The organism is Stenotrophomonas sp. STEN240, from assembly GCF_056756175.1.
Genome location: NZ_JBRRBO010000012.1, coordinates 56,350 through 108,844 on the forward strand (window position 1 = coordinate 56,350; position 52,495 = coordinate 108,844).

At 63.1% G+C, this 52,495-nt stretch carries 71 protein-coding genes and 1 other RNA gene (1 of these 72 cut by a window edge); 43 read left to right on the top strand and 29 right to left on the bottom strand.

Going from position 1 to position 52,495, the window contains the following annotated elements; translation table 11 throughout:
- Positions 1-139, top strand: the end of a protein-coding gene (locus tag ACVOKO_RS07685; RefSeq protein WP_346498343.1) for a hypothetical protein. It extends 263 nt beyond the left edge of the window; 139 of the gene's 402 nt are visible here — the last part of the coding sequence; its start codon lies off the left edge, out of view; the stop codon is at positions 137-139.
- A gap of 1 nt (position 140) precedes the next feature.
- Here ACVOKO_RS07685 and ACVOKO_RS07690 read toward each other — a convergent pair whose 3' ends face one another.
- From ACVOKO_RS07690 to ACVOKO_RS07755, 14 genes are all read right to left on the bottom strand, one after another.
- On the bottom strand, positions 141-668 hold the full coding sequence (locus ACVOKO_RS07690) for a class I SAM-dependent methyltransferase (RefSeq protein WP_346498344.1): 528 nt from the start codon (positions 666-668) through the stop codon (positions 141-143).
- Positions 658-1,071, bottom strand: a complete 414-nt coding sequence (locus tag ACVOKO_RS07695; RefSeq protein WP_346498345.1) for a Lar family restriction alleviation protein — start codon at positions 1,069-1,071, stop codon at positions 658-660. Before ACVOKO_RS07695 ends, ACVOKO_RS07690 begins: the two co-directional genes overlap by 11 nt.
- Complete coding sequence (locus tag ACVOKO_RS07700; RefSeq protein WP_346498346.1) at positions 1,064-1,861, bottom strand: hypothetical protein; 798 nt, start codon at positions 1,859-1,861, stop codon at positions 1,064-1,066. The genes ACVOKO_RS07695 and ACVOKO_RS07700 overlap by 8 nt, the downstream gene beginning before the upstream one ends.
- Positions 1,854-2,780: a hypothetical protein gene (locus ACVOKO_RS07705; protein ID WP_346498347.1), complete on the bottom strand. Its 927-nt coding sequence runs from the start codon at positions 2,778-2,780 to the stop codon at positions 1,854-1,856. The genes ACVOKO_RS07700 and ACVOKO_RS07705 overlap by 8 nt, the downstream gene beginning before the upstream one ends.
- Positions 2,764-2,985 (bottom strand): hypothetical protein, encoded by a 222-nt coding sequence (locus ACVOKO_RS07710; protein WP_346498348.1) that lies wholly within the window; start codon positions 2,983-2,985, stop codon positions 2,764-2,766. Before ACVOKO_RS07710 ends, ACVOKO_RS07705 begins: the two co-directional genes overlap by 17 nt.
- Complete coding sequence (locus ACVOKO_RS07715) at positions 2,982-3,188, bottom strand: hypothetical protein (RefSeq protein ID WP_346498349.1); 207 nt, start codon at positions 3,186-3,188, stop codon at positions 2,982-2,984. The genes ACVOKO_RS07710 and ACVOKO_RS07715 overlap by 4 nt, the downstream gene beginning before the upstream one ends.
- A gap of 8 nt (positions 3,189-3,196) precedes the next feature.
- Positions 3,197-3,715, bottom strand: coding sequence for a hypothetical protein (locus ACVOKO_RS07720; RefSeq protein ID WP_346498350.1), 519 nt, complete (start codon positions 3,713-3,715; stop codon positions 3,197-3,199).
- Between the two features lie 3 nt (positions 3,716-3,718).
- Positions 3,719-4,654: a hypothetical protein gene (locus ACVOKO_RS07725; protein ID WP_346498351.1), complete on the bottom strand. Its 936-nt coding sequence runs from the start codon at positions 4,652-4,654 to the stop codon at positions 3,719-3,721.
- Entirely contained in the window at positions 4,651-4,902 is a 252-nt protein-coding gene (locus ACVOKO_RS07730; protein ID WP_346498352.1) for a hypothetical protein, read from the bottom strand. Before ACVOKO_RS07730 ends, ACVOKO_RS07725 begins: the two co-directional genes overlap by 4 nt.
- A 26-nt stretch (positions 4,903-4,928) precedes the next feature.
- Positions 4,929-6,905, bottom strand: a complete 1,977-nt coding sequence (locus ACVOKO_RS07735) for a ParB/RepB/Spo0J family partition protein (protein WP_346498353.1) — start codon at positions 6,903-6,905, stop codon at positions 4,929-4,931.
- Positions 6,906-6,907: 2 nt separating this feature from the next.
- Positions 6,908-7,177, bottom strand: coding sequence for a hypothetical protein (locus ACVOKO_RS07740; protein WP_346498354.1), 270 nt, complete (start codon positions 7,175-7,177; stop codon positions 6,908-6,910).
- A gap of 256 nt (positions 7,178-7,433) precedes the next feature.
- Complete coding sequence (locus tag ACVOKO_RS07745; protein WP_346498355.1) at positions 7,434-7,733, bottom strand: hypothetical protein; 300 nt, start codon at positions 7,731-7,733, stop codon at positions 7,434-7,436.
- Positions 7,734-7,948: 215 nt separating this feature from the next.
- Complete coding sequence (locus ACVOKO_RS07750; RefSeq protein WP_346498356.1) at positions 7,949-8,095, bottom strand: hypothetical protein; 147 nt, start codon at positions 8,093-8,095, stop codon at positions 7,949-7,951.
- Between the two features lie 142 nt (positions 8,096-8,237).
- Positions 8,238-8,531, bottom strand: coding sequence for a hypothetical protein (locus tag ACVOKO_RS07755; protein ID WP_346498357.1), 294 nt, complete (start codon positions 8,529-8,531; stop codon positions 8,238-8,240).
- Positions 8,532-9,005: 474 nt separating this feature from the next.
- Between ACVOKO_RS07755 and ACVOKO_RS07760 the strand changes: the two genes are divergently transcribed.
- Positions 9,006-9,317, top strand: coding sequence for a hypothetical protein (locus tag ACVOKO_RS07760; protein ID WP_346498358.1), 312 nt, complete (start codon positions 9,006-9,008; stop codon positions 9,315-9,317).
- On the opposite strand, the gene ACVOKO_RS07765 is transcribed toward ACVOKO_RS07760, so the two are convergent.
- Together ACVOKO_RS07765 and ACVOKO_RS07770 are read right to left on the bottom strand one after the other, a co-directional pair.
- Entirely contained in the window at positions 9,318-9,683 is a 366-nt protein-coding gene (locus tag ACVOKO_RS07765) for a hypothetical protein (RefSeq protein ID WP_346498359.1), read from the bottom strand. It lies immediately after the preceding gene.
- Positions 9,637-10,200: a helix-turn-helix domain-containing protein gene (locus ACVOKO_RS07770; protein WP_346498360.1), complete on the bottom strand. Its 564-nt coding sequence runs from the start codon at positions 10,198-10,200 to the stop codon at positions 9,637-9,639. Before ACVOKO_RS07770 ends, ACVOKO_RS07765 begins: the two co-directional genes overlap by 47 nt.
- A gap of 125 nt (positions 10,201-10,325) precedes the next feature.
- Here ACVOKO_RS07770 and ACVOKO_RS07775 point away from each other — a divergent pair, with 125 nt between their 5' ends.
- Together ACVOKO_RS07775 and ACVOKO_RS07780 are read left to right on the top strand one after the other, a co-directional pair.
- Positions 10,326-10,613, top strand: a complete 288-nt coding sequence (locus ACVOKO_RS07775) for an NUDIX hydrolase (protein ID WP_346498361.1) — start codon at positions 10,326-10,328, stop codon at positions 10,611-10,613.
- 31 nt (positions 10,614-10,644) lie between these two features.
- Entirely contained in the window at positions 10,645-10,809 is a 165-nt protein-coding gene (locus ACVOKO_RS07780; protein WP_346498362.1) for a hypothetical protein, read from the top strand.
- Between the two features lie 19 nt (positions 10,810-10,828).
- On the opposite strand, the gene ACVOKO_RS07785 is transcribed toward ACVOKO_RS07780, so the two are convergent.
- Entirely contained in the window at positions 10,829-11,008 is a 180-nt protein-coding gene (locus ACVOKO_RS07785) for a hypothetical protein (RefSeq protein ID WP_346498363.1), read from the bottom strand.
- A gap of 35 nt (positions 11,009-11,043) precedes the next feature.
- Here ACVOKO_RS07785 and ACVOKO_RS07790 point away from each other — a divergent pair, with 35 nt between their 5' ends.
- The 32 genes from ACVOKO_RS07790 to ACVOKO_RS07945 all read left to right on the top strand — a co-directional run bounded on the left by ACVOKO_RS07790 (position 11,044) and on the right by ACVOKO_RS07945 (position 40,526).
- The gene (locus tag ACVOKO_RS07790; RefSeq protein ID WP_346498364.1) at positions 11,044-11,625 is read left to right on the top strand and encodes a hypothetical protein; all 582 of its coding nucleotides are present in this window, start codon (positions 11,044-11,046) and stop codon (positions 11,623-11,625) included.
- The gene (locus ACVOKO_RS07795; RefSeq protein ID WP_346498365.1) at positions 11,609-11,845 is read left to right on the top strand and encodes a hypothetical protein; all 237 of its coding nucleotides are present in this window, start codon (positions 11,609-11,611) and stop codon (positions 11,843-11,845) included. The genes ACVOKO_RS07790 and ACVOKO_RS07795 overlap by 17 nt, the downstream gene beginning before the upstream one ends.
- Before the next feature lie 349 nt (positions 11,846-12,194).
- Positions 12,195-14,681, top strand: a complete 2,487-nt coding sequence (locus ACVOKO_RS07800; RefSeq protein ID WP_346498366.1) for a DUF5906 domain-containing protein — start codon at positions 12,195-12,197, stop codon at positions 14,679-14,681.
- Between the two features lie 345 nt (positions 14,682-15,026).
- Entirely contained in the window at positions 15,027-15,662 is a 636-nt protein-coding gene (locus tag ACVOKO_RS07805; protein ID WP_346498367.1) for a hypothetical protein, read from the top strand.
- Positions 15,659-17,896, top strand: a complete 2,238-nt coding sequence (locus ACVOKO_RS07810; protein WP_346498368.1) for a phage terminase large subunit family protein — start codon at positions 15,659-15,661, stop codon at positions 17,894-17,896. Before ACVOKO_RS07805 ends, ACVOKO_RS07810 begins: the two co-directional genes overlap by 4 nt.
- An 8-nt stretch (positions 17,897-17,904) precedes the next feature.
- Positions 17,905-18,552: a hypothetical protein gene (locus ACVOKO_RS07815; RefSeq protein WP_346498370.1), complete on the top strand. Its 648-nt coding sequence runs from the start codon at positions 17,905-17,907 to the stop codon at positions 18,550-18,552.
- The gene (locus tag ACVOKO_RS07820) at positions 18,552-18,773 is read left to right on the top strand and encodes a helix-turn-helix domain-containing protein (RefSeq protein WP_430980730.1); all 222 of its coding nucleotides are present in this window, start codon (positions 18,552-18,554) and stop codon (positions 18,771-18,773) included. The genes ACVOKO_RS07815 and ACVOKO_RS07820 overlap by 1 nt, the downstream gene beginning before the upstream one ends.
- Positions 18,774-19,107: 334 nt before the next feature.
- On the top strand, positions 19,108-19,314 hold the full coding sequence (gene gpW / locus ACVOKO_RS07825) for a gpW family head-tail joining protein (protein WP_346498371.1): 207 nt from the start codon (positions 19,108-19,110) through the stop codon (positions 19,312-19,314).
- A 104-nt stretch (positions 19,315-19,418) separates the two neighbouring features.
- Positions 19,419-20,981 carry a phage portal protein gene (locus ACVOKO_RS07830; protein WP_346498372.1) on the top strand — a complete coding sequence of 521 codons (1,563 nt, stop codon included), beginning with the start codon at positions 19,419-19,421 and terminating at the stop codon, positions 20,979-20,981.
- Entirely contained in the window at positions 20,978-22,282 is a 1,305-nt protein-coding gene (locus ACVOKO_RS07835; protein ID WP_346498373.1) for a S49 family peptidase, read from the top strand. The genes ACVOKO_RS07830 and ACVOKO_RS07835 overlap by 4 nt, the downstream gene beginning before the upstream one ends.
- Positions 22,279-22,653: a head decoration protein gene (locus tag ACVOKO_RS07840; protein WP_346498374.1), complete on the top strand. Its 375-nt coding sequence runs from the start codon at positions 22,279-22,281 to the stop codon at positions 22,651-22,653. Before ACVOKO_RS07835 ends, ACVOKO_RS07840 begins: the two co-directional genes overlap by 4 nt.
- Positions 22,654-22,671: 18 nt before the next feature.
- Entirely contained in the window at positions 22,672-23,709 is a 1,038-nt protein-coding gene (locus ACVOKO_RS07845; RefSeq protein ID WP_346498375.1) for a major capsid protein, read from the top strand.
- A gap of 119 nt (positions 23,710-23,828) precedes the next feature.
- Positions 23,829-24,086 (top strand): hypothetical protein, encoded by a 258-nt coding sequence (locus tag ACVOKO_RS07850; RefSeq protein ID WP_346498376.1) that lies wholly within the window; start codon positions 23,829-23,831, stop codon positions 24,084-24,086.
- The gene (locus tag ACVOKO_RS07855; RefSeq protein WP_346498377.1) at positions 24,083-24,463 is read left to right on the top strand and encodes a hypothetical protein; all 381 of its coding nucleotides are present in this window, start codon (positions 24,083-24,085) and stop codon (positions 24,461-24,463) included. Before ACVOKO_RS07850 ends, ACVOKO_RS07855 begins: the two co-directional genes overlap by 4 nt.
- A 5-nt stretch (positions 24,464-24,468) precedes the next feature.
- On the top strand, positions 24,469-25,299 hold the full coding sequence (locus ACVOKO_RS07860) for a lysozyme family protein (protein ID WP_346498378.1): 831 nt from the start codon (positions 24,469-24,471) through the stop codon (positions 25,297-25,299).
- Positions 25,296-25,745: a hypothetical protein gene (locus ACVOKO_RS07865; RefSeq protein WP_346498379.1), complete on the top strand. Its 450-nt coding sequence runs from the start codon at positions 25,296-25,298 to the stop codon at positions 25,743-25,745. Before ACVOKO_RS07860 ends, ACVOKO_RS07865 begins: the two co-directional genes overlap by 4 nt.
- A complete protein-coding gene (locus ACVOKO_RS07870) occupies positions 25,721-26,020 on the top strand; it encodes a hypothetical protein (protein ID WP_346498380.1) in 300 nt (99 codons plus the stop codon). The genes ACVOKO_RS07865 and ACVOKO_RS07870 overlap by 25 nt, the downstream gene beginning before the upstream one ends.
- Complete coding sequence (locus ACVOKO_RS07875) at positions 26,017-26,316, top strand: hypothetical protein (RefSeq protein WP_346498381.1); 300 nt, start codon at positions 26,017-26,019, stop codon at positions 26,314-26,316. The genes ACVOKO_RS07870 and ACVOKO_RS07875 overlap by 4 nt, the downstream gene beginning before the upstream one ends.
- Positions 26,309-26,734: a hypothetical protein gene (locus ACVOKO_RS07880; protein ID WP_346498382.1), complete on the top strand. Its 426-nt coding sequence runs from the start codon at positions 26,309-26,311 to the stop codon at positions 26,732-26,734. Before ACVOKO_RS07875 ends, ACVOKO_RS07880 begins: the two co-directional genes overlap by 8 nt.
- Positions 26,731-27,366, top strand: coding sequence for a hypothetical protein (locus ACVOKO_RS07885; RefSeq protein WP_346498383.1), 636 nt, complete (start codon positions 26,731-26,733; stop codon positions 27,364-27,366). The genes ACVOKO_RS07880 and ACVOKO_RS07885 overlap by 4 nt, the downstream gene beginning before the upstream one ends.
- Positions 27,363-27,554 (top strand): DUF7210 family protein, encoded by a 192-nt coding sequence (locus ACVOKO_RS07890; RefSeq protein ID WP_346498384.1) that lies wholly within the window; start codon positions 27,363-27,365, stop codon positions 27,552-27,554. Before ACVOKO_RS07885 ends, ACVOKO_RS07890 begins: the two co-directional genes overlap by 4 nt.
- Before the next feature lie 40 nt (positions 27,555-27,594).
- The gene (locus tag ACVOKO_RS07895) at positions 27,595-28,359 is read left to right on the top strand and encodes a phage tail tube protein (RefSeq protein WP_346498385.1); all 765 of its coding nucleotides are present in this window, start codon (positions 27,595-27,597) and stop codon (positions 28,357-28,359) included.
- Between the two features lie 3 nt (positions 28,360-28,362).
- Positions 28,363-28,872, top strand: a complete 510-nt coding sequence (locus ACVOKO_RS07900) for a DUF6631 family protein (RefSeq protein ID WP_346498386.1) — start codon at positions 28,363-28,365, stop codon at positions 28,870-28,872.
- A gap of 129 nt (positions 28,873-29,001) precedes the next feature.
- The gene (locus ACVOKO_RS07905; protein WP_346498387.1) at positions 29,002-32,283 is read left to right on the top strand and encodes a phage tail length tape measure family protein; all 3,282 of its coding nucleotides are present in this window, start codon (positions 29,002-29,004) and stop codon (positions 32,281-32,283) included.
- On the top strand, positions 32,283-33,485 hold the full coding sequence (locus ACVOKO_RS07910; protein ID WP_346498388.1) for a hypothetical protein: 1,203 nt from the start codon (positions 32,283-32,285) through the stop codon (positions 33,483-33,485). Before ACVOKO_RS07905 ends, ACVOKO_RS07910 begins: the two co-directional genes overlap by 1 nt.
- Positions 33,475-34,317, top strand: a complete 843-nt coding sequence (locus tag ACVOKO_RS07915; RefSeq protein ID WP_346498389.1) for a phage BR0599 family protein — start codon at positions 33,475-33,477, stop codon at positions 34,315-34,317. Before ACVOKO_RS07910 ends, ACVOKO_RS07915 begins: the two co-directional genes overlap by 11 nt.
- Positions 34,308-34,736, top strand: coding sequence for a hypothetical protein (locus tag ACVOKO_RS07920; protein ID WP_346498390.1), 429 nt, complete (start codon positions 34,308-34,310; stop codon positions 34,734-34,736). The genes ACVOKO_RS07915 and ACVOKO_RS07920 overlap by 10 nt, the downstream gene beginning before the upstream one ends.
- Complete coding sequence (locus ACVOKO_RS07925; RefSeq protein WP_346498391.1) at positions 34,733-34,957, top strand: hypothetical protein; 225 nt, start codon at positions 34,733-34,735, stop codon at positions 34,955-34,957. Before ACVOKO_RS07920 ends, ACVOKO_RS07925 begins: the two co-directional genes overlap by 4 nt.
- Positions 34,947-37,661, top strand: a complete 2,715-nt coding sequence (locus ACVOKO_RS07930) for a hypothetical protein (RefSeq protein ID WP_346498392.1) — start codon at positions 34,947-34,949, stop codon at positions 37,659-37,661. Before ACVOKO_RS07925 ends, ACVOKO_RS07930 begins: the two co-directional genes overlap by 11 nt.
- Entirely contained in the window at positions 37,661-38,542 is an 882-nt protein-coding gene (locus tag ACVOKO_RS07935; protein ID WP_346498393.1) for a hypothetical protein, read from the top strand. Before ACVOKO_RS07930 ends, ACVOKO_RS07935 begins: the two co-directional genes overlap by 1 nt.
- A 3-nt stretch (positions 38,543-38,545) precedes the next feature.
- On the top strand, positions 38,546-39,430 hold the full coding sequence (locus tag ACVOKO_RS07940) for a hypothetical protein (RefSeq protein WP_346498394.1): 885 nt from the start codon (positions 38,546-38,548) through the stop codon (positions 39,428-39,430).
- Positions 39,431-39,734: 304 nt separating this feature from the next.
- Entirely contained in the window at positions 39,735-40,526 is a 792-nt protein-coding gene (locus ACVOKO_RS07945; RefSeq protein WP_346498395.1) for a DNA adenine methylase, read from the top strand.
- Here the strand turns inward: ACVOKO_RS07945 and ACVOKO_RS07950 are convergent.
- The 3 genes from ACVOKO_RS07950 to ACVOKO_RS07960 form a co-directional block, all read right to left on the bottom strand.
- Positions 40,523-40,777 (bottom strand): hypothetical protein, encoded by a 255-nt coding sequence (locus tag ACVOKO_RS07950; RefSeq protein WP_346498396.1) that lies wholly within the window; start codon positions 40,775-40,777, stop codon positions 40,523-40,525. The genes ACVOKO_RS07945 and ACVOKO_RS07950 overlap by 4 nt on opposite strands.
- Positions 40,778-41,052: 275 nt before the next feature.
- The gene (locus ACVOKO_RS07955) at positions 41,053-41,277 is read right to left on the bottom strand and encodes a hypothetical protein (protein ID WP_346498397.1); all 225 of its coding nucleotides are present in this window, start codon (positions 41,275-41,277) and stop codon (positions 41,053-41,055) included.
- A complete protein-coding gene (locus ACVOKO_RS07960) occupies positions 41,270-41,503 on the bottom strand; it encodes a hypothetical protein (protein WP_346498398.1) in 234 nt (77 codons plus the stop codon). The genes ACVOKO_RS07955 and ACVOKO_RS07960 overlap by 8 nt, the downstream gene beginning before the upstream one ends.
- Positions 41,504-41,556: 53 nt before the next feature.
- Between ACVOKO_RS07960 and ACVOKO_RS07965 the strand changes: the two genes are divergently transcribed.
- Positions 41,557-42,492, top strand: a complete 936-nt coding sequence (locus ACVOKO_RS07965; protein ID WP_346498399.1) for an SOS response-associated peptidase family protein — start codon at positions 41,557-41,559, stop codon at positions 42,490-42,492.
- A gap of 51 nt (positions 42,493-42,543) precedes the next feature.
- On the opposite strand, the gene ACVOKO_RS07970 is transcribed toward ACVOKO_RS07965, so the two are convergent.
- On the bottom strand, positions 42,544-42,900 hold the full coding sequence (locus ACVOKO_RS07970) for a hypothetical protein (RefSeq protein WP_346498400.1): 357 nt from the start codon (positions 42,898-42,900) through the stop codon (positions 42,544-42,546).
- Positions 42,901-43,171: 271 nt separating this feature from the next.
- On the opposite strand from ACVOKO_RS07970, the gene ACVOKO_RS07975 reads away from it, so the two are divergent.
- Entirely contained in the window at positions 43,172-43,483 is a 312-nt protein-coding gene (locus ACVOKO_RS07975; RefSeq protein ID WP_346498401.1) for a hypothetical protein, read from the top strand.
- A gap of 278 nt (positions 43,484-43,761) precedes the next feature.
- Here the strand turns inward: ACVOKO_RS07975 and ACVOKO_RS07980 are convergent, their stop codons facing one another.
- The 3 genes from ACVOKO_RS07980 to ssrA form a co-directional block, all read right to left on the bottom strand.
- Positions 43,762-44,817: a ParA family protein gene (locus ACVOKO_RS07980; protein WP_346498402.1), complete on the bottom strand. Its 1,056-nt coding sequence runs from the start codon at positions 44,815-44,817 to the stop codon at positions 43,762-43,764.
- A gap of 289 nt (positions 44,818-45,106) precedes the next feature.
- Positions 45,107-46,303, bottom strand: coding sequence for a tyrosine-type recombinase/integrase (locus ACVOKO_RS07985; protein ID WP_430980731.1), 1,197 nt, complete (start codon positions 46,301-46,303; stop codon positions 45,107-45,109).
- A 181-nt stretch (positions 46,304-46,484) separates the two neighbouring features.
- Positions 46,485-46,838: a transfer-messenger RNA gene (gene ssrA / locus ACVOKO_RS07990) on the bottom strand.
- Positions 46,839-47,085: 247 nt separating this feature from the next.
- Here ssrA and ACVOKO_RS07995 point away from each other — a divergent pair.
- Positions 47,086-47,718 (top strand): DUF6058 family natural product biosynthesis protein, encoded by a 633-nt coding sequence (locus ACVOKO_RS07995; protein ID WP_346498403.1) that lies wholly within the window; start codon positions 47,086-47,088, stop codon positions 47,716-47,718.
- Between the two features lie 128 nt (positions 47,719-47,846).
- Here the strand turns inward: ACVOKO_RS07995 and ACVOKO_RS08000 are convergent, their stop codons facing one another.
- Positions 47,847-48,203 carry a DUF6713 family protein gene (locus ACVOKO_RS08000; RefSeq protein ID WP_346498404.1) on the bottom strand — a complete coding sequence of 119 codons (357 nt, stop codon included), beginning with the start codon at positions 48,201-48,203 and terminating at the stop codon, positions 47,847-47,849.
- A gap of 139 nt (positions 48,204-48,342) precedes the next feature.
- On the opposite strand from ACVOKO_RS08000, the gene ACVOKO_RS08005 reads away from it, so the two are divergent.
- Positions 48,343-48,969, top strand: a complete 627-nt coding sequence (locus tag ACVOKO_RS08005; protein WP_346498405.1) for a hypothetical protein — start codon at positions 48,343-48,345, stop codon at positions 48,967-48,969.
- Positions 48,970-49,083: 114 nt separating this feature from the next.
- Here the strand turns inward: ACVOKO_RS08005 and ACVOKO_RS08010 are convergent, their stop codons facing one another.
- From ACVOKO_RS08010 to smpB, 3 genes are all read right to left on the bottom strand, one after another.
- On the bottom strand, positions 49,084-49,548 hold the full coding sequence (locus tag ACVOKO_RS08010; RefSeq protein WP_346498406.1) for a LysR substrate-binding domain-containing protein: 465 nt from the start codon (positions 49,546-49,548) through the stop codon (positions 49,084-49,086).
- Between the two features lie 189 nt (positions 49,549-49,737).
- Positions 49,738-50,157, bottom strand: a complete 420-nt coding sequence (locus ACVOKO_RS08015) for a GNAT family N-acetyltransferase (protein ID WP_346498407.1) — start codon at positions 50,155-50,157, stop codon at positions 49,738-49,740.
- Positions 50,157-50,660: an SsrA-binding protein SmpB gene (gene smpB / locus ACVOKO_RS08020; RefSeq protein ID WP_346498408.1), complete on the bottom strand. Its 504-nt coding sequence runs from the start codon at positions 50,658-50,660 to the stop codon at positions 50,157-50,159. Before smpB ends, ACVOKO_RS08015 begins: the two co-directional genes overlap by 1 nt.
- A 56-nt stretch (positions 50,661-50,716) precedes the next feature.
- Between smpB and ACVOKO_RS08025 the strand changes: the two genes are divergently transcribed.
- Both ACVOKO_RS08025 and ACVOKO_RS08030 read left to right on the top strand, forming a co-directional pair.
- Positions 50,717-51,145, top strand: coding sequence for a type II toxin-antitoxin system RatA family toxin (locus ACVOKO_RS08025; protein WP_346498409.1), 429 nt, complete (start codon positions 50,717-50,719; stop codon positions 51,143-51,145).
- A 2-nt stretch (positions 51,146-51,147) separates the two neighbouring features.
- Positions 51,148-51,405 carry an RnfH family protein gene (locus tag ACVOKO_RS08030; protein ID WP_346498410.1) on the top strand — a complete coding sequence of 86 codons (258 nt, stop codon included), beginning with the start codon at positions 51,148-51,150 and terminating at the stop codon, positions 51,403-51,405.
- 21 nt (positions 51,406-51,426) lie between these two features.
- Here the strand turns inward: ACVOKO_RS08030 and ACVOKO_RS08035 are convergent, their stop codons facing one another.
- Entirely contained in the window at positions 51,427-51,816 is a 390-nt protein-coding gene (locus ACVOKO_RS08035) for an outer membrane protein assembly factor BamE (RefSeq protein WP_346498411.1), read from the bottom strand.
- Between the two features lie 104 nt (positions 51,817-51,920).
- Between ACVOKO_RS08035 and fur the strand changes: the two genes are divergently transcribed.
- Entirely contained in the window at positions 51,921-52,331 is a 411-nt protein-coding gene (gene fur, locus ACVOKO_RS08040; RefSeq protein ID WP_057629813.1) for a ferric iron uptake transcriptional regulator, read from the top strand.
- The last annotated feature ends 164 nt before the right edge of the window (positions 52,332-52,495 follow it).

Here is a 52,495-nt window from a genome sequence, read left to right on the forward strand (position 1 = left end):
GGACGCAACGCTGGGCAGCAAGGCAACGGCGTGGCTGCAACCTGGCTACTACGACGGCAGCCCCTACCAGCAAGGCATGGTCTCTGACGCCGGCCTGCTCGAAGTGCTGGCCGAGCTGGAGCTGCTGAGGAAGCGATAGATCACGCATCGCTCGCCTCCTGCGGGCTGTGCGTCGGCTTCATGAAGGTGATCCAGTGCGTTCCCATCCGCTTGCCGGACGGATGGCCGAACAGTGGCTTGTTCGGCGTCAGGGCGAGCACTTCGCGCGTGGCCACCTGCACCTCGCTCCACTTGAAGATCAGCACGCCCTCCGGTCGCAGCACTCGGAAGCACTCGGCGAATCCCGCGCGAAGGTCATCCCGCCAGTCCGCGCCGAGCTTCCCGTACTTCGCCGCCAACCAGCTATGACGGCCGGCGCGCACGAGGTGCGGGGGATCAAACACGACCAGCGGGAACGCGTTGTCGGCGAATGGCAGGGCTCGGAAGTCCAGCAGCGCATCCGGGTGGACATGCACGGCGCGGGTTCCGTCATCGCGGTGGGTGCGATCGGTGACGATGATGGACTCGTGCCGCTGGTCGCCGAACAGGCAGCGCTGATCGCCGGGGTCGAACCACATCATGCGGCCGCCGCAGCACGGGTCGAGAACCACGGGCGTGTCAGCCAGCATCCTTCACCCCCTGCGGGCGGGCGGCGTCGGGCAGCGGCATCCATTCGACCGGATGCACCAGCATCTGCGTGCCATCCTCCAGTGCACACACCAACCATGCTTCGTCACCCGTCATCGGGTTCTGCACCCAGTGCGCGGCGTACACGCTGCCGGATTCGCAGCGGACCAGTACGCGGTCGTCCTTCGGCGCTGTGTCAATGGGCTGCCACTCCGGCGCGGCGCGCAGGGCGGCGCGGCGGTTCCATAGCTCCCGAGCCTCGCGGCGAGAACTCAAAAGTGCCGTGGACGCCTCGCACTCAAGGCACTGCACATAGTGCTCGGCTTGGGCTTGCTGCATCTCGCTGTCGGCACTCCCGCAGAAAGGGCACGGCTTCAACTCCCTGGCGCGCTGCTGGTCATCCATTGGACACCTCACTCTGCCCGCGATTCTCGCCAGCGAGCGCGACAATTGGCTGCAGCTCTCGAACCAGCCGCGTCATCGACGCGTGAGCATCGACAAGCGGACCGTAATCACCTGCCAGCGCGGTGACGATCTTGATTGCTTCCAGATACTTGGGCTGTCGCCAACCGCCGCCAGCCAGATCGAGGCCCGTTTCTTCCTTGATGCGCTCCAAGAGGGCCATCCCGCTCTCGGCGGCCTGAACTCGCAGGCTGTCTGCACTGCTGCGCTCGTAGCGCATCGTGCTCTTTGCCTGCTCTACACGTTCATTGATCTGCTTACTCACAAGCGAATCGACCAGCGCGTGATCAGCCTCGGTACCGCGCCGCATCAGTGAGGCAAAGAAGCCGACGGTGATTGGGTCCGGCTGGAGCTTTCCTGGCTTCACGCGCTCACGCAGAGAGCCCGAGTCCTGCAGTTCAAGCAACCCCCAGTTCTCAGGCAACTCGTCGGACTGAACAAGACCCTTGGGTGTGACCAGCCACCACAGGTTGCAGTAGCGGAAAACCGGCTGTGACTTCTCCGGCTGCTTCAGTTCGTTTAGAAAGTCGGAACGGCTGACCTTGATCTCGAAGCCTTCGATCTTGTGACCGTGGCTCTTCCACAGGCCGACGGCTACGGCATCCGCGTACCGGGTGCCGCCGCCCGTCTCCGGAGCGACTTCAAATACCAGGGCGTGCGACGCCCTGGGGTACCGGAGCAGCAGTGCGGCCCTAATATCGGCACTGGTGACTTTCTTCTGAGGTTCAGCCATTGGACACCCCCGCGCCGTCGCTGGTGGCCTGTTTGCGGATCGCGTCTATTTCGGCCTGCGCGTGCTCCGCCCACTTCTCCGGCGCCGCGAGGTAGTGATTCAGGAGGAACCGCAGCACGGCTGCCTGCTCATCCTCGGCGCGGCGCCCGATTTCATCACCGCGTAGGCGCAACACCTCCGCGAGACGGATGCACTGGAAGCACATCCGGCCGAGGATTTCTCGCACGCCGTCTGTGTCAGCGATTTGCACCGCCTCGCTGCCGCTGTTAGGGCTGGCGTCGATCCGGGCCTGCATCTGCTGTACGTGCCACATGGCTTCGCGGATCAGCGGCACCGGCCGCTGGTCGGGGCTGTACTGGAGGTCATCCAGTACATTCGAGAGGTGGGCCAGGGCGGCGCCCGCATGGTCGATCCCCGGCGCTGCGGGGGTGCTGGCCAGCGCGGCCAGGTGATCGTCGTATCGCACGAACTCCTGGTCCGGGATGATGCCGCTGTGCGACGCCACCGTGAACACGGCAATGCCGTCCACGTTCCGCCAGCCAGTGACCTGGCCACCATCAACCGGCGCTGCGGCGACGGGGGCGTACCAGTACGGTACGGCCTCAACGGGCTTGCTGCCGTTCACTTCCTCCCCGTTGTTCTTTCGGATGTAGGTGCCGGTCCCATACAGGGTCGGATAGCGGTAGTGGTAGCCATCCGGCTGACACACCGCCTCCTGCGCTGCGGCGGGCTTGCCAGATCCGGCGACCTCAATTGCGGTGAGTACCCATTCGTGCGGAAGCCAGGTGTCCACGATTTCGCGCGATTGGGGGAGGTAGGTGTGATCGCTGCAGTGGGCGAAAGCGGCAATGCGGGCGATGTTCAGTGCGTGCTCGCGCGCAATCGCCAGGTCGTTGCCGCTATCAGTTGAGCGTGACATTGATAACTCCCTTTTTGATCTCACGGATGTGGAAGGTCGTGCCTTCGGGCACGCCGTCCTCGCGCAGCATGTCGATGTAGAGCTGGGCGTTTTGCCGGACTTCGAGGAAACAGAGCGGCTGTGAAGTGCGACGGTTCTTGAAACGCACGGTGACGACGAAGATGGAATGCAATTCGACCGACGGGGGTTTCTGCTGAGCGCTCATAGAGTGAATCCTTCATGCGCTTCGGCGTCGAAACGCTCGGCCTCGGCCAGGTAGTGGGCGTTCCGCTCGCGCCGTTCGGTCGGCGTCCAGTGCGGGTCGACCAGTGCTATGACCGCGGCCTCGCGTGACGCATGTGCCTTCTGCCGGGCACGCACTGCCGGGTCGTGATCGAAGATGTCGAGTTGATTCTTGTGCGAGCGCATGGGGCACCTCACATGATGTAGCGAGGAAGGGAAGGGCGCCGGCCCGGAAAGCGGTCGAGCGGCTTGTCGAAGTTGTTCGCAATGCGCTCCGGTTTGTTGCCGGTGCGGGCCATCCACTCGTCGACGGTCTCTGGGTTGCCCGTCGCCCGGCGGGGTGGTGGGATCGTTGAAGCCATGCCGTTGCCTGCGGCACGTCTGCGCGCGTCGTCGGTCTTGTGGACAGCGGAGAGCAATTCGTTGTCGTTCGCTGCTGCGGTGTACGCGGCACGCTCCGCGGCCATGGCAAAGCGGGATGCACCTCGGCCGCTCACGCGCACGGCGATGCTTCGGCTCACCATCGTGTTGAGCGTGGCCAACAATTCCTCTCGTTTGGCGCCGCGACCAAGAAGGGCGAGCAGCTCGGATTGGCGTAGGCCGGCGGGGTGGCCGATAAGCAGCTGGCTCACCGCCTTCATCTGTTGCGCGCGGGTTGGATGCGTAGCGGGTGGGTTGACGAACTCCGTGTCGATACGGATCTTGCTTTGCATCACTCAAGCCCTCGCCAGTTCGTGATCGCGGGGCACGCGGAAGCCGGCCGCGTTGCGGTGGCCGCCGCCGTTGTACCTCTGCGCGATGGCGGACACGTCCAGGCCATCGGCTTGAGATTGCAGGGAGAAGACCCTGCCTTCGGCTGTGTCCCAGTAGCACGCGGCGAACGGCTGCCCTTGCGCCATCAGTGCGCCGGCGTCGCTGGTGAAGATGTGTGGGAGGCTAGCCGCCGGCACGGCGTATCCACCGATGGTCAGTGTGCGCTGGCATACGGCGACGAGCTCGGCCACATCCTTGTGATGCTTGCGTTCGATGGATTCGCCTTGCCGACGCAGGTCGTTGGGTGCCATTGCCGCGAGCTTGTCCCAGTTGGGAAAGGTGTACTCGTAGCTGAAGATTGCTGCGGATATCTCGCGTGTGCCGGGCAGATCAAAGCGCCAGAGGTCGCGGTCCTCGACGTGACTGACGAGTTCCGGGCGCGGCGTGTTGTGGAAGAAATCCCACGCAATGCCGGCACCGCTGCGGTTGATATCGATCAGTGCGTAGATGAGTGCCTTGTTGATGCCCTCGCACCGATCAAGCTCGATGCAGCCCTGGTAGTACTCCCAAGAATGGGGCGCCTTCCAGCGCTGATCCATGCGAACAACCGTGAGGTGCTCGGGTGCGGTGCGGTGTTCAGCACACAGGATCTCGTCGGCGGTTTTGTGGTGGTCCAGTACCAGAATGGATGCGGCACTGAGCTGCAGTGTCAGCATGACATCGCAGGGGTAACAGAAGTCCACGAAGATCACGTTCCGGCCGGCAACAGCAGGTGGTGCCGCGCCGTAGCTCGCTGCATGGAAGTCGGCATCGATGGCGCGGCTAACCGCCCAGGCGGCGGTGAAGCCGTCTGCACAGTTCGCGTGGTAGATGACGAGCGGCTTGTTGGGCTGGTTCATGACATCGCCCTCCCATGGATGAGCCAGAACAAGTCCGTGAGTTCTTGTGGAACATCCGGAAGTGCATTGGCGGCGAGGAAGGCCCGCTCAATGATGGTGTGAATCCGCTGCTGGTCGCCTTGGCCTGCGCCGAAGGGGACCTCGGGGATGGGCACGGAGTTTCCCGCGCACAGCATCTTTACCAGTTCGAGTCGTCCGTCCTCGTCGAGGCCCGCCACGATGTCCTCGAAGTTGATGTCAACGTCCATATCGACGTTCTTTGTCACGTACCTTTTCACTTGGCGGTCCTCTTCGATGAAGCGGGCTTGCCTGCGCTTGTGGCCTTCTTCGCACCGGTGGGCTTACCGCTGGCTTTTTTGGTGGGCTTCTTGGCCGACGCCGGGGGAGCTGCCTGGGCGTCGCCCTTCAATGCGTAGCCCTTCCCGCGCAGCGGCTTCGGCAGCCAGCCGGTATCTGCCAGGTGCTTGGCGGTCGCAGCCATGGCGGCGGCCTTCTTCATGGCGAGCACGGCTTCACCGGCAGTCTTGCCGGCGACATCGACACATGCTTCGGCCAGAAGTGGCTTCGGTACCAAGCCAATGAACGTCTCGGGCGTCGGCTGCCAGTGGTCGGCCATGTTGATACCCAGCCACACGGCAAGGTCAGGGCCGTTGTGGGAGGCGGGCAGGGTGAGCGCAATGAGGAACGCAAGCAGGTTGGAGCGGTCTGCGTCGGCAAGGCCCTCCAGCCATGGGGTCAGTTCGGCCGCCTTCTTGGGCACCTGTTTCTTCCATGCCTGCTGCTGCTTATCCAGGTCCGCGCGGGCTTTGCTGGCGGCAACGTCGGAGAGCTTGCGCTGAGGGTCCTCGCTGGCATGCTGGTTGGTAGCAGAAACAGTGAGCAGACGCTGCTGTGAGTTCAAGAGACCGACTTGGGTGATGAGGTGGCGCAACAGCAGTGTGAGTGCTTGCCTCGGCGAGCCGCTGAGCGACAGGCGAATGGCCGCCGCACGATGTGCTTCCAGCCGTTGCAGCATGTCGGCGCTTAATGTGGGCTTCTTGGGGCCGCTCTGCTTGGCCTCCGTCACCTTGCCGTCGGCAATGCTTTGCCCCGGCTTCAGGCGCCCGCGCGAGACATGAATGACGCCGCTATCGTCGAGGAAGATGAGCACACCGGTTGCGGCCTTGGCCTCGTCGTTCCATGTCTCTCTCTTGGCTTCGAGTTCGGCAAGCTCGATGGACAGGTTGGCGCTTTCCAGCTGGAGCGGCTCTGCTTCATCGGGCGTGAGCGAGTCGTCTTCATCGAGGAGCACGTCGTCAATCTGTTGCAGCCGCGCATTGATCTCATCCTGGCGAGCAGACTCAACATCGCTCAGTCCGTTGTACTCGGCGGAAAAGGGGCCATAGCCGTAGCACGCGCGGCCCATGTAGTCCAAGCGCGGATGCGCCTCCGCCCATGACCAGCCCGCGGCGCGTTCTGCTTGTGCAAGCTTCTCCAGCGCTTCGTTGGCCAGCCTTTCTAGAAGTGCGGCGTCGCTCAGGTAAGAGACGGAGCTGAACAGATCGCCGCGCAGGTTGCCGCCGGCCTGCTTGTACACGTCCAAGCCCACGTAGCGTGCCAGAGCGCTGTCGCTGCGGATCTCGTTCGTCGTGAGGCGGTCACGCAGTCGCTGGGGCGAGCGTTGCCAGTCGTACTCAATGTGCTCGGCCTTGGTGCCGAACCACGCGCGATACTGCGCTGCATGGTCGTCGCTGAGGGCAAGGGCCTGCAGCTGGTCAAGGTTGACCTCGCCTTCCTCATACAACGCGAAAAGCTCGGGGGCGACGTTGGCGAGTTTGAGTCGCTGCGCGACGACGGTTTCGGTGACGCTGAAATGAGCGGCTACCTCGGCGATCGTGCGGCTGGAATCGACCATCGCTTGGAACGCGCGGAACTGGTCCGCAGGGTGCATGGGCTCGCGGATAACGTTCTCGGCGGTGCTGACTTCAAGCGCGATGTGGCTGCTGACTTCCAGGCAGCTGACGGGGTGGTCGTCGGTAAAATCGCCACGCTCACGGCCCAGTTGGAAGGCGAGCAGTCGCGTGCCGCCGGCATCCACCAGGTAGTCACCATCGGTGGGCGCGGGCGATACCACGATGTTCTGCAGTTGCCCGTGCGCGAGCAACGACTGCAGCGTGGCTTCGATATGAGTCGCTGTGCGGCGCTTGCGCGAGTTGTTGGGAGAGAGCTGCAGCCGGCTGAGGGGCACGGATATGGTTTGCTGGTTGTGCATGGTTAGTCCTTGCTCGTGGCAGTGGCGTGGTTGCAGATGCCGGCTGCAGCGGCGGCGCGTGCGTAGGGCATGCAGCGGATGAGGCCGAGATGGGCCGTCCCATTGAGATCGCTGTTGGTGAGGACCAGCGTGTCAACGCTGATGCCGCTGGGTATGCGGTCGGCGTCCTGGTCATCGAGGATCTTGCTGAGGCCAAAGTGGCGAGCGAGCGCAACGGCGTTGCGCGTCTTGCCGCATGCATGGGGGCCATACACGATGATGGACTGATTCATGCGTCGTCCCTCTTTGCAATTACTCGCCTGGCATGCACGTAGTTACCGAAGCCCGCTCGCTTTGCGGCAGCGTCAAGTGCATGGGCATGCAGGATTCCCTCTTCACGCTTGATGCGCTTGGCGGTCCGCTTCAGCCGGTCGATGGTTACGCCCTTCTGTGCGCAGGCGCTGCACTGGTTTTCGGAAACCCAATGGCAGCCGCTGGGGCACGCTTGTAGATTTGTGCAACCGCAAAAGGCGCAGGCGCGTCCGGCGCTCATGGGTGCACCGCCTTAGCGCTGCGGCTGGCCTTCAACTCACTGGCTGCGCGTATGCCGCTATCGGTAAGCGTGGCGGAACTCGGCACATTGGGGTCGTCCAGCTTAATGAGGCCGGCGTCGCACATCTTGAGCAGGATTCGTTTGCTGAAGCTGACCGTCCTCTTCGGGCCGCTGGTACGGTTTACGCGCGGTGGCGCGCTGAAAGTGCCGGCGCTGCGGCGCAGCGTGTGTGCAGGGGCGTCGATGGCTTCGAGTAGCGCATCGCGCACCAAGGCAGTGTGCTGGTGGGCTTGCATGGATCAGTCTCCAGACGAAACGTGGGAGGCCACTGAGAGCTGGCGGCCGTCTTCGGTGAGGGTGTTGCGAAGGGGTGGAAGCCATGTGCGTCGGAACGCGAGGTATCGCTCACGGTTGGACGGCGGCGGTGGTACCGGCGCAAAGCGAGGGCAATGCATGAGCGAAAGAAACGCGAGGCTGCCGCTCCATACGGATGTGCGGCGGGTGAGGGTGATCATCCGCAGTTCTTCGCGCTGATCACGAGCACGGCGATGAGCAGTGCGTTGGCGATGAGTACGGCGATCACTTCCCCTGGAGTGCCATGACGGGGATCTCGTTCGTGGTCCTGCCGGTCGCTGGCGTCCTGGTAACGCGACTTCATGCCGCACCGCCGTGTTTATGGCGGTAAACCGCCATGGGCGGGAGAGGGCGCGTGCTGGGCTTGCGCGTCTGCCACAACCGCAGGGCCAGTGCGCCACCGGCGGCAGGGGCGAGCATGAGCATGGCAAGAGTGAGGGCCGGGCTCATTTGGATTGCTCCGTTGCGTCCCGTCGGAGCATGTCGCTGGTATCGATGCTGCAGTTGTTGGCCGCTAGGTAATCAGTCAACTGCCTGAGTTGTTCTAAGGGCAGCTTCAGGTAGAGGCCGTCGATGATTATTTCGCCAGCCACAAACTGGTAGCAGTTCGCAGCGTCGCCGACAAAGCTGACGTGGTTCGCCCTTTCCTCCGGTCCGCTGAAGAACACGACGATGCGGTTATCGGTTACGGAAATCTCGGCAGAGCCGATTCCGGGAACTTGCAGGCTCAGTGTGCTCATCAGCGGGCCTCCAGCGCGAGGTCGCGTGCCCGTGCCGCGCAGAGCGCGCTGACAACGCACATGTGATTCGAGCGGCGGCGCTGGTGACGATTCGCGCCGGTCTTCCTGCGGTTACGCAGAGCCTGGGCGAACTGACGTTCGTGGCTGGCCGCTGCACGGAGGCAGCGGACGACGATGGGGCGACCGAAGGCGGCTGCGTCGTCGGTGGAGGTGGGTAAGGCGATGACTGGGGTTGTGCAGTGCATGGTCGCGCTCTCCGCTGGAAGGGAGGCGGCGGCGGGCCTATGCGCGGGCCAGGGGGAGTTCTGGCGCATGGCTTCCGGGGGATTCCGGAGGGGGGCGGCCCGCCGGCCACCTGCCGGCGAGGGGGCCGGCAGGACGAACCGTACAAGTAAGCTTGCCCTTGTGTCAACAAGGAAACTTGCCTATGGGCTTTCGTGCAAAGCTTTGGCTTTCAGGGAAACGGGGAACGTCATGGATTTCGTGGCCGAACTGCGCCAGCGCTCGCACTACCCATATCTGCGCGGCGTGGTGAACTTTTTCGTGGTGATCGGCTATATCGCCGCCGGGCTTGTAGCGGTTCTGGGTGTGCTGATGGCTATGAAGGGCGGCGGCAACGGGCTCACGGCCGCGGTGATGCTGTGGATTGGCGCTGCGGTGGTGCTCGCGCTGGTACGCCTTGGGCGCGAGCTGTTCTTGATGCTGGCCGACATTGCCGATGGCGTTCTGTACATGGCCAAGGGGCAGTCAGAAAGCCTGCCGCCGCGTGCGAACACCGACTGGTGATCAGGCTTCCGGCAGTTGCGCTGCAACGTTGGTGATCAGCCCGGTGTGTTCAAGCGGAAAGCCCTCGGAGATTGCTTCGCGGGCTTGTTCTGCATCGGCAAGCAGCATTCGCAATTGACGGTTGCTGAGGGCTTCGAGCGAGGGCCTGGTGAGCAAGTGCTGCTGCACGAGCCAGTCGAGCTGGTAGGCGCGGGTCAGTAGCCGGATACGCTGCAAGCAAAGCTGACGGGTTGGGTCATTCCACGCAATGCATTCGTAGTCGCTGGGCGTGGAAAGCGTGCTGTTTTGCTGCTCGCGCGCGGCCTTGCGCTCAATTTTTTCAGCCAGTGCCTGTGCCAGTGCCTGTAGCGCTTGCGCCTCTTTCATTCTGTGCTCCCGTTCCCTGTTGCTTGCGCAGATACGACATGAAATCGACCACGTTGTCGGGCGTCACGGCACGCTCCTTCCTGGCCGCCAGATAGCTATAGGCGAGTAGGACGAGTTGTGCATCACCAGGATCTTCCGGGTTGAAGGAATCATCCAGTGCTTTGCAGGCCAGCCTGACAAGTTGATACGAGGACGCAAGCGTTGCAGGTTCGAGTAGCAGGGGCTGAGATTGGCGCTTGCTTGGTTCGGGTGATGCGCCATACGCGGCGGACGGCTCGTCCACGACGTAATGCCCGTCTTCAGATCCGTCGACCGCCAGGAACTGCTCAACCGTGAGCCCGAACGCCCGGGCAAGCGCCGGCAGGTAGCGGGGGGTGCGGGTGGGGATGTCCAGCAACTGCTGGATGTGCTGGTACTTCACATTAGGCGCGCCATTCGCGCGCACACGGGCAGCCAAGGCTCTCTGGGTGAGGCCTTGGGATTCCATCAGATGGCTGACAATTTCGCCTACTAGCATGCAAGCAATCTTGCGTGCTTGCTGAACAAGGTTGTTTGCCTTAGAGTGTGGCAAGGTTCCTTGTTCTTGGTGAGCGCATGACCCCCATAGACCGAGCGGTCAGGATTTGCGGAAAGCAGAGTGAGTTGGCCCGCCGGGTGACCGGCAAGCCGGCCAGCGGGTACGTGTACCACTGGCGCAACAACGGTGTGACCGCCCAGATCGCGGCCTGCATCGAGAACGCCGTCCATGCGGCTATTGCCGAGAGCGAGGAGGCGGCTGCCACGGCTGAAAAGCTGGGTGGCCCGGTACGCGCTGAGGAGTTGCTGCCGGATGCCAGCGTTCGATGGATCCGCGGTGAGGCCGGCCTGGTCACCGGCTACGAGAAGCAGCTGGCCCCGGTGGAAGTGGAGGGTGCTGCTCATGCGCACTGACGCCATGTCGCTACTACGCACAGTCGTTCCCATGGACAGCAATCTGGGCAATTGCGAGGTGGGCGCGCTGCTGGGCGCGCCGCCGGCCGAGAGCCGGGAGGGCGAGGTGTACTGCCTGACCGCCGACGAGTGGGCAGCATTGCGCCTGCCCAGCGGTGCCGGAGAGATACCCGCGTGCACGGCTGGAGCGCATTGAAATGCCGGGGCGCCGCGCATCACACATTGGCTGCATCCTGCGCCTGCTCGCTGCCGCGCTGCTGATCATCGGCAGCCTGCTGCTGATCGCAGATGGGCTGGCAGGGAAGCATCAGCATGGCAGCTACAGGGCCGATGCCCGTACGCGCGTTGTACCAGTGCATGGGTATGAGCTGCAGCCAAGGGTCGTTGGATTCCATGGCAAACAGTCTCGGCACGAACAGTGGGGCCGCGCATGAAGCCTGCGCCTCAGTTCATGACGCCGCGCCAAGAGGTCGTGTACTTCTACACCGACAAGGCCATACGCGAGACCGGTACGAACCGGCGCTCGTACGCGATGGTGGTGGCCGACCGCTATCTGCAGATGATGGCTGAGGACGATTGCGATGTGCCGTTCCGCATCACGCGCGGCGGTGACGTGGAGAACGACAAGAAGCATAACGGGCAGATACTCGGCCGCTATCTCGATGGCGTGGTGAAGAAGCTTCCCGCCGATCTTGAAGATGCGTTGGTGCTGAGTTTGCCCGAGCCCTACCATTCGGACTGCGAACGCGAGTTGGCCAGGCGCAGGGGAATGCTGGCCGTGCCGATGCCGAGCGGGGTACGCACTTCCGTTGCGAGTATGGCCGCGCTGTTCACCGAATACGCCGAACACGTGGAGGCGCTGGCACCGGCATTGGAGAACGGGCGCTTCGGGCCTGAAGACCGACCGCATCGCGGCAAGATCAACGCAACGGGCGACGCGGTCATCGCCGCAGTGCTTGCGGTGCGCTACGAGCTGGATCACTGCATCACGTCAGGTGCAAGCGGTGATTGACGTGGCCATCTACCGCGTGCCCCGGGCATCACGCCGCAACCGCCGCAAGGTGCTGAGCGTCGAGGCTCGTCGGGCCATCGATGAGGCCATGGCCCTGCTGAGCGGCGGCGAGACAGGCCTGCAGGGCGATGACGCATTGGCAGAGCGTGAGCGCTTGCGCGTTGAGGCAGAGGCGGCACGGCAACGGCAGGGCGAGCTGACGCTGGGAGCAGTGCATTGATCGGCGGCCGTGCATCTCGGGCTGTGCCGTTGCGGCCTGGATTCGACCCCGGCGAGCGAAGGTCGGGTGTGCGTTCGGCGCTGCTGAAACCCCGCACCCCGGGATGTATTGGGCAGACGATTGCGATCGCAGGCATCGGTGCGGATTTGAGCGATTGCGAGCGAATCGCAATTGCGAACCAGTCGCGGGTCCTCCCCCTACATGGGGCCATGCGGGTAGCCAAGCCGCAAAATCGGGGTAGTCAGTGGGTGTGTAAGTTACTGAAATCGCGGGAAAAGGTTGCTGATCGACAGGGCGCAATCACCACTTCGGGCCTGTGCCCGCAAAAACTCATCAGGTGGCCGGCAGCATGAGCGCGGTCAACTACGACGACGTATACCGCCAGCTGACCGATGCTGGCCTGGTGATCCCGTTCCGGGATGGCCTGCGGATCGGCACCAACAAGCCGGTGCGCGTGCGCGTGCTGGATGGTGGCCGCGAGAAGCGCGGCTGGTACCTGCTCAAAGAGTGGGCGCCGACCACCGACCGCCTGCTCATCGTTGGCTCGTTCGGCGTGTGGCAGGGCAACGACAACGGCGCGCAGAAAGTTGCGATGCCGAACGACGACACCGGCCGCATCTCGCCCGAGCAGGCAGCAGCAATGCGGCGCGTGTGGGCGGACGCGGCGAAGGCAGCCGAGAAGCAGCGCAAGGAAGAAGCGGAGGCGGCGGCCACAACTGCCGGCAAGGCCTGGGCACGCTTGCTGCTGGACGGCGAATCACCGTACCTGCGGCGAAAGGGTGTGCTGGGCTACGGCTTGAAGTTCACGAAGAACGGCACTGCAGTAGTGCCGCTCAGCGACACCACCGGGAAGATCCACGGGCTGCAGTTCCTGCGCTCGGCGCAGCAGGCCGAGCAGGGCAAGCGGCCGGAGAAAGAGTTCTGGCCGGCGGGCCTGGGAAAGAAGGGCCATTACCACCTGCTGGGGCACTCGCCGCATTGGATCGTCCTGGTCGCCGAAGGCTACGCCACCGCCGCATCGCTGCACGCGGCCACGGGCTATCCCGTCGTGTGCGCGTTCGATGCGGGCAACCTGCTGCCGGTCGCCGAGGCAATCCACAAGCGCTACAAGCTGGCGAAGATCCTGATCTGCGCCGACGACGACATCCTTGGCAAGTGCCGTGACCCGGCATGCCGTGAGCGAATCGCGCTCACGTTGCACCCCGAAACGTGCCCCGCGTGCGGCAAGCCGCACGGCTACAAAAACGCAGGCGTGGAGGCGGCCAGCACCACGGCCATGGCCGTCGGCGGTGAGTGGTTGCCGGTACGTTTCACGAATCAGGATGACCGCGTTGAAGCCTACCTCGCCGGCAAGGGCAAGGATTCGGATTTCAACGACCTGCATGCTCGCGAAGGCCTCGCCGTCGTCGGTGCCCAGGTGCAAGCCCGCCTCTCGGACCTCAAATGGGGTCCACCAGCCCTGCGCGCCGTTTCCTCTCCCCAACCCGGGGCAGGGGGCGGCAAGCTACGCGCCATCCAAAACCTTGACGAGCTGCTCGAGCGCTACTCGCTGATCTACGGTGGGGGCGGTGCAGTGTTCGATCACAACGAACATTGCCTGCTGCCGCTCACGGACATGAAGAACGCATGCGTTCGTCCCGAGCTGCACAAGGCATGGATGGAGCATGCCGATCGCGACATCGTGCGCTCCACGGAAGTCGGCTTCGACCCTGCAAGCGATGACGCCAACGTCACCTGCAACTTGTGGGGCGGCTGGCCAACAACGCCGGTTGAAGGGAAATGCGAGCGCATCATCGAGCTGTTGCGCTACCTGTGTAGCGAAGAGCGCAACAAGGCCGAGCTGTTCCAATGGGTACTGCGTTGGTGCGCATATCCCATCCAGCACCCCGGCGCGAAAATGAAATCTACCGTGGTGGTGCATGGCCGCCAGGGCACGGGCAAGAATCTCTTCTTCGAAGCCATCATGGCCATCTACGGCCAGTACGGCAGCATCCTCGATCAGAACGCGCTGGTCGACAAACACAACGACTGGGCAAGCCGAAAGCTCTTCCTCATCGCCGACGAAGTGGTCGCGCAGGCTCATCGCTTTGAGCAGAAGAATCTGCTCAAGGTGCTCGTGACCGGCACCAAGATTCGTATCAACCCCAAGCACATTGCCGCGTACGACGAGGTCAACCACGTCAACCTGGTGTTTCTGTCGAATGAAGAAATGCCGGTGGTGCTTGAAGAGGACGACCGCCGGCACTGCGTCATCTGGACGCCGCCCAAGAAGGAGCCGGCGTACTACAAGGCCATCATGGAAGAGCTGGCCCATGGCGGCATCGCCGCGCTGCACGACTACCTGCTCAACGTCAACCTCGGCGACTTCGACCCTGGCACCCTGCCGCCAAGCACCGAGGCCAAGCGCAGCCTGACCGAACTTGCACGCGACAGCCCAGTGGATTTCATCAACGCGCTGCGGAACAACGAGCTTGCGCCGATGATTGCCCAGCCCGGCCTCACCGCCGATTGGTTCGCCATCTACGTGCGCTGGTGCCAGGAGTCTGGCACACGCCCCGCGTCCATGAAGCGCTTCGTGAGCAAGCTGGAGAAGGGCCTGGGGCTGCCGACAACCCGCAAGGGCTATCGCGTCAGCTTCGGCACCAACGGCGTTCACAACATCAGCAACCCGCTCTCCGTGCTGCTGTTCGGCATGTCCAAGCCGGCGGAGTCGGACCAGGTCGAGTCCGACTGGCTGGGCAACCACGTACAGCAGATGCGACACCGCCGCGATGACTACTTCAAGGGCATCCGCCTGACGGACGAACAGTGGCGCCAGCAGGAGTGTGAGCCGTGAGTGGCTGCGCCGGTTTGCGTCATTTGCCGGCAAACCTGCCGGCAACTTTGCGGGCAAAAACCCCGCCGTTATTGGGTTTCTGCGGCATTGCGCCTTTCTCGCGCTTCCACGTGCGCGTGCACGCAGCAGGGAAGGAGCGACCTCACATGCGCAGATGCGCACACGCACGGGGTACATGCCCGCAGACGCCGCAATGCCGCAGAGCGCTAGGCGTGGCGGGCGTTTGCGGGTTCGGCGTGGGTGCAGGCCAAGCCGCAGGCGAGCCCCGATGCCGCAGAGCGCTCGCGCCCACGCGCGCAGGGGGTCTCATTCCCTTGTTTGGAAAAAAAATGGAGAGGGAGATACATGGTTGAAAGCATGCGCCACGAAGAGCTGGGCTTTCGCGAGTTCGCAACGCGCATGGGCTGGCGGCCGAGCTACATCACGGAGCTGCGTAAAAGCGGCCGCCTGGTGCTGACCGCCGATTCCCGGCGTGTGCTGGTGCAGCCCTCCATTGATCGCATCAACGCAACCCGCGATCCGTCGCGGGAGGGCGTCCGTGCGCGCCACGCCGCCGGGCGCACCGAGCTGCCTGCAGCTGCCAGCGACGCGCCAGCAGAGATGCCAGTGCCAGCGCCCAGCGTCGGCCCGGCGGGCGACCTGGAGGGCGATGGCGATGACATCGTCGACATCAACAGCCCGCACCAGGTGCGGCGTGCCAAGGCACTGGCCGACAAGGAAGAGGCCAACGCCCGCAAAGTGCTGCGCGAGGAAGCGCAGGAGATGGGGCAGTTGTTGGTGCGCGATGAGGTCGTGGCTGCGGTGAGCGAATCAGTCGTTACCCTTCGCCGCAAGCTGGAGTTGCTGCCGGCCACCATCGCTGCAACACTCGCTGCCACCGACGACGAGGATGAAGTGCGCACGCTTCTGCGGGACAGTATCGAAGCTGCGCTGGAATCCGCTTCAAAGAAGCTGTTCGCGCTGGGGCGCAAGAGCGCATGAGCGCCGTCATCGCCGCCCCGAGCTACGGTGACGCAGTGGCCGAGATCGCACGGGCCGTAGCCAGGGCAATTGCACCACGCAAGCACATGTTGGTCAGCCAGTGGGCGAAGGACAATCGCGTGCTGTCGTCCAAAGGCAGCTCCAGCCCAGGTGAGTGGGACAACACGCGCAACCCGCTGCTGGTGGAAGTGATGGATTGCTTCAGTGCGCGGAGCAACGTGCACGACGTGGTGGCTGTGTTCCCGGTGCAGTTCGGCAAATCGGAGACCGAGACCAACATCCTCGGCTACACCATGTGCGAGAACCCGCAGCCCATCATGGTGGCACTGCCCGGCGAGGTGTCGGCCAATAAGTGGATCGATCAGAAGCTCAACCCCATGATCGAATCCACCAAGGCCGTGCAGCGTGTGCTCACCAGCACCAACAGCCGGGAATCTTCCAACCGCCGATCCTTCAAGGATTTCGAGGGCGGCCAGCTCTATATCGAGCACGCCGGCAACCCGGTGCGTTTGAAGAGTACCTCGGTAGGCCTGCTTCTCGCCGATGAGTTCTCCAGCTTCGCCAGCGAGCTGCGCAGCGGCGATGACCCTGACGAAATGCTCGATGGCCGCACGTCCGCGTTTCCCAGCACGTACAAGCGCTTCAAGATCGGCACGCCAGAAATTGCCGGCCTGTGCCGCGTCACCGAGTTGTACCAGGCCTCCGACCAGCGGCGGTGGCACTGGCCTTGCCCAGACTGCGGTCATGAGCAGCCCTTCGAGTGGGCTGGCCTACAGTGGACGCCAGACTTGAAGCAATGCTGGTACGTGTGCCGCGAATGCGGCGTGGTGATCGAAGAACATCAGAAGACGCGGCTCATCGCGGCAGGCCACTGGGTGCCGGGCAATCCCGGCGCCCCCACACGCGGCTACCAGGCCAATGGCCTCTACTACCCGATGGGCCTCGGCCCGCGTTGGCTGGAGTTGGCCCAGCGTTGGGTGCGCGCCCAAGGCGACCTGGCCAAGCTCAAGACCTTCATCAATGACCGTCTGGCGGAAGCCTGGGAAGACAAGAGCACGGCCAAGGCCAAGCCCAACCTGATCAAGGATCGTCTGGAAACTTATCGTCTGCGAGTGGCACCGCAGGGAGTGTTGTGCATCACCGCCGGTGTTGATACGCAGGACGACCGCCTGGCCGTGCAGATCGTTGGCTGGGGCAGGGGCTTGGTGGCGTGGGTGCTGGACTACGTGGAGCTGGCGGGCGATCCGGCCGAGCTGCTCGTGTGGGCCAAGCTCACCGACCTGCTCAACCGTGGCATCGCGCATGTGAGCGGTGCAATGCTGCCGGTGGAAGCCACGTGCATCGACGCAGGTGGCCACCGCACTGAGTACGTCAAGCACTATTGCCGCCAGCGGCTCATCCGCCGTCCGCTGTGCATCTTCGGTGCAAAGCCCAACAACGCGCCGCCCTTGGGTCGCCCCAAGCTGGAAGACGTCAACTACAAGGGCAAGCTCGACAAGAAGGGCGTCACCATCTACCAGGTGGGCACGGTCAACATCAAGCAGTGGCTGTTCCCGCGGCTGGGGGCCGATGCTGAGCGCGAGCCTGATGCACGGCAGATCCACCTGAGCGAGGATCTTGACGATTTCTACGTCAACGGCCTGGTCAGCGAAAAGTACAACCCGAAGACAGGGCGGTACGAAAAGGTGCGTGGTGGCGTGCGTAACGAGCCGCTGGATACCTTCGTCTACGCCAACGCTGCGGCACATCATCAGGATTTGCGCCTGCACCGCATGAGTACCGCCGACTGGGACGTGCGTGAGCGCCGCATCGTCGAGCTCTCCCGCGAAGATTGGTCGCACGTTTCCCGTGAAACAACGGTTCCTGAGCAGATAGAGCAAACCGCCTCCGAAGCGCACAACAGCGTTTCCCGTGAAACAACGCCGGGTGAGGTGGTCGCCTTGTCTGTTCGCGCTGCGATCGATTCCGTCCTATGCAAGCTCGAGCGTGAGCCCTCAAGCGTGCCTTCGGCGGGTGAGCTTGCGACATGGGCGGCAGCGCAGGGTGGCACGCCTGATGAAGTAGCGCTGCTTGCTGCAATCAACAGCGTGCTGCAAGCGTCAGACGGGCAGGCCATCGCCGGTGTCATTCCAGCTGATCTGGCCAACAAGGCGAGCGATGTGCTGCGCGGGTTGGCCCCCATTCAACGCACGCGCCGGTTTGTGCGCGGTACACGTCACCAGGGTTTGAGGTAGGAGTACCCATGAAGCAGCATCACGAAATGACCCTCGCCCAGCAGCTCGCCAACTGGGGCCGTTGGCAACCGCCTCAAGGCGGCTTGTGGGGCGAAACCGAGCACGATCCAGTCAGCGCGAGGATCGAGCGCATCGTCCAGCGCATGGAAGCACAGGGGCGCTGGAAGGAGGCCAAGGTACTGCGCGTGGAAGCGGCAATGGGTGGTCGTTCAGAGGCCGAACGGCTCCTGCACCTCGCCCGGGTCGGCGTGCAGTTGGGGCGCTCGGCGTACTACGCGTACCTCAAGTCAGCGCATGCCTTCATCGATGGCGCGCTTCCACTCGAGCCGCTGTGGACTAAAGTCACCGTGAGCCAGTGGCATGACGACTACACGGTTGAGCGTCAGATGAGATCCGCGTGCTGTCCCCACGTGCTGATTGAAAAATGTTATCCGCATGAGCTTTGCATCGGGCCGCACTTCGATGACGGAAGCCTTTCCCACGTCTACTGCACCTGTGGGTGGAAGTGTGCTGGTGCCGCGAGCGACGAGGATGCGTTGGTCGCCTACAACGCTCTGGTGGGTTTTGAAGTGGTGCCGCTGTCTGAGTGGGTGCGCGTCGACCATGTTTCACGGGAAACGCTGGGTGACGATGATGACGACGAGTCCCCCTTCTGATGCGCGGTTGTAGGCTCCAGGTGTTGCTGCTCGCAGAATGCAGTGAGGTGACGGCAGCTGATGTAAGCCAGGCTGCAGGGCTTTCCCCGGCGAATGCATCAGCGGTGCTCAGTCAGCTCTTCAACGAAGGCTATCTCATCCGGCGGGAGGTGGTGGTAAAGCGGCGCGGTCGCCCGGCCCTTGCGTACCGGGTCAAGCTGTCGGATGCGAGTAATGACTGACCGCGCACATCAAACGGCGCCCCATCCCGTCGCCTGGCGATTGACCTGGAAGGATGGGCGCACATCCAACTGGCGTGAGATGCCCGCTCGAAAAGTGAAGCCGTCCGACGGTGGCGCTCGGCTTGAGTTTGCCTATGCGCCATGCGGCCACTGTGCTGCGTTTCCCGTGAAGCATGCGAAGTGACGCCAGCCTGCGGAATATTCAAGCATTGTTTGTTGCGTCCGGACGCGATTTTTCCAGAATGAGTTAGCGGCAGGGTTCGCCGCTAAACAGCCCCGCCAATGCGCGGGGCTTTTTGTTGCCCCGGCCCACCGATCAGGACCGATGGCCGACATGCAGCAACAACTCGACGAAGCAATTGCTGCGCGCCACGCATGGCGCACTGGCAAGACGCGTGCTGCTGCTGCCTTCGGTGATCGGCGCATCGAGTACTCCGTGGAAGGCATGAAGCAGCTGGACGCCTACATCGCAGAGCTGCGCCGGCAGCTGGCTGGCCCTGCTGCTCGGCGGCGTCGCGTTACTTACCTGGCGCCGCGTTGATGGGTACTGCAACGGTAGCCCGGGAGCGCTTGCAGGGCACTGTCCAGCTGGACAGGGCGATACGCGCTGCCGTCCACAGCGCGGCCCAGCAGCACGCGACGCCCATGGCATCGCAGCCGGCTGTGTCGGAAACCCGCAACCGCGGCGCATCGCGCATGCTGCGCAGCCTCAGCAGCTGGAATCCCGCGCTGGGCAGCCCGCGCAGCGATCTCCCCCGGCACGAGCTCAACACACTGCGTGCCCGCAGCTACGACGCCATCCGTAATTCGCCCATCGCCCGCGCGGCCATTGTGCGCAGCCGCACCAGCATCGTCGGCACCGGCTTGGTATGCAGGCCCGCAGTGGACTACGACGCCCTGGGGATTTCCCTCGAAGAAGGCGACCGCATCAACAGCCAGCTGCGTGCGAGCTGGGAGCGTTGGGCCGAAGACCCAGCCGAGTGCGACGTGGAGGCGGGCTTCGACATCTACGGCTTGCAGGCCTTGTCTCTTATGGCGTCGATGGCCGGCGGTGACGTATTCGCGTTGACACCCAGCGAACTGCGCACCGGTGGCGTCAATCATCTGAAGGTGCAGCTCATCGAAGCGGCACGCGTCAGCAATCCCAACGACGCAACTGACACAGCGACGCGCGCCGACGGCATTGAAGTTCGAGGCGCGACACCTGTCGGCTGTTGGGTACGCAATACGCATCCCGGCGATACCCACACGTGGGTGGCGCCGCGCTGGGACTACTACGACTTCTTCGGCGGTGCGACCGGGCGCCGGCGCGTGCTGCAGGTGTGGAACGAAAAGGAACGGCCGGGCCAGCTGCGGGGTGCGCCCTATCTGGCGCCGGTACTGGAGCCGCTCAAGCAGTTGGATCGCTACGGGGATGCCGAGCTCATGGCCGCCGTGGTAAGCGCCATGTTCACCGTCTTCATTGAGCGCAATGGCGAAACCGAGACCGATGAAAACGGCAATCCCATGCCGGTATTCGACGAGCCGGATGCGAGCGGGTCGGTTGCCTTGGGTAACGGCGCAGTGGTCGATCTTGCCCCTGGCGAGAAGGTGCATGACACCAACCCGCAGCGCCCAAATGTCAACTTCGATCCGTTCTTCACCGCTATCGTGAAGCAGATCGGCGCCACGCTGGAAATCCCGCTGGATGTACTGCTGCTGCAGTTCAACAGCAGCTACTCAGCCGCGCGTGCCGCCATGCTGGAAGCGTGGCGCTTCTTTAACCTGCGCCGCTGGTACCTGGTGCAGCAGTTCTGCCAGCCGTTGTACGGCTTGCTGGTGGATGAGGAGGTTGCCGCCGGCCGCGTATCGCTGCCCGACTACGCAGATCCCATCCGCCGCCGCGCGTGGACGCGTGCGCTGTGGATCGGCCCGGCAAAGGGCTCCATGGACGAATACAAGGAAGCACTGGCCGCCAAGGTGCGTATCGAGAACGGCACCAGTAACGAAGCCATGGAAACGGCCGCAGCGTCCGGCGAGGACTGGAACACCGTTTACGCGCAGCGCGTGCGCGAGGTCAACCAGCGCAAGCGGGACGGGCTATGGAATCAGCCGAATGCAGCGGTGGGGGGTGTTGGCTCGGGCCGCCCGGGGAGCACCCCGGGCGGTTCCGATCTGCTCGATGACGAAGACGCCGCAGGGCGCCCAGCCAGGAAGGGTGAAGAATGATCAGTGCCTACCAGCTCGCCGCATCGCAGCCGTGGCTTATCCAGCGTGAAGCATTGGAAACCGTGCTGTCGGTGGCCCAGCGCTACGGCGATGCCGAGGCGTTGGAAACCAAGCTCGGCCGCCCGCTCGACAATGCCCGCACCGTCACCATGCGCGACGGTGTCGCGGTGATTCCGGTCACTGGCCCCATCTTCCGCTACGCCAACTTGTTCACCGCCATCAGCGGCGCCACCAGCACGCAAGTGCTGGCAACCGACATCCAGGCGGCACTGGACAACCCGTACGTCAAAGCCATCGTGCTCGACTTCGACACGCCCGGCGGCGTAGCCACCAGCATCAATGAGCTGGCCGAGCAGATCGCGGCCGGACGGGAGCGCAAGCCCATCAAGGCCTACGTCGGCGGTGCCGCCGCATCGGCCGGTTACTGGTTGGCAAGCGCCACTGGCGAAATCGTTGTCAGCGAGACGGCGCTGCTCGGGTCCATTGGTGTGCTGATGTCCTACATCGACTCACGCGAGCGCGACGCGAAGGCGGGACTGAAACAGGTGGACATCGTGTCCAGCCAGTCGCCGGACAAGCGCATCGATCCGGACACGGACGAAGGCCGCGCGAAAGTGCAGGCGATGGTCGATGGTCTGGCCACGGTGTTCGTTGATGCCGTGGCCCGCAATCGTTCCGTCACTGCGGAAACCGTGATGGCCGATTTTGGCCGTGGCGGCGTACTGCTGGGCCAGCAAGCAATCAAGGCCGGTATGGCCGACCGCATCGGATCACTTGAATCCGTGATCGCCGAGCTGGCCGGTTCTGCCAGCAATTCCACGAGGAACAAGCCCATGGGTAACACCAAAGGGCAGGTCACGGTTTCCAGCACCGACGACCTGCGCAACGCGCTGGCAGCAGGCCACACCGCTGACCAGATCACCATCGCAAGCAACGAGCAGGCTGTTGCTGCTGCGCGTGCGGCCGGTGTGGAGGATGGCAAGCAGACTGCCACGGACACTGCCGTCGCCGCTGAGCGCACTCGCATTGCCGACATCCAGGCACTGGCCCGCAAGGGCTTTGAGAGCCAGGCGCAGGCGGCCATCAACAACGGCGACAGCCCGGAAGCCTTCGCCATGACCGTGCTCAAGGCGGCGAAGGATCGCGGCATCACGCTTGATGCCATCGGCCAGGATGCGCCGGCTGCTGCCGCCCATTCGCGGCCCACTGATGACAGTGGCAAGCCTGCGGCCACCCTCAACACGCGCGACGTGTACGCACGCCGTGCGCAAGCCAGTTCCAACAAAGGGGCCACCCTATGAACGCGAAAGTAGAGAACAACCGGACGGGTGACTTCCTGCTGTCCGAAGCCAACGGCAGCTACTCGCGCGAGAACGACATCCTCGCCGCCGGTGCAGGTGTGCTGCAGGCCGGTACCGTACTGGGCCGGCGCACTTCCGACAACAAGCTGGTGCCCCTCAATCCGGCCGCTGATCCGGCCGATGGCAGCGAGAAGGTGGCCGGTGTGCTGTGGGCCGGTGCTGACGCCACCACCGCGGATGTCGCCGTGGTGTCGGTCTGCCGCGCAGCCGAAGCGAAAGCCGAAGGCCTGCAGTGGCCCGCTGGCATCACCACCCCGCAGCAAACCACCGCGATCGCGCAGCTCGCTGAGCTGGGCATCGTTCTGCGCTGATCGAAGGAGCAAACCACCATGACCGATCTGATGTCCGATGTTTTCAATGGCGATGCTTTCAGCACCGTCTCCCTTACCGATGCCATCAACAATATTCTGTTCGTCCCGGGCCGCGCAGGCCAAGTGGCGGGCTGGGAAGAAGAAGGCGTCCCCACCACCAGCATTGCCATCGAGGAAGACGGCGGCGAACTGAAGCTGGTCAACCCGACCCCGCGCGGCGGCCCGGGCGAGGCGTTCAAGTCCGACAAGCGCAACATGCGCAGCTTGGTGATTCCGCACTACCAGGTGGACGACTACATCGCCGCTGACAGCGTGCAGAACGTCCGCGCGTTCGGCACCACCAATCAGTTGGAAGTGCTGCAGGATCGCGTCAACGCGCAGTTGCAGAAGCACGTCAGCTGGAAGCTGGACCCGACGCTGGAATACCAGCGCGTGGGTGCACTCAAGGGCCTGATCCTCAACGCGGATGGCTCCACGCTCTACAACCTGTTCACCGAGTTCGGCGTGTCGCAGGAAGCTGAGGTCAACTTCGCCCTGACCGATGCCACCCCGGCACCGGGGATTCTGCGCGAAGTCTGCTCCAAGATCGTCCGCAAGATCGCCGACAACCTGGGCGGGGTGCCGGTGGGCGCAATCTACGCCGAGTGCGGCGATGACTTCTTCGACGCCCTGTTGAAGCATGCGGAGGTGATCGAGTCGTACAAGGGCACCCCGATGGCGCAGGTGCTGCGCGAGGGTTATGTGACCCCGAACGGCACCGTTTACGGCGTGTTCGAGTTCGGCGGGATCATCTTTGAAAACTACCGCGGCGGCGTAGGCGGCACCCCGTTCATCGGCACCAACTCCTGCCACATCTTCCCGGTGGGTGTGCCCGGGTTGTGGCGCACCGTGTACGCCCCGGCGGACTACGAAGAGACCGTCAACACCATTGGCCTGCCGCGCTATGCCAAGCAGTACCCCACGGCGAATGGCAAGGGTCGCAGCCTGGAAGTGCAGATGAACGCCCTGAACTACTGCACCCGCCCGAAGGTGCTGATGAAGGGCAAGAAGGCCTGATTGACCGCCGCCGCACGCATATGCCCGGGTGGCGCGTGCGGCGGCGGATCTTCCCCCCTTGGCGAGTAGGGCAGATGAGCCAACCACATAGCAACCTTGAAAAGGCCGCAGAGAACACCGTGACGCGCTTCATCGTGCAGCTGGTAACACCCGCGCTGATCGGGCTTGTCGCGTTCTTCGGCCAGATGAAACTGGCGAGCATCGAGGACAGCCAGGCTTCGATGGCGAAGGAGCAGCGCGAGCAAGCCGACCGCTCCGGATCAATGGCATCGGACCTGCGCAACCTCAATACCCGTTTCGATCTGATCGCAGTACGCAAGCTGGACGAACTGGACAAACGCGTGGAGCGCCTCGAACAGGTGACAAATACCCCATGAGCATCATCACCACCATCCTCTCCCGCGTGCGGGCATTCTTCTACCAGTCGCAGGAGTTCACCCTGTGGCTGCCCGGCCTGGTTGTTCTTGCCGTGCTCGGCTACGTACTGCTGGGCGCGGTTGTCCGCGTTGGCCCCGATGCATTGGCCTGGTTGGCCGAACTGCCCGCGTTGTGCGCGTATGCCGCTGCATGGCTGGCCTTCTCGTGGGCCATCAAGGCGGTGTACATGCACGACATTCCGCGCGTATTGGAGCGGGATCTGCAGGAGCAGGTGCTGGCGGGCGATGCGCATGCGCGCTGGCTGCTGGTGAAGGATCGGCTGGAGACCTTTGCCGCACTGCTGCTGTCGCTGGCCTTCTTCTGGCCAGCGCGGTGATCGCCATGCGCAGGTTGACCTACATCCTTGTTCTGCTGCTATGTGCCTGTGCTGCTGCACCGGTACCCGCTGCATTGCCGCTCGTCGTGACGACGCCGGCGCCGACGGCCGAGCGCGTGGACGCGGTTGTTGAGGATATGCAGTCCGCGACGGCTGCGCATGCGGCACCGGCCATTGCGGCGGTGCGTGACGTGGTGCAGGCCGTGCTGCCGGCGCCGGAGGATGACGAGCCGCCGCTCGTCTCCCCGGCGGCGGTGGCCCATATCGTCCGCTGGGAGGTCACCAGCCCTGCGTACTACCAGCGCAAGTTGCAGCGTCCGATCTGGCCCGGCGGTGCAAGCGGCGTCACGTGGGGTATCGGCTATGACGGCGGCCACCAGTCGGCCCGCCTCATCCTGCGCGACTGGGAGGCCCATCCCGACGCGGCGCAGCTGGCCGGTACCGCCGGCATCACGGGCGGCCGCGCAAAGGCTGCCCTTCCGGCTTACCGCGACATCATCGTTCCTTTTGGCCTGGCCGAGCGCGTGTTCGTTGATACGTCTCTGCCCGTATACCGCCGGTCGACGTTGCATGCCTACGGCGATGGCGCGTTGTCCTTGCCACCGGATGCCTTCGGGGCACTGCTTGGCAATACCTACAACCGGGGCAGCTCGATGGTTGGCGATCGCAACCGGGAAAAGCGTGCCATCCGCGACGTCTGCATTCCTGCTGGTGATGTCACGTGCATCGGCATGCAGCTGCGCAGCCAGTGTCGCTTGTGGCGAGACACCGCGCTCGAGGCTGGACTATGCGGGCGCCGCGATAGCGAAGCCGCGCTCGCCGAGGGGGCGCGATGAACGCACTTCTGGCAAAGCTCACGGTGAAGCCGCTGCTCTGCTCGATTGTGGCTCTGCTGCTGTTGGTCGTGGTGCTAGCTGTGTGCTGGGGTGTTGATGCGCGAACAAGCACGGCGGATCTGACCACAGCGCAGGCCGCTGCAGACGTAGCCACCACACAGATGCAAAGCGCCCGCGCCCGCGTGCAGGAACTGACCGACGCGAATGTTGGCTGGCGCCGCACGGCAGGCGTGCTGCAGGCCGAGCTGAAGGCTGCGCAGGAGCAGGTCGTCACCATCCGCAAGCAGAGTGAGGCCGCCATCGTCGCAGCACAGGCCCGCGAGCGTGATGCGAACCAAGTCCTGGAAACGTTCATGGCCCGCTATGCGGAACAGGTAAAAGCCGCAGCCTGTGCGCAGGCTCTCACAAATGTGGAGGCCGTATGCCCGGCATTTCGCGGCTACTGATGTGCGTGCTGCTGGTGCTGATGTTGGCCGGTGCAACCTGCCAGCGAAAGCCTGAGCAGCCCGAGCAGGGCGTTGCCGTGGCTCCCGAGCCAGTGGTGGTGGAGCGGCGCGTGTACGTGCCGGTGCCGCGCATGCTTACCCGGCAGGAGGCGATCGCGGAAGGTCCCATCCCCATGTGCTACGACGTCGCAGCCCAGCGTCGTGCCGCCATCGAGCGCCTCAACGCACGCATGCAACAGATCCAGGCCCTGCAGGGCACGGAGGCCAAGCCGTGAGCTTCGACGAGTCGGTCATCCTGTCGCTGCACCAGGAGCTGTTCGAGCTGTTCGGCTCGGATGGGGTGGTGACACGCGCCGGCGTGAAATCGCCGGTGCGCGTGGTCGTCACCAGCGGTGTCGAGCGCTATGGCAGCAACGGCGAGGTGCTGGGTGTAGTCGATTTGGTTAGCTTCCAGTTGTCAGAGTGGCATCCGAAGGCGGGTGACCAGGTCGAGGTAAAGGGTTGGGTGAAGAAGATCGATGTCATTGCGAAGAACGACGGCTTCGTGGCCGAGGCGGTGATGCTTGGCTGAGCCCGCTCGCACCCAGCAGATTCTTGGGAACCTGCAGGCGCGCCTGCAGGAGATCACCGTTGCCAACGGGTACCGTACTGATGCCGGCGCCGACGTGCGGCTGGAAGAGAGCAGGGAGCCTGCAGAGGCGCCGCGTATCACTCTGTACTCCGGTCAGCGTGTGAGGCCGCAGGACGCGCGTACGCGTGGTGAGCGCGAGTTCACGCTCATCGTTGAGGCGCGCATCCCCGTCGCGCTGGACAGCGTGTACAGCCTGGCCAGAAGTATCGATGAGGACATCGAGCAGGCGCTGGATCAGTACCTGCCGCAGCCGCTTGCGCTGCCACTGGACTTTGAAGAATCGCTCACGCTGGATCGGCCTGATGGTCTGGCAGAAGTCGTGGTGCAGCAGATGTACACCACGAGGTACCGCCGATGACCACTGCGAATGTCGCGGCCGGCAAGCGGGGTCGCATCAGCATGGGCTTCGAGCTGCAGGGCGCGCTCAGTGCATCACGTAACTTGGGCCTGCTCGCCGATCGCCTGCCGTGGGTGCAGCGGCGGGCCATCCAGACCCTACGGCGGCGTCTGCCGGTAGAGGCGCGGCGTGACGCGCAGGCGGAATACAACATCGGCCTGCAGCGTTTCAATCGGGACATCAGCACGCGCATCACCGACGAGGAGATCAAGCTAGTCGGTCACTTCCGCGGCATTGGCCTGCGCAACTACGCAGCACGCCAGACAGCCAAGGGCATCACTGCTTCAGTGATTCGCGGTCGGCGCTCGCAGTACCCGGGGGCATTCTTCGCGCAGCTCAACAGCGGCAACGTGCAGGTGGTGTCCCGGTTCGGCGCGAAGCGTGTGATGACCCAGGGCCGCTACAAGGGCAAGCGCCGCCAGCCGATCGCCGTGGAGTACGGCGCCACCGTGGCGCAGATGCTCGCAAAGGGGCGACGCCCCGAGCGTCTTGCTGACTTCGCGCGCGGGGTGCTGCAACGCGAAGTAATGCGCCTGTTCGACTACTACGACCATGACGGTCCTATGACCACTAACACCGAGGATTCGCAATGAGTACCACAAAGAAGATTCGCATCTACGTGCCGCACACCCACAACGGCAAGAGGTACGTGCCTGATGCCAAGGGCATCGAGCTGGAAGTGAGCCAGCCCGATGCCGCGTTCCTGGAGTCGATCGGTGCTACCAAGCCGCCGTCGCTCGAACAGGATGTGTTGCTGGCCGCAGGCCGCAGCGCCAGCTGATCGAAACACCCGCTGAGCCAGACAACAGAGGTCAATGAACATGGAAACCAAAGATTTCAGCTTTCAAGGGAAGGTCTACCTGGGTACGCGCCTCGCAGGTGGCAAACCTGGCGTGCTGCGCTGGGTGGGCGATTCCCCTAAGTGTGAGGTGGCGCTGAGCACCGAATCGGAGACGCGGCGCGAAAGCTATTCGGGGAAGCGCCTGCCTTCAGCACGCCTGCAGAAGGGCAGTGACGCCAAGGTCAGCATGACCTTGAACTGGGCGAATGCAGACAATCTTGCGCTGGGGCTTTACGGCAAGATCATCACGGTTGCCGGCGGCAGCGTGACGGCCGAGGTGCTGCCCACTGGCCTGGTGGCGGGTGATGTGATCGCACTGGACCGCGGTGGTGTCAGCACGTTGGTGATTACCGACAGTACCGCATCGCCGGTCACTGCAACCGAAGGTACGCACTATGCACTGGAGTCCGCCAACGGCGGCATCGTGCGCATCATCGATCCTGCATCGTTGGTCCAGCCGTTGAAAGCTGCCTACCAACATACGGCGAGCAGGGATGTCTCCATGTTCACCGGCAAGCCACCTGAGCGCTACCTGCTGCTGGATGGCATCAATACCCTGGACAATTCGCCGGTAAAGATGCGGCTGTATCGCCTGCAGTTCGATCCGTTCAGCAGCATTCCGCTGATCAATGAGGGCTTCGGCACGCTGGAGCTGGAAGGGGCGGCCTTGTACGACGACGAGGCCGCGCTGGACGACGATTTCGGTGGCTTCGGCAAGATTGAGCAGTCGACGGCGGTGGCCTGATCCATGGCGAACAAGGTCAGCAAGCGCACCACCAAGGAGGCCGCCGGGGATTCCCCGGCGGCCCTGTCCGAGCTGAGTCCGGATATCACCATCACCGTCGCAGGCCGCAACGTTACCGTGCGCGAGTACGGCTTCTTTGAAGGCCTGGATGTGGCCCAGCGCGCTGTTGGTCTGATCGCCGACATGCGCGTGATGTGTGAGGGCGGCGAGCTCAATTACACACGCATCCGCCGTCTGTTTGCCCAGCACCGAGACCTGGTGGTGGAGCTGGCAGCGCAATCCGCCGATGTTGAGCCGGGCTGGGTACGTGGGCTGGAGAGCGACCGCAAGGGCTCGGCACTGTTCTTCGATACCTGGTTCGGTGTGAACAGCAGTTTTTTCATGCACGAAGTCGTCAACGAGATGCGCGATGCGAGGGCGGCGACGTCGATTGGTATGGCGCTTTCGCAGAACTCGCAGGTGCCGGCCTCGGCGACTTCGATCGAATCGGCCGGTTCACCGAGCGGCAAGTGATTGGGCTGCTCGCAGCCGTACGAGCCGGCAGAAAGCAGCATCGAGCAGATGCCATCGAGGACCGGGTGCTCGCTCGATGGGATGTAAAAGCGGCACAGGCGCGGGTAAGGGAACTGAGGAAATCGCAACGTGGCAAACCGCGACTTTGAGCTGACAATGCGCGCACGGGCGGACTTTGATTCCGCCCGTCGTGAAATCACCGGGACCTCCAGGGATCTGGGTGCGCTGGGTGATGCGGCAGTGGGTGCCAATGACAAGCTGGCTCAGAGCAGCCGATCCGGCTCCGGCACCGATCGCATCCGCGACATGGTGCAGAAGTCGCTCGCCGAGCTGGAGGGCGCGCGCGCGCTCCTGGACGCAGAGCAAGCCAGCGCTGTACCCGCGCAGTCGGGCGTAGCCGGGGCATTGCAGCAACAGGCCACGGCTTACCAGTCCCTTGCCGCTGCCAGTCGCACTACGCAGCAGAACGTTGCGGCGGAAATTGCGCTGATCGGTCAACTCGAAGCTCGGCTCGCACGAGGGGCCAGCAGCGCCGATGATCTGGCCGACACTGAAGCCGCGCTCGATGTGGCAATGCGCAAGGGGCTGGTCACTACCGATCAGTACGATGAGGCGCTGTCCAGGCTCAACGAAGAGCAGGTCAAGCTCGACCGCGAGGCGGAGAAGAGTGGCAAGACACTGCAGGCCACCGTATCCCGCTATGACAAGGCCACAGCAGGCCTGCAGCGCCTGGTCAAGGACGAGGCACAGCTGAAAGCGGCGGTTGACGCAGGCCGCATCTCGCGCGAGCAATACAACCGTGCGATGGCCGCGATTGGCAACGAGCGTGCCAAGCTGCTGGCCGTGCGTGATGGCGCACGGCAGGCAGCGTCTGCGATGGCGGGGCTCAATCTGGAATCGGCCAGCGCGCAGCGCAACCTTTCGCAGATGGTCAGCTACGCCGTGAGCGGACAGTGGCAGCTTGCCGGCAGCCAGATCATGCAGATGGGCAACGAGGCCGGCCTGATGGGCGGCCTCGTGTCGGGTGCTGGGCTTGCTATCGCCGGGGTGTTGGCCACTGTTGGTGGCCTCACTGCAGCAGTCGTGAGCAACTACATCGAGATGCGTGCATTCGACTCCGCGCTCATCTCCACCGGCTACAGCGCTGGAGTGACCAGCAGCGCCTTGGCCGGCATGCGCAACGAAATTGGGGGCGCGACCGGCAACTACGGCAATGCCCAAGCTGCGCTGGAGGCCTTGGCTGGATCGGGCAAAGTAGTTTCTGATGCACTGGAGGCGTCGGGCGCGGCGGCCGTGAATCTAGCCGAGTTGACGGGGCGCAGCATCGAGCAGACCACGGCCGAAGTGCTGACGCTGGCAGATGCTCCGACCGAGGGGTTGCTGAAGCTCAACGAGCGCTATCGGTTCCTCACGCTCGAGGTGTACGAGAACGTCAAGTCGCTGGAAGATCAGGGTAGGGCACAGGAGGCTACCCGCGTAGCAACCGATGCACTGGCGGCTGCTACCGCAACGCGTGTTGCTGAGATGCGTGCCAACGCCGGTTCCCTGGAGCGGGCGTGGTACGACGTGCGGGACTCCGTGCGCAGCGTGTGGCAACAGGTCAAGGACATAGGTCGGGACGATGCCGAAGCCCGCATTGCTGCTGGCCAGCGCGGCATCCTGATGTTGAATGACCAGCGGCTGGACGTGCAGCGCCGCCTTGCGATCGGGGGCATAGACAAAGCAGAGGCTGCGCGGGCCGAACAGCAGCTGCGCAGTCGCATCGCGCTGGAGCAGCAGAACATCGCGCAGTGGCGGGAACGCAAGGGCTTGCAGGATGAGGCAGCCGCGGCCAAAGCTGAGGAACTGCGGGTGCAAGACCAGGCGGTGCGCGCAGCGGCATCCGTCGACCGGGACATGGCGCGTATCGACAAGAAGGTCGAGCGTCAGCAACGGCTCAATGAACTGGTCGAGAAGTACAACCAGATTGCGGTGGCGAACCCTTCGGACAAGCGCCTGTTCGATGGCTCGTATGAGAAGCTCAAGGCGGCCATTGAGAAGGAAACCGATGGTGGAAAGCCGAAAAGCGGGACTTCCACGGCAAAACAAGCTGGGCCAGATGATGCCGCGCTGCGCGAGATCGACAATCTTGAGCGGCAAGTTGCGCTGCTGGCTGACCTGGGCGAGGGGCAGCAGCGTACCAGCGAATTCGCGCGGATCCGCTACGAGGTGGAGCAGGGTGCATATCGCAACGCCAGCGAGGCTGTAAAGCAACAGCTGGTGGATCAATCGCAGCTGCTCGACAGCGAGCGTGCGCGGCGCGAAGAAGCGGAGAAGAATCGCAAGCTCATCGAAGAGACCGGGCGGAGCTATGAGCAGCTGACCGATGCCCTCCGCACACCCGCAGAGGCAGCGCTGGACAAGGCGATCGACCAGATCAACGTGCTGAACGCAGCCATCAAGGCCGGCATCGCGGATCAGGCTGTCTACGACGAGACCCTGCAGAAGATATTCACCGGATCCTTCACGAAGGCGCCGACCTTTCAGGGCATCAGCCCGGAGATTGCTGGGCCATTCGGAGAGCTCAACAAGATCAGCGACGCCCAGGCCGAACTGGAAGCCTGGTACCAGACCCAGCTGGATCTGAATAACAAGTTCCGCGCCGAGAAGAAGATCTCGGATGAAATGTGGAACCAGCAGGAACAAGCGCTGAAGCAGCAGCACGAAGATGCGCTCGCGCGCATTGAGAGTGCACGCCACCAGGTGATGCTGGCTGGGGCCGCGGATGCATTCGGCAGTCTTGCTGAAATGGCCAAGAGCCATGCTGGCGAGCAGAGTCGCACGTACCGCGTGCTCTTCGCAATTTCAAAGGGCTTTGCCGTCGCGCAGGCTGCGGTCGCGCTGGCGCAGAACGTCGCCGAGGCCAGCAAGCAAGGTTGGCCGCAGAACATCCCGGCGATCGCTGCAGCATTCGCGCAAGGTGCAACCATTGCTTCCCTGCTCTCCGCGGCCGAGTACGCCACTGGCGGCCGAATTCGTGGTTCCGGTACCGGCACCAGTGACGATGTGCCGATATGGGCATCGAATGATGAATTCATGGTGCGCGCCGCCTCGGCACGTGAGCCGGGTGCCTACGCGTTTCTGGACGACTTCAACCAGCGCGGGATGTCTGCGCTGTATGACTGGCAACAGTTTGCCGATGGGGGTCGCATTGCAGCCAACGATTCCGTCGCCGGCCCGAACTGGAGCAGGGTCAACACATCAGCCACACGTGCTGCGCAGGCTGGGGGTTCGGCCGCGCTGCGCTTGTACAACCTCTTTGACTTGGACGCACTTGCGCAGGCTGTTGCAAATCACCCAGCGACGGAAAAGCAGATAGTCAACGTCGCTAGTCAGAACGGCCAGGCCATCCGTGCCGAGTGGAATACCTGATGGGCTTTGCCGCCAACAAGCCGCCCATCTGGCCCGTGGCACCCGACTGGAGCGAAGGCGTCCAGGAAACGCTGTCTTGGTCGACGGAGGTGCTGCGTGGTGATGCTACGGCATTGAGCGTGCATACCGGCCTGCGGCTTGGGCCTCGCCGCTCACTCTCCTTCCGCATCCTCGCTGGGGCACGGGAGAAGCGCGTGGCAGCGATGCTGCTAGCCGGGCACAGCGGGCAGTGGCTGCTGCCGGTCTGGCCGGACGTGCAGTGCCTGCCCGCCACAGTGACCGCTGGTGATGTGAACATCGCTTGCGACACCGCCGGCCGGGACTTCGTTGCCGGCGGCCAGGCATTGCTATACACCGATGTCACAACGTGGGAAGCGGTGGACGTCGCCAGCGTGACGGGCAGCCAGCTGCAGCTCACGGCCCCTGTGTCCGCAGCCGTAGCAGCAGGCGCCCGTCTGTACCCGCTGCGCCTTGCCCGACTGCAGGGTGATGCGGAGGAGACACACCTGAGCGACGACGTCAGCCGCCGGACGCTCACGTTCAACATCCGTGGGGCTAGCGAATGGCCGTCGCTGACTGCATCAACGCTGTACCTGGGGCACCCCGTGCTCACCGTCCGGCCGGATGAAAGCACCGACCCTGCCAGCACGCTGGAGCGGTTGCTGAAGAGTGTGGACTATGGGAGCGCACAGCCTTTCGTCCACGACATCAGCAAACTGGCGCTGCGCACGCAGCAGAGCCACTGGAAGCTATTCGGCCGTGATGAGCACACATGGTTCCGCTCGCTGCTCTATACGCTGGAGGGGCGCGGGAATCCAGTATGGGTGCCGAGCTGGGCAGCGGACCTGAAGCCGCTCTTCAGTGTGCCGTCCAACAGCACCACGCTGCAGGTCGAGTGGGCGGGCTATACGCTCTATGGCCTCGGCCGCCCCAATCGCCGTGACCTGCGCATCGAGCTGCAGGATGGCACCGTGTTGTACCGCCGGATCATTGACGCCACAGCTGCCAGCGCCGTCGAGACGCTGATGCTGGACCAGCCGCTGGCCAACACCGCGATCCCGGCGGCAAGGATCCGCATGATCTCGTTCCTTGCGCTGTGCACACTTGCCAGCGACGACATCGAGCTGCAGCACATCACGGATGCAGATGGCGTTGCCACAGTCACAACTGGGTGGTCGGAGGTTGTTCCCGATGCAGCCTAACCGCTTCGGCCGCAAGCGCGTCCATCTGTTCGTGTTCTCGCGGCAGAACCTGGTCTGGCGGTACTGCACGGCCGACCGCGCCCTTGTGGTTGATGGGAAGGTCTACACGTCAGCCCAGATTGAGCGAGGCGACATCAAGCAGACCGCCGAGCGCGCGAAAGACAAGCTCAGCATCAAATGTGCGTACCTACTCGACCCATCGGCTTTGGAATATCCGTCGACGCAGCCCCTTGGTGACAACTGGTTCCCGACCATCCCATCAGATCCGGTCACTGTTGTCTGCCTGGGCTACGACGCCGGCGAAGGCAATGCACCGACGGTCGAGTGGATGGGCGAAGTAACGCAGCCGAAGTTCACCGACACCGAGCTCGAGCTCCTTTGTGAGCCGACCAATGGGCTCGGCCGTGCGCGCGGCCAAGGGATGAAGTGGCAGCGCACCTGCGGGAAGACGCCTTACTCCACTGGCATTCGGGGCTGCAACCTCGATGCAGCGCTGTACGAAGTCAACGGTGTGGTGACCTCGGTCACCACCGCCGGCATCACCGTGGCGGAGTTCGCATCCGCTCCGTTCCCCTTGGGAGGGGGCTACATCACCTGGGCGCGACCCAACGGCATTATCGAGCGGCGCTCGATCACCGGTCACGCAGGTGACACGGTTGCATTGATGTTCGGGGCCGACGGGCTTGCGGTGGGTGCGGTCGTCAGCTCCTGGCCGACGTGCCCGCGTACATGGTCGGCATGCCTCGCCCGTGACAACACCCTCAACTATGGCGGCAGCATCTACAAGCCTGTGAAGAATCCCTTGGACGGAGTGTCGATGTCATGGGGCTGATTCGACACATTCGCCACCGAGCGAACATCTATGCATGGCGAGCAAGGTACTTCTGGCTCGATACCCCCCGGGGTGGCGCTGCGAAGGTGGCTACGTTCTGTTTCGCGGTCTTTGTGGTCATCCTGCAGCTGATCCGGCTCGCCGTCGCCAGTCTTGTGCCGCCACCTGCTGGAGAGCCTGCGAAGGCCGTCTATTGGTGGGTCGTGCAGCTGATCATCCTCGTCGTATCCGCAGCTATTTCGTATGCGATGCGGCCCAAGTCCGAGAAGCCGAAGCCCGTTGCCGGTGACGCCCCGACCGTAGAAGACGGCGCAGACGTGAAACATCACTTCGGGGACTGCTGGGTGAGCGATGAGTTCTTCCAGGCATGGCGGGTGACCGGAACAAAGCCGATCAAAACGAAGGGAGGCAAGAAGTGAGCGAACTGATCGTCACGCTTGCTCATTTGCGCACCATTCCGGGCTTCAGCGCCCGGGGTGGCTTCTGTCGCCGTGGAGCGCATTCCTTCTTCCTGCAGCACCGGCTGGACTGGAGCCGGTTCATACGAGAGGGAATTCCAGCAGCACAACTGGAAGGGACGGGGGATGCGATGGCGCAGGCGCTGGTGAACTGGGCAAGGGAGTGTGTCAGTGGGCGGTAAATCGAAAAAGGTCACGGTTGGTTATTGGTACGAGCTCGGCATTCATGGAGGGCTGGGGATCGGTCCGATCGATGCGTACCTGGAGCTGCGCGGCGGCGATAAGACCGCCTGGAGCGGCGTGGCCACGCATAGCCAAACGATACGAATCAATGCCCCGAATCTGTGGGGGGGCGAGAAAGACCAGGGCGGTATCGTGGGCGAGATTGACCTGATGTTTGGCGAAGCCGACCAGCAGCCCAGCGCACGGCTGGCGCGGATCTTCGGCCCCCAACAACCAGCGTGGCGCGGCGTCGCTACCTATGCTTTTGAAGGCAAATGGGGTGCGATGAACCCATACCCTCAGAAGGGCAGTCACAAGATCCGGAAAATTCTCTCCGGGTGGGATGGTGAATGCTGGTATCCAGAAAAAGCCGCGATCCGCATGGCCGGTACGCCCGGTGTTGAGCCGGACCTAATCGCCGGCTTCAACCATTTCGGTGGTGTGACGGAAGGTCGGATGGCAACTTCCATCCAATCTTCGCTCAGTTGGACTGCTGGCGCGCAGGCCCGGCTTTCAAAGAGCATGCTCTTTGTTCTGGAGTGGGATAACGCTTGGCTGGCCGCAAACCTGCCGCGGCGCGCAATTGTGCGCGACCAGGACACGCAGGACGTAATCTATGACACGGAGTGGGTCGGCGAGGCTTCGATGAAGTCGGGGCTCAATGCCGTCCTCGAAGCGATCAACCGGACGGATCTGCAGGCGCCGTATCACGCCGGGAACACGACCTCCCGGGTCGTGACTCTCTCTTACATCCCGCGCGCACTTGAATGCACCCAGTACACGGTCCGGCCTGCCGGTGCCGGGAACAGCTTCCATAACCTACTTCAGCTATACATCCCGGCGGTACCCGACAGCCGGCTGTATGGCATGAACCCAGCACATGCCCTGTACTACGTGCGCACGCATGGCGAGATCGGCAGGGAGCCGTTGGCGAACATGAACGACGCTAGTTTCCGTGCAGCGGCCGACCGCCTCTACTCGGAAGGCTTCGGTATCACGACGGAATATGCGCCATCTTCGGAGAGCGTCGAAGAGTTCGAACAGCGCATCTGCAAGCTGATCGGCGGCAGCGTCAGCCGCAGCCTGGTCGACGGCCAGTACTACCTCGACCTTGCCCGTGGGGAGTATGTGCTCGAAGACCTGCCCATCATCGGCGATGACGACATCCTGGACTTCAAGATGCAGCCGTCGATCCTTGATGGCGCCGTGAACAGCATCAGCGTTAAGTACTTCGACCCCAACAAAAAGGAGTCGATCAACACGCCGCCGGCACAAGTTCTGGCGTTGATCGATGCCTTCGGCCTGATCCACCAGGATGTTGAGTATCCGGAGGCTCCCACAGCTGAGCTTGCGACGCGGCTCGCAGAGCGTGACGTGAGGCTGGGGGCAACACCGACCAGGGCCCAAGAGCTCGTCGTGATCCCTGATGCTGTACGCGCGATCCGGCCGAACCAGTACTTCCGGCTGAAGTCGCCGAAGCGGCGCATCGCGGAGATGGTTTGCCTGCTCGGGGAGAAGCAAAGCGGAACGCTCAAGAGCGGCGGCGTGAAGCTGGTGGCCTCGGAGGACACCTATAGCCTGCCGGCCAGCGCATTTGTTGAGGTTGAGCCGGGGGTTGATACGCGCCCGGATCCGACTGCGCACCCGATCACCCAACAGGTTGCGTTTGAAGCGCCCTACATCGAGCTTGTGCAGCGGATCGACCGCGCGAACTTAGACGTGCTCGCGGCCGACGCGGGCTACATGATCGCGGCGGCAGATCAGCCCGCAGATGGTGGGCGGAACTTCGTGCTTGCTGTCGCGGACGTGACAGGCGCCTACGCCCAGGACGGCGTCGGCGAATGGTGCCCGGTGGCCTTCGTCGCTGGCGATCCGCTGACCGCCGTCATCGGCCGTCTCGAGCAGTCCATCCCGGTGACGTCGATCACCCATGCCGATACCATCGCTGTGGGCTCCGCGGCTCTCTGGGGCGGCGAGATCGTACGGGTCGATGCCGTGGATACGGATGCCGGGGTGATCACGCTGGGGCGTGGGTGTGCGGACACGATGCCGGCCGAGCATGCCGCTGGCAGCCAGGTGTGGTTCTACGACGACGCTGGGGTTTCCGACCTGGTCGAGTACGCGTCGGGTGAGTCCGTGCGGGTGAAGCTGCTGACGTCGACCGGCACGCAGATCCTGGATACTGCAAGCGCGCTGACGATCACGGTGCCCATCGTCGGTCGCGTGGGGCGCCCGTACCCACCCGCGCGATGCGCTGTGAACGGAACGCTGTACCCTGCCGCGCCTGTGGCAGTGACAGGAAACATCGTGGTGACCTGGGCATCCCGGGATCGGGACGCCCAGGCTGATCAGCTGTTCGACGCCCTGATGCCATCGATCACCCCGGCGCCGCTGACCCGGTTCGGCGTTCGCGTTCTGACCGGCGATCTTGTACCTGTCACTTCGCGCGAGGACGTCGCCGGCACAACTGCGACGATCAGGCTACCGGCTGCTGGGGCCTACGTCATCGAGCTGTACTCGCTGAACGATGCTGGTCCCAGCCTGCAGGTCTTCCGTGCGCAGGTCGACCTGACACTGGGGCCAAGCCCGCCGACCGGAGCCGAGATCCTGGCGCCGACCTGGACGCGGCCGGAAGTGATCATCGATGCCGGGGAGATCACCTGATGGCAGAGGTGATTTCTTACCGGTTCCTGGTGCGCGGTGGCGCCGAAGCCGCCGTGGCTGCGCTCAATGAAGTGCCGCTGCGGCGAGAGCTTGTCATCGAGACTGACACGCTGAAGATGAAGCTCGGCGATGGCGTGACGCGCTACAACGACCTTCCATACTTCTCGGGCGGCAGCACGATCATTACCGTCTCCGCCGCGCCGACCGCGGGCCAAGGGCAAGACGGGGACTATGCGATCTGGCCGAGCTCGACGGCCCCAATGCTCTACGGTCCGAAAGCAGCTGGTGCATGGCCTGTCGGTGTGCCGCTGAAGGGCGCGAACGGCACTTCCGGCAGCGCTTGGTTGCGTGGCACCGCCGTGCCGGCGAGCTCCCTGGGCGCAAACGGCGACTACTACTTGCGCACCACCACGAATGACGTCTATGCGAAAGCGGCGGGCGCGTGGTCGGTGGTTGGCAACCTGCAGGGCTCGCCAGGCACTCCGGGTGAGAAGGGGGACGCCGGCGTGCCGGGACCGTCCTCGCATTGCTTCCCTACCGCCAGCTTTAGTGGCGGGGCCGGTGTCATCGAAGTGGGCGCAGCTCAGTCCCTGTATGTGCCATTCGGGTTCACGGTTACCGGCGCCGCGCTGATCGCAGACCGGGTGGGCACGGTCCAGATCGACATTCGCAAGACGTCGTTTGCCACATACCCCCCGACGTCCCTCAACAGCATCTGTGGCGGCTCACCACCTACGCTTTCGAACGTCGATAAGGGCATCGTGTCGGACCTTTCACTGTGGGACGTGGACATCGCCGCCGGCGACACCCTCCAGTTCGTCTGCACTGCCTGCGTCGGCATCAAAGCCGCGACGCTGACCCTCACTGGATTCAGGAGCTAACTCGTGCCCCGCGTTATTCGAACCATCACGCTCAACTCCACGGCTTCGGATGCGAACTTCCGAGCCTTCGTGTCTGAGGTTGAGAGCCTGCTCGCCGCCTGCGGGCTGGTACGCACGACCGACACCGGGCAGATCAACTCTGCAACCGTAGCTCTCCCCTCGGTCGCGACCTTCGCGGGCTACAGCGTCTGGCGTTTTAACGACCCTCTGCAGTCCGCTGCCCCCGTATTTTTGAAGTTTCAGTTTGGAGTCGGTGCGAGCACGAACCGTTATGCAACGACGCTACAGATCGGCAAAGAGACCGATGGGGCCGGCAACCTCGTTGCGGCTACGTCCACCGCCGTGATCTCGTCAGTGCCTGGTACGGCCTCGAGCACTGCCTCGACAACGTGCTATGCCACCCATTCTGCAGGCTTTTTCGCCATCTCATTCGGGCTCGGGTATTACCCCGCAGCCTATACCGGCTGCTGCGACTGGATCGTGGAGCGCGTCAACGACAATACGGGGGCCGCTACGGCCGAAGGGGTCGTTGTGGTCGGGCCCTCGGCCAACGGCCAGCGCGCCCTGGCTCCTCAATCCGTTGTTGCCCGGTACCTCCCGTCGTTCTCGCTCACGACCGGCGGCGCATTGGGCTTTGTTCCATTCGCGGTGAACGATTCGAAGGTAGGGTTGTCTCCGCAATTGCCATTGCATTTCGTGCCGCTGCCGAAGTGGCGTCCTTTGGTCGGCACGGCCTCGAACATCGCGGGCGAAGTCACCGAGGGTCAGACATTTGAGGCAACCCTAGTGGGCACCGTGCCCCGGACCTACATCGGCCTCGGGGGTGCTTTTGGGTGCACCGCCGGCACGTCACCCACGACCCACACTGCAGTCCTATGGGAGGAGTGACGCATGGCAGACCCGATCAGCGGCTTCGATACGCAGACAATCTCCGTGCTTGGGGAAGACGGCTCGGTCGAGGCACTAGCATCCGTCCAGGCAATTGACCTTTCGCCACCTCAAGGCAACACAGCCCCCCAGACCCACGTAGTAGTCAGCCTCACGGGCTGAAAAGACAGGGCGGCGGCCCGACACCGGCAAGTGCCAGACCGCCGCTGCAACACACCTGATCTCACCAGGTGGCTTTGGCCGAGGCCCTGTTGCTCTCGAGAGCGCGGCAAGTCTCGGCGATCAACATCGCAAAAGGTGAGACATGCCCAATCCTGCAATCCCTTGGCCCGGCGGCAAGCGCCGGCTGATCAAACACCTGTATCCCCACTTCCCGGTCCATGAGTGCTACGTCGAAGCGTTCGCCGGTGGCGCGGCCGCGTTGCTGATGCGCCCCTATCCCGCCCCTGTGGAGGTCATCAACGACATCAACGGAGAGCTGGTGCGGCTATACCGGTGCATTCGACACCACCTCGATGAGTTCATCCGCCAGTTCCGCTGGTCGCTGGTGAGCCGGCAGATGTTCGAATGGGCCCAAATGGAGCGGCCGGAGACCCTGACCGACATCCAGCGGGCCGCCCGGTTCTACTACCTGCAGAAGCTGGCCTTCGGCGGCAAAGTGCAAGGCCAGAGCTTCGGCTACGTTGCCAGTGGCAGTGGCCCGCGGCTCAACTTGCTGCGCATCGAGGAGGAGCTGAGTGCCGTCCACCTGCGGCTGGCCAACGTCATCGTCGAGCATGGCCCATGGCACGAGGTCGTCGAGCGCTATGACCGGCAGGCGACGCTGCACTACTGGGACCCGCCGTACTGGGAAACGGAAGGCTACGGCGTGGAATTCCCCTTCGCTGAGTACGAGCGGATGGCCGATTGGATGCGGCAGGCCAAGGGCAAGGTAGTGCTTTCGATCAACGATCACCCAGAGATCCGCCGGGTCTTCGCCGGTTTCGACTTTGTACCCCTGCAACTGCGCTATACCTTGGGCAAAGAGGGCCGCGACACGGCAGCCGGGGAGTTGATCATCAAGAGCTGGAACGACAGCCAGGCGAGGCTGATCTAGCGCGCCCACTCAGAAAGGTTGATGGCATTGCGCTGGGTCGCATCCCGAAGCAGAAGGTCTAGGGCGCGATTCAATACATCGCGCCCCTGTTGAGCCTTCAGTCCTTCCGAGGCGGAGAGTGGGTGCGCGATGCCGTACTCTCTTTCCGCGCTGTCGTAATCATCCTGCAGATCCATGCAGTCCAGCCACGCGCGGTAGGCGGACTGCAGTGCGGCATGGGCAACAAGTACCGGGGCTTGGTTGTGGATCACGGGCGTGCCTCGTGGATGCGGTTGGTGCGTCCATATCTACGTCCCGGTTCTATAGACCTAAGTTATTTTCTTTGTCTGCACCCAATGAGGCTTCTTCAACCCATTGGCGGCACATGCAATGAACAGCCCAGCCACAATGGACATCCGAATTCGCACTCTTCCCTGGAGGGTTGCCGTCGACCTGATGCTGCACGGCATCGTGGCCGCCGATGCTATGCGTCCCCACAACCGCCTTCTGTCCTGTGAGCTGCGGGATGAGCTGCAGTCCTATAGGGCTAGATGAACCCCTGCAAGCTGCCCTCTGGATACACGCCAAGCTTCACTAGCCATGTGGCCACCAGCTCAATGATCGCCGTCTCGTCTTCGGGGTATTGGTCGATCAGGCGCTCTTCTACGTCGTCGCAGACTTCCCAGAACTGCTCACACTCGCCGTGCTGCTGCAGCGCGTGCCGGATCTCATTGAACGCCAGCTCGTAGTCGGCCCTTTGCTGATCATTCATCGTCAACTCCCGGCTCAACCATGCCTGCATCCCGGATGATCTTCTCCACGCGCTGGTGAAAGTAGATCCAGTCGGCCGGGGCCACGTACTGCTCGATAACCTCGGCTTCCCCGGCGACCTCTTCGGCCTGCTCACCTTCGGGGCTGGACTTGGCGATCGTGGCTGCCCGGGCCTTGAGGTCGTCCAGGCGGTGGTTCAGCTCGGCGCGGGTCAATTTGGCGTCCATGGACAAATCCTAAAGCTGGTGGGCGTTATGCTCCGGTCAAACGGAGGTGACGCGTGTGCTATTCAGCTCAGATCGAAGCCGACTACAAGAAGTTCGTACGCGAATTCGGTGCAGTGGTGGACTTGGGGCTGTTTGCTCAGCTTTGGCTGCGCGACAACAACAAGACCCGCCGACCGAAGACGCCCAGGGCGCTGGATCTGTCGTTCCTCCGGCCCGGTGACTCGAGCGTGGGCGCTATTGCTGCCGAGATTCGGGAATGGGACAACGAGGAAGTCGCACAGCTTGAGACGGAGTTGGCCAGGCAGGCCGAGCGTCTGGCCACTGCCGAGCAGAAGCTGGCCACCAAGCCCACGAAGACCGCGGCGAACGAGCAGCGGATCGCCGGCAACAAGATCGAGCAGACTAAGCGCAGGATTGCCGACCTGAAGCGCGCAAACCTTGAAGCCCGGGATTCCCGCATGTTCCCTGGGTACTACTGTCCGGTGCTGGTCAGCGAGGGCGGCAAGATGGTTGTGAAGCCGATGCGGTACCAGTGTCGTCCCGCTGGGAAGCCAGCGTTCTACGATGAGAAGTACCCGGGCACCTACAACGCCCGGCGCGACAAGCTGGAGGGCTTCTGGAAGGGGGAGTTCGGCCACACGCATGGCCTGCTACTGGTCGACACCTTCTACGAGAACGTGGAGGGCGAAGACGGCAAGAACAGGGTGGTCCAGTTCACCCCTCGCAATGGCGAGCTGATGCTGGTGGCCTGCTTGTGGTCACACTGGACTGACCCGAAGGGCCAGGAGCCGGATCTGCTGAGTTTCGCGGCAATCACCGACGAGCCGGAGCCCGAGGTGGCCGCCGCCGGCCATGACCGGACCATCATCAACATCAAGCCTGAGCACATCGAGGCCTGGCTCAACCCGGACCCCGCGAACCTGCAGGCCCTGTACGCGATCTTCGATGACAAGCGGCACCCGTTCTACGAGCACAAGATCGCGGCTTAAATACTTCTCAACCCAGTGCTGTGGTCCTTTTGCTATTCGAAACGAGCACTCTCAGTCAGGAGAGAGCAGGACGTCTTCAAATAGTCGGATTTCAGGATGCTCCGCCCAAAGCCGCGCCACCGCGCGCCGGAACTCGCTTTGATCTATCTCGGTGAAGGAGGTAATCGTGCCGAGCGGCAGCTTTTCGTGAGACGATAGATCGATACTCACTTCTTGCTCCCAGGGAACCCTTGTCGAATTTTCACGAAACTCGATTCCGCACTCGGCAAGCAAGACAGTGTCTGTTTCAACCAGCGTCCCTTTCTGGCCCGCAAACCAGATCGCCACCTCCCTTGAGAGGCTGAAACTGAGCCATGAATGCGGATATTGGCGGCTATCGACTGCAGTAAGGGTCAGAGCATTTTGCACGCATTCTGAAACATAGATGTCGGTGGCTCCTGCTCCTATCGTGTCGTCGCTGGCGTAGACCTGCCCCGTCCTCGCCGGTCCCTTCCTCGAAATCCCGGACCCATCATTGAAGGAGGCGGAGGTAATCCCTCGGTACAACTTCAATCTGCCCACCCCTTGTCGTAAGTGAGGGGTAAGTGTAGTCGGAGACGCATCTGGAGTGGCCTAGATGTCCGTGTACAGAAGCCGGCTGATCGCACGATTTGAGAGCAGTTGGCTACACGCTAACTCGATGCTCCCGACCCCCTACAACTGGCTCGATAACCCCGACACCTGCTACCTGTGCTTCAACTACGCGACCGTGGCGGTCCTGAAGCTGGAGGCGGGCAGGGTGGCCGGCACCCTCAACTGGCAGGGCCGGTCCTTCTGGTTCAATGCCGGCTCCTACCGCCAGGGCAAGATGTGGGTAGAGCGCTGGATCGCTGCGCGGGGCGATGACTTGCCGAGCAGGCCGGTGAAGCCTCGCCGTCGATCGCGGGAGAAGATGGTGCTGCAGGCACTGATCAGCAAGCAGCCCGCGGCTGAGGTGAGGGTGCCGAGGTAAGCTCGGCACTGCAGTCGAACGACATTCCGGACTGCAAATTATTCCTCGATCTATTCCAGCGGGGACTGCCGAGCTTGGCTCGGCAGTTAATAGCTTCGTGCGGACCCATCACTTCGTGACTCGTGAGCCCAGCTGATCACGATGCGTCACCCAGCCACCTCTTGGTCGTTCCCAGCAGCGTGATCGTCACCCGCAGGTCCCACATCCTTGCTCCGTCACGCAAGCTGCGGGTTCTGGGCGTAACGCATCTACGAGACTTCGACTGGAGCGATCGATGGTTACAGGCGCGCGGCCAATTTCTCAATTGCGTCCCTGGCATCATTGAGGTACGCCGACTTAACCTCAACGCGATGCCCATTGATGGTTTGCTTTCCGACCGTTACTGAGTGGAAGGGCAGTCCTTTGGCGAACGCAACAACACCAGTCGTCTGAAAGTCCCGTACTTCCACGAAAGCATCGTTGATGCCCGTGAACGTGAAGAGCTCTGGATTCGTCACCATGAGCGCCCCCACGTCCTGCTCAATCGAACGGAGAACCGCCACATAGGCTGAGGCAGGTCCCATATACTGAGTAAGCCGATTCTTCGCGATGAGGTGAACTTTTGGAAGCGCACGCTCAGCAGCTTTCAGCTTTGTCGCGAATGCGTATGCGGAGTAAATCTCCGATGGAAGCTTGAGCCCGTAGACAAGTGAAAACGCGTTCTGAATTGCCCGGCGCGAGGAATCGTCCGCCATCACAGGAAGAACAATTCGATCTGAAGTCGCTAGTGCAATCTGTGTGTACAAAGAAAAACTGGGATTGCAGTCGATGAAGACGGTGTCGTATTCGGACTCGAGTTGCTTGAGGAAGTCACTCAGCCAGTCAATGACGGCAATCCATGCATTGGTGCCCGGAATGTTGTTGTTCGCCAAAGTATTAACGGCGTTGGACTGCAATTCCAACAGTGGGTCGCCGCACACGAGGTCGATGTTGTGCGGGATCCCAGCGTTGAACCTGGCAGGGTTGGTAATGAAGTCGTGAGAGTTGAATGTAGGTGGCGAGTATGGGGACGGCAGACGCATTTGAAAGTAACCGCCAATGCTGCAGCGGGGAACCAACCCTTGCTGTCCGAGTAATTTCTCGCTGCCCCTATTATTAAGCCCACCCAAAAGCAACTCTGAAAGATTTGCCTGAGGGCACATGTCAAGGACAAGGACCCGCTTTCCAGGATTGACGGCTGCATAGCGAGTGATCGCCTGAAACGCCAAGCTGGTCTTCCCCGTGCCGCCCTTGTTGTTCCAAAACGCGTATTTAAAATCCATCGCGCAACCTCCCAAAGTGTCGTGTTTGGACATAGTACTGTCCGTTATGGACGCGTGCAAGTCGAATCAGGACTATTCACGGATGCTTGAGTGCGTCGCGATCGGTGCGATTGACCGGCCTCAATATTGGCTCCATGACGACGACAAGCAGGAAGGCCCAGTGGGCACGAAAGCGGGCGGCATCACTGTGGGACCAGGCCCGGCAGGTGGACGCAGCAGCGTCCGGCGATTGGCGATCGAGGCACAGGAGCAGCACCGGCGCCGACAAGCTGCGTCGGGAGGCCGCCAAGTTCGAGGCGATGGCAGCTCGGTGGGAGGGCGACTATATAGACTTGGCCGGCTGAGCCCGCAGCTTGTCCAGATAATCAGCCCATTCCTGCATCATCTTCCTGCGTTCCGGCAGGTGTGATGTCCGGTTGTAGGATCGGCCGTTCGGGTCCCGGACCTCATGCGCCAGCTGGTGCTCGATGATGTCCGGCCGGAAGCCCAGCACCTCGTCCAAAATGGTGCGCGCCGTCGCCCGGAACCCATGGCCGGTGACAGTGCCGGTCTCGTAACCCATGCGGCGCAGCGCCGCGGTGACGGCGTTCTCGGACATCGGCCTGTCGCGTGACCGGGCAGACGGGAACACGTAGCGCCCCCGGCCCGTGAGCGGCTTGATCTCTCCCAGCACTGCCAGCACCTGCTCGGAAAGCGGCACCAAGTGGGGCCGGCGCATCTTCATGCGCGATGCCGGGATGGTCCAAGTCTTTCCATCCAGATCGAACTCTGCCCATTCGGCCTGCCGCAGCTCCCCAGGGCGCAGGAAGACCATCGGTGCCATCTGCAGAGCGCAGCGTACAACCATCGTCCCGCTGTAGCTGTGCATCGCCCGGAGCAATGGCGCCAGCTCGTCCGGGTCGGTAACCGCAGCGAATGAATTGTCAGGCGGCGAGGCGAGGGCGCCACGTAGGTCGGCGACCGGGTTTCGCTTGGCTCTGCCGGTGGCGATGGCGTACCGCATGACCTGGCCACAGTTCTGCATGATGCGGTGGGCGGACTCGATGGCGCCGCGGCCCTCGACTCGCCGGGCAACGGCCAGGAAGTCGGTGGCCTCCAGCTCTGCCGCCGGCCTGCTGCCGATCCAGGGGAAGACGTCGTTGTCGAGCCATGCCGCGACCTTGATCCGGTAGCTATCCACCCAGTCACGTTTGGTCAGCCATTCCCGGGCGATTACCTCGAAAGTATTGGCGCCCAGCTCGGCGCGTGCAGCGGCTGCTGCCTTCTTGTGCTCCCCGGGATCGACGCCTCTGGCCAGCAGCTGGCGAGCATCCTCACGACGCTGCCGGGCGAGGGCAAGCGGGACATCGGGGTAGATGCCCAGGGCAAGCAGCTTCTCCTTGCCGGCTACGCGGTACTTCCAGCGCCAGTAACGGGCACCGGTCGGCTGAAGCAGCAAGTACAAGCCGCCACCGTCAGAGAGCTTCAGGGGTTTGTCACCGGGCTTGGCGCGGCGAATTGCGAGATCGGACAGGGGCATGTGGACTCGGGCGGTCTTGGGGGTATCGACTCCGGGGTAACCCCCAGATACCCCATGTTGTACCCCCACCGTCGCACAGACTGAAACGCACAACGGCGCACAGGCGCGGAAACAAAAAAGGCCGGAAACCCTTGTTGTTGTTGGGTTTCCGGCCTGTTTCGGGCCTTGACGGCCACTTCATTGGTGGAGGTGGGCGGAATTGAACCGCCGTCCGAAGGCACTCCATCCCCGGCACTACATGCTTAGCTCACCGTTGGATCTCGCCCTGTGGCAGCACGGTGTGCAAAGCGCACCCCAGGACCAGCCTGTTTTGGTTAAGCCGTGACTGACAGGCAGCCGTCACAGCCGGTTCCGTGATAATGACCCTACATCCACGAGCACGGGCACAAGTGGGTTCGGGGCTTACGCCTTAAGCGGCGAGAGCGTAGTTGTCGTCGTTGGCAACTAGAGTTTTGCAGCTGGATTTACGAGGAAAGCTACCCCCTCGGCATGCGCCAAGCGACTTCACAACCCCCGTCGAAACCAGTGCACCCCCGGTTAAGCGTTGATTTGTAAAGGTTCTGATCCTTTCGTGCCGACCAAACAGAGCAGAAACCTCGCTGACAGGGAGGATGCTACGGCAAAGAACCTGAACAGTCACGTGATAAGCGCGCATCCGACTCTGTCGATGGAAGGCTTGCGGTCCCGGTGCTCAACGTTCTGCTCTGCGAGCCTGCGGCAGGTCGGCTGGATGAAGCAGAATGCCCGCTTCATTCGTAGCACCGATATCTTAGGAGCACCCCGTGACGCTGGAAGCGTATTTGAGCAGTCATTTCGTTGATAAACCCACCTTCGCCTCGCTCGCCAACATTTCGTCTGCCCGCCTTGATGCGCTGCTGGCGGCCCAGGCCGTACCGGCGGCGTCCTACACCTGCAGCAATGGTGTGATCCGCTCGGCAGCATTCGGCGAGACAGCGATCAGCGAGCCGATTGAAGGGGAATTTTTCAGGCCGGAATGCGCTCGATGGGCCTTGATTGCCGATCAGGCGGCGCCCGGCGAAGAGCGCGACGCGGTGAGCACCGTGCTCGCGGGAGAGCTTGAGCGGCACCTGAGGAGCTGCGGCCTGGAGGTGTCCGCGGTGGAGGCGAAGGTAGCGAGTCTGCTGCCGCACTTTTTCAATGGCACGTTTGGCCTGTGTGTCGCGGCCCCGTCCAGCGGTGCGGGCATCGCTAAAAAGGAATTTCTCCAGGACAAGCTTGTAGCGCTTACCCGCAACGGAACCGAAACCGAACCTGCGGGTATCAGGCGAAGTGAGTTGTTGAAGCTGGTCGATGACTACGCCAACGCTGCGATGCCTTTTTCACCCGCCGAGTACGACCGCAGCAGCCGGAAGCGCCTGGTTGACGATTTCCGGGTGCTTCTGGCCAGCGACTGACGCTTCCGGCGTTCGACGCTGGATCGGCAGCGTATTCGCAACTGCCCGGGCACGCTTGCAGATCAACCGCCTGCTGCAGGCTTATAGCGATGAGCAGGCCGTTGACGTGGAGGAACGCGGGCGCGGAATCAGCGCGACTTCAAGGCCTTGAATACGAGCATTGAGCCGGTCATCAGGCAGGCGATGATGGTCGCGATTGACAGCGGCAGATGGAATTCCTGGCGGCCTGCCAAGGCGAAGCCAGCATGCAGCAGGGCGGTAAGGACGCCCATGCCTCCGCAGAGCAGGGCGTAACGCCTTGCGTTCGGCGTGCGCAGCACAACGTGTTGATAGCCGTGCAGCAGTATGCCGACCGCCACAGCGTTGAATACCAGAAAGCCCTGGATGCCGCCGGGAACCCGGAACATTTCCCACTCATGCCAGAAGGCAGCGTCGATCTGATGGGCAATCAAGGACAGCAGCGTTGCGGTGTACCAGCGATCCATCGTGAATGAGCTCCAGATCAGGCCGCTAGTCTAGTCAACTATCCCTTCGATGGCTGCCGAGGCAGCAAGTCCTTGTGCGGCGGGTCGTGCGTGGGAGTTAACGCCGCACCGACCTTTCTGCGACGTTTGACGCCTGAGCATGAGTGCCTGGACGTTTGGTGAAGTGAGGGCGGTCATGCAGCAGCGCGATGTGCGCAGCCTGCAATCATTGGCGGGCGATGTAGGGGCTGGGTTCCGGCGGCGGGCCTTGGCGCCTGCGCTGGTCTATGCGGTGTTGCTGATGGTGGTGCTGATTGCGGTCTTGGCTGGGCGGGGTCATTGGCCGCAGGTGGCGCCGTTGATGCTGCTGTTCTGTGCCGGAATGGTGGGGCGGATGCGCTCGATGCGGCGGCGCTGGTTGGGCATCTACCTGGCGGCGGTGACGTTGTTGCTGCTGTTGCAGTCGCCCTGGTCCGGGTTGGCGCCGGCGGGTGTGGAACGGGTGGCCTTGGTGGCAATGGCCTTTGCCTTGGCGCAGGTGTTGATTTACACCGTGCGGCTGTTGCAGCTTGCGCAGGAATTGCAGCTGCAGGCCAATGACCTGGATGATGCCGCGATCCTGGCCTTGTTGCCGCCGGAGGCTGCCGAAGATGCACGCCGGTGGCTGGCGGGGGATGACCGCAAAGTTGCCGAATTGAGGGACGTGGTCAGCTTGAGCGTGCTGTGCGCAACACTGCGGTCGCCCGGCACGCAACGCCGCCGGTCGCGGCGGGAACTGTTGCGCTGAAGCATCTGGCGCGGATAAAGCTGCTCTCGACAGCCCTCTCGGGCAGCTGCAGCGCGTGCGCGCACAACCTCAGCGCATGTAACCGAAAGCGAACTGGTCGAGGGCCGGTTTGGTTCATTCGTCCTGGAACGTTGGTCGTGTTGGCAGGTTGTGTTCATGCGCCAGCCAGGGTGGGTTTTCGGCATACATCTCCTGGATGAGCTGTTTGACCAACTGGATGTACTCGGATTCATCCGACCGACGGTAGTTGAGGATGACCGGGGATGTAGCCCGCTCCCCTTCGATGAGGCGGTAGACAATGTCGCTGCGCAGCTGCCGTGAAGCGCTGGGGACGATGCACATGCCGGTCTCCGCGGCCACCAGCCCAAGCGCGCTCTGCAGTTCCTTGGCCTCCAGCACCTCGGAGGGCTGAACGTTGGTCTCATGCAGCAAGCTGAGGACATGGTCGGCGAAACCTGGTCGAACATCCTTCGGGTAGACGATCAGCAGTTTTCCCGACAGCGCGGAGAGCGCCAAGCGCAACACCTCCGGCGGCGATGAAGGTGAGCTGGCACGCCTGCACACCACGGTGAAGTACACGTTCTAGTGCCTGTGCGCATGCTGCGGAGGCTGCAGCATGCAGCATGTTCCGGCCAGTCGACGCCCGCAGCGGCTGGTTGCTTGCGGGTTGGCGATGCGGCGGTTGCTCGTATCTGTGGACTTCACAATGCGCAGATGCGCTGGGCCGGCGTTGCTGTGGCGCTGCCCGCCATGTGGCGTGCTGCGCGACTAGAGGTGCTTGCGCAGATATATCCGCTGGTGGCCGGGCGGGAAATCGGCGAGTCGGCCGAACACCTCGTAGCCGTGGCGCAGGTAAAAGCCCTCGGCCTGCCAGTCGAAGGTGTCCAGCACTACGCTGTGTGCGCCGGCGGCCTTTGCCTGTTGTTCGGCCTGCAGCAGCAGTTGGCCGCCCAGGCCCTGGTCACGGAGCTCGGGATCAACCCAGAGCACGTGGATGGCGAGCCAGCCTGCGCAGATGTCGCCGAACAGGCCGGCGCAAGGCCTTGCGTCTGCCCCCTGGATGACCAGCTGCAGCGGCAGCTCATCGAAACTATTGCCGCTGGCCTTGCGGTTGAAGGCCAGCAGCTGTGCGCACAGCGCCTGCACATCCTGCGCGCTGGCTGCCTGCACCGTGCGCTGTGCAGGCATCAGGCGTTGCGGTTGTGGGCACGCATGGCGCGCTGCTTCTCACGGTCCCAGTCGCGTTCCTTGGCGGTGTCGCGCTTGTCGTGATTCTGCTTGCCCTTGGCCAGCGCGATCTCGATCTTGATCTTGTTCTTTTTCCAGTACATCGCGGTGGGTACCAGCGTGTAGCCGTCACGCTCGACGCGGCCGATCAGCTTGTCGATCTCGCGCCGGTGCAGCAGCAGCTTGCGCTGGCGGCGGTCTTCCGGAACGGTGTGGGTGGAGGCCTGGATCAACGGGGTGATCTGCGCGCCGATCAGGAAGATCTCGCCATCCTTCACATAGGCGTAGGCGTCAGTCATGTTGCCGCGGCCGGCGCGGATGGCCTTGACCTCCCAGCCCTGCAGCACCAAGCCGGCTTCGACCCGATCCTCCAGGTGGAATTCGTGGCGCGCGCGCTTGTTCAACGAGATGGTTTTGTCGGCCGTCCCGTTCTTTGCTTTATCCTTGCTTTGTTTCGTGCTCATTTCCGTATTGTCTCCGATTCGGGGGCTTCCCGAACACTTTCTGTATCTGTATCGCCATGACTACCATTCGTCGCAGCGCGCTGGTCGAACACTCCGCCGAGCGCATGTTCAATCTGGTCAACGATGTCGCCGCCTATCCTGGCCGGTTCCGCTGGTGTGACAAGGCGGAAATCCGGGAGCAGGGCGAGGAGCGACTGGTTGCCCGCCTCGATCTGGGCCTGGGTTCGTTCCGTACCTGGTTCATGACCGAAAACACCTTGCAGCGGCCGCACAGCATCGACATGAAGCTGCGCGAGGGCCCGTTCAAGCGCCTGCATGGCCGCTGGGAGTTCCACTCCCTGTCCGAAAGTGCCTGCAAGGTCACCCTGGAGCTGGAGTTCGAGCCGACCTCGCGCCTGCTGGGGCCGGCCTTGGCGCTGGGTTTCCAGGGCCTGGCTGACCGCATGGTCAACGATTTCGTGCGCGTGGCCGATCAGGAGCCTTGAAGATGCGCGTGGACGTGGTGCTGGCCTGGCCGGACCGTTACCAGCACCGGCAGCTTGAGCTGGCGGAAGGTTGCACGGTCGCCGAGGCGGTAGCGCAGGCGGCGCTGGATGGCGCTGCCGATGCTGTGGCAATGGCGGTGCACGGTGTGCTTGCGCAGCCGCAACAGCGGCTGCTGGACGGTGATCGCATCGAGCTGCTGCGTCCGTTGCTGGCCGATCCCAAAGAGAATCGCCGCCGGCGGGCGCGCGGCGGCGATTGATTCTGCGGCAGGGGCGCTGGCTCAGCGGCCCTTTTTCTTGTCCTTGGCCAGGTTGCGGCCGAACTGGCGCACGCTGTTGCGGGCCAGGTCGGCATCCTGCGTCGGGAAGTAGTCGCCTTCCCAGCGGGTGACCTGGTCGTTATCGAAGAACACGGTGAAATTCTTCACCTCGGTCCTGCCCAGGCGGTTCACGCGCTGGCTGGCGGTGTAGTCCCAACGCTGGGCGTGGAACGGGTCAGCGATGGACGGCGTGCCCAGCAGCGCGTTGACCTGCTGCTTGCTTTGGCCGACCTGCAACTGCGCCACGGACTGTTCACGGATCAGGTTGCCCTGATAGATGGGCTGCTTGTAGATGATGCCGCAGCCAGTAGTGGACAGGGCGACAACGGCGATCAACAGGAGGTTGCGCATTAGGTAGGGCGGTTGAGGAAATCAGGTCGATGATACACTCCCCGGCACCCAGCGCGATCTGACCGGAGATAACTGGCGTTAAACCGCCAATGAACACGATGGCCATGGAATCCAATGACCTGCGCAAAGTCGGCTTGAAAGTAACGCATCCGCGGATGCGCATCCTTGCTTTGCTCGAGCAGAACACCCCCCATCAGCACCACCTCACTGCCGAGGACATCTACCGCAAGCTGCTTGATTGCGGTGATGAGATCGGGCTGGCCACGGTTTACCGTGTGCTGACCCAGTTCGAAGCGGCGGGCCTGGTGCTCAAGCACAACTTTGAAGGCGGCCAGGCGGTTTATGAGCTGGACCGCGGCGGCCACCACGACCATATGGTGGACGTGGACTCGGGCAAGATCATCGAGTTTGAAAGCCCGGAAATCGAGGAGCTGCAGCGGAAGATCGCGGCAGAGCACGGTTTTGAGCTGGAAGAACACTCGCTGGTCTTGTACGTGCGTAAAAAGCGTAAGTAAGGCCTTGGCGGCACGACCCTTTGGCTGTTGCTGCTGAATCAAAAACACCGGCCAATGGCCGGTGTTTTTGTTTGTGTCCCTCGTATTAACCGATGGCAAGTGCCCACTGTAGCGCCGAGCCATGCTCGGCAAGGGCTTTCTCGAGCCACTGACAGCCCGCACCG

Coding starts and splice junctions, on each gene's coding strand:
- ACVOKO_RS07690 (WP_346498344.1), bottom strand. CDS start 668: ATGCTGGCTGACACGCCCGTGGTTCTCGACCCGTGCTGCGGCGGCCGC.
- ACVOKO_RS07695 (WP_346498345.1), bottom strand. CDS start 1,071: ATGGATGACCAGCAGCGCGCCAGGGAGTTGAAGCCGTGCCCTTTCTGC.
- ACVOKO_RS07700 (WP_346498346.1), bottom strand. CDS start 1,861: ATGGCTGAACCTCAGAAGAAAGTCACCAGTGCCGATATTAGGGCCGCA.
- ACVOKO_RS07705 (WP_346498347.1), bottom strand. CDS start 2,780: ATGTCACGCTCAACTGATAGCGGCAACGACCTGGCGATTGCGCGCGAG.
- ACVOKO_RS07710 (WP_346498348.1), bottom strand. CDS start 2,985: ATGAGCGCTCAGCAGAAACCCCCGTCGGTCGAATTGCATTCCATCTTC.
- ACVOKO_RS07715 (WP_346498349.1), bottom strand. CDS start 3,188: ATGCGCTCGCACAAGAATCAACTCGACATCTTCGATCACGACCCGGCA.
- ACVOKO_RS07720 (WP_346498350.1), bottom strand. CDS start 3,715: ATGCAAAGCAAGATCCGTATCGACACGGAGTTCGTCAACCCACCCGCT.
- ACVOKO_RS07725 (WP_346498351.1), bottom strand. CDS start 4,654: ATGAACCAGCCCAACAAGCCGCTCGTCATCTACCACGCGAACTGTGCA.
- ACVOKO_RS07730 (WP_346498352.1), bottom strand. CDS start 4,902: ATGGACGTTGACATCAACTTCGAGGACATCGTGGCGGGCCTCGACGAG.
- ACVOKO_RS07735 (WP_346498353.1), bottom strand. CDS start 6,905: ATGCACAACCAGCAAACCATATCCGTGCCCCTCAGCCGGCTGCAGCTC.
- ACVOKO_RS07740 (WP_346498354.1), bottom strand. CDS start 7,177: ATGAATCAGTCCATCATCGTGTATGGCCCCCATGCATGCGGCAAGACG.
- ACVOKO_RS07745 (WP_346498355.1), bottom strand. CDS start 7,733: ATGCAAGCCCACCAGCACACTGCCTTGGTGCGCGATGCGCTACTCGAA.
- ACVOKO_RS07750 (WP_346498356.1), bottom strand. CDS start 8,095: ATGAAGTCGCGTTACCAGGACGCCAGCGACCGGCAGGACCACGAACGA.
- ACVOKO_RS07755 (WP_346498357.1), bottom strand. CDS start 8,531: ATGAGCACACTGAGCCTGCAAGTTCCCGGAATCGGCTCTGCCGAGATT.
- ACVOKO_RS07760 (WP_346498358.1), top strand. CDS start 9,006: ATGGATTTCGTGGCCGAACTGCGCCAGCGCTCGCACTACCCATATCTG.
- ACVOKO_RS07765 (WP_346498359.1), bottom strand. CDS start 9,683: ATGAAAGAGGCGCAAGCGCTACAGGCACTGGCACAGGCACTGGCTGAA.
- ACVOKO_RS07770 (WP_346498360.1), bottom strand. CDS start 10,200: ATGCTAGTAGGCGAAATTGTCAGCCATCTGATGGAATCCCAAGGCCTC.
- ACVOKO_RS07780 (WP_346498362.1), top strand. CDS start 10,645: ATGGACAGCAATCTGGGCAATTGCGAGGTGGGCGCGCTGCTGGGCGCG.
- ACVOKO_RS07785 (WP_346498363.1), bottom strand. CDS start 11,008: ATGGAATCCAACGACCCTTGGCTGCAGCTCATACCCATGCACTGGTAC.
- ACVOKO_RS07790 (WP_346498364.1), top strand. CDS start 11,044: ATGAAGCCTGCGCCTCAGTTCATGACGCCGCGCCAAGAGGTCGTGTAC.
- ACVOKO_RS07800 (WP_346498366.1), top strand. CDS start 12,195: ATGAGCGCGGTCAACTACGACGACGTATACCGCCAGCTGACCGATGCT.
- ACVOKO_RS07805 (WP_346498367.1), top strand. CDS start 15,027: ATGGTTGAAAGCATGCGCCACGAAGAGCTGGGCTTTCGCGAGTTCGCA.
- ACVOKO_RS07810 (WP_346498368.1), top strand. CDS start 15,659: ATGAGCGCCGTCATCGCCGCCCCGAGCTACGGTGACGCAGTGGCCGAG.
- ACVOKO_RS07815 (WP_346498370.1), top strand. CDS start 17,905: ATGAAGCAGCATCACGAAATGACCCTCGCCCAGCAGCTCGCCAACTGG.
- ACVOKO_RS07820 (WP_430980730.1), top strand. CDS start 18,552: ATGCGCGGTTGTAGGCTCCAGGTGTTGCTGCTCGCAGAATGCAGTGAG.
- gpW (WP_346498371.1), top strand. CDS start 19,108: ATGCAGCAACAACTCGACGAAGCAATTGCTGCGCGCCACGCATGGCGC.
- ACVOKO_RS07830 (WP_346498372.1), top strand. CDS start 19,419: ATGGCATCGCAGCCGGCTGTGTCGGAAACCCGCAACCGCGGCGCATCG.
- ACVOKO_RS07835 (WP_346498373.1), top strand. CDS start 20,978: ATGATCAGTGCCTACCAGCTCGCCGCATCGCAGCCGTGGCTTATCCAG.
- ACVOKO_RS07840 (WP_346498374.1), top strand. CDS start 22,279: ATGAACGCGAAAGTAGAGAACAACCGGACGGGTGACTTCCTGCTGTCC.
- ACVOKO_RS07845 (WP_346498375.1), top strand. CDS start 22,672: ATGACCGATCTGATGTCCGATGTTTTCAATGGCGATGCTTTCAGCACC.
- ACVOKO_RS07855 (WP_346498377.1), top strand. CDS start 24,083: ATGAGCATCATCACCACCATCCTCTCCCGCGTGCGGGCATTCTTCTAC.
- ACVOKO_RS07860 (WP_346498378.1), top strand. CDS start 24,469: ATGCGCAGGTTGACCTACATCCTTGTTCTGCTGCTATGTGCCTGTGCT.
- ACVOKO_RS07865 (WP_346498379.1), top strand. CDS start 25,296: ATGAACGCACTTCTGGCAAAGCTCACGGTGAAGCCGCTGCTCTGCTCG.
- ACVOKO_RS07870 (WP_346498380.1), top strand. CDS start 25,721: ATGCCCGGCATTTCGCGGCTACTGATGTGCGTGCTGCTGGTGCTGATG.
- ACVOKO_RS07885 (WP_346498383.1), top strand. CDS start 26,731: ATGACCACTGCGAATGTCGCGGCCGGCAAGCGGGGTCGCATCAGCATG.
- ACVOKO_RS07890 (WP_346498384.1), top strand. CDS start 27,363: ATGAGTACCACAAAGAAGATTCGCATCTACGTGCCGCACACCCACAAC.
- ACVOKO_RS07895 (WP_346498385.1), top strand. CDS start 27,595: ATGGAAACCAAAGATTTCAGCTTTCAAGGGAAGGTCTACCTGGGTACG.
- ACVOKO_RS07900 (WP_346498386.1), top strand. CDS start 28,363: ATGGCGAACAAGGTCAGCAAGCGCACCACCAAGGAGGCCGCCGGGGAT.
- ACVOKO_RS07910 (WP_346498388.1), top strand. CDS start 32,283: ATGGGCTTTGCCGCCAACAAGCCGCCCATCTGGCCCGTGGCACCCGAC.
- ACVOKO_RS07915 (WP_346498389.1), top strand. CDS start 33,475: ATGCAGCCTAACCGCTTCGGCCGCAAGCGCGTCCATCTGTTCGTGTTC.
- ACVOKO_RS07920 (WP_346498390.1), top strand. CDS start 34,308: ATGGGGCTGATTCGACACATTCGCCACCGAGCGAACATCTATGCATGG.
- ACVOKO_RS07935 (WP_346498393.1), top strand. CDS start 37,661: ATGGCAGAGGTGATTTCTTACCGGTTCCTGGTGCGCGGTGGCGCCGAA.
- ACVOKO_RS07945 (WP_346498395.1), top strand. CDS start 39,735: ATGCCCAATCCTGCAATCCCTTGGCCCGGCGGCAAGCGCCGGCTGATC.
- ACVOKO_RS07955 (WP_346498397.1), bottom strand. CDS start 41,277: ATGAATGATCAGCAAAGGGCCGACTACGAGCTGGCGTTCAATGAGATC.
- ACVOKO_RS07960 (WP_346498398.1), bottom strand. CDS start 41,503: ATGGACGCCAAATTGACCCGCGCCGAGCTGAACCACCGCCTGGACGAC.
- ACVOKO_RS07975 (WP_346498401.1), top strand. CDS start 43,172: ATGCTCCCGACCCCCTACAACTGGCTCGATAACCCCGACACCTGCTAC.
- ACVOKO_RS07980 (WP_346498402.1), bottom strand. CDS start 44,817: ATGTCCAAACACGACACTTTGGGAGGTTGCGCGATGGATTTTAAATAC.
- ACVOKO_RS07985 (WP_430980731.1), bottom strand. CDS start 46,303: ATGCCCCTGTCCGATCTCGCAATTCGCCGCGCCAAGCCCGGTGACAAA.
- ACVOKO_RS08000 (WP_346498404.1), bottom strand. CDS start 48,203: ATGGATCGCTGGTACACCGCAACGCTGCTGTCCTTGATTGCCCATCAG.
- ACVOKO_RS08005 (WP_346498405.1), top strand. CDS start 48,343: ATGAGTGCCTGGACGTTTGGTGAAGTGAGGGCGGTCATGCAGCAGCGC.
- ACVOKO_RS08015 (WP_346498407.1), bottom strand. CDS start 50,157: ATGCCTGCACAGCGCACGGTGCAGGCAGCCAGCGCGCAGGATGTGCAG.
- smpB (WP_346498408.1), bottom strand. CDS start 50,660: ATGAGCACGAAACAAAGCAAGGATAAAGCAAAGAACGGGACGGCCGAC.
- ACVOKO_RS08025 (WP_346498409.1), top strand. CDS start 50,717: ATGACTACCATTCGTCGCAGCGCGCTGGTCGAACACTCCGCCGAGCGC.
- ACVOKO_RS08030 (WP_346498410.1), top strand. CDS start 51,148: ATGCGCGTGGACGTGGTGCTGGCCTGGCCGGACCGTTACCAGCACCGG.
- ACVOKO_RS08035 (WP_346498411.1), bottom strand. CDS start 51,816: ATGCGCAACCTCCTGTTGATCGCCGTTGTCGCCCTGTCCACTACTGGC.
- fur (WP_057629813.1), top strand. CDS start 51,921: ATGGAATCCAATGACCTGCGCAAAGTCGGCTTGAAAGTAACGCATCCG.